51 protein-coding genes and 2 tRNA genes (1 of these 53 only partly in view) are annotated in these 57,018 nt (G+C 63.0%); 31 read left to right on the top strand and 22 right to left on the bottom strand.

The annotated features are described in order from the left end of the window. Positions 1-317 carry the 5' portion of an outer membrane protein assembly factor BamE gene (locus C6V82_RS07575; protein WP_219724486.1) on the bottom strand. Its footprint begins 91 nt before the window's first position, so the window shows 317 of its 408 coding nt (coding positions 1-317); the start codon lies at positions 315-317; its stop codon lies off the left edge, out of view. A gap of 72 nt (positions 318-389) precedes the next feature. Here C6V82_RS07575 and fur point away from each other — a divergent pair, with 72 nt between their 5' ends. Beyond that, positions 390-818, top strand: a complete 429-nt coding sequence (fur, locus tag C6V82_RS07570) for a ferric iron uptake transcriptional regulator (protein WP_102587460.1) — start codon at positions 390-392, stop codon at positions 816-818. Between the two features lie 75 nt (positions 819-893). Here fur and recN read toward each other — a convergent pair whose 3' ends face one another. Next, positions 894-2,567, bottom strand: a complete 1,674-nt coding sequence (recN, locus tag C6V82_RS07565) for a DNA repair protein RecN (RefSeq protein WP_102587461.1) — start codon at positions 2,565-2,567, stop codon at positions 894-896. Between the two features lie 293 nt (positions 2,568-2,860). On the opposite strand from recN, the gene grpE reads away from it, so the two are divergent. The 3 genes from grpE to dnaJ all read left to right on the top strand — a co-directional run bounded on the left by grpE (position 2,861) and on the right by dnaJ (position 6,800). Further along, a complete protein-coding gene (gene grpE / locus C6V82_RS07560) occupies positions 2,861-3,481 on the top strand; it encodes a nucleotide exchange factor GrpE (RefSeq protein WP_102587462.1) in 621 nt (206 codons plus the stop codon). Between the two features lie 141 nt (positions 3,482-3,622). Next, positions 3,623-5,554 carry a molecular chaperone DnaK gene (dnaK, locus tag C6V82_RS07555; protein ID WP_102587463.1) on the top strand — a complete coding sequence of 644 codons (1,932 nt, stop codon included), beginning with the start codon at positions 3,623-3,625 and terminating at the stop codon, positions 5,552-5,554. Positions 5,555-5,645: 91 nt separating this feature from the next. Beyond that, positions 5,646-6,800 carry a molecular chaperone DnaJ gene (gene dnaJ / locus C6V82_RS07550; RefSeq protein ID WP_102587464.1) on the top strand — a complete coding sequence of 385 codons (1,155 nt, stop codon included), beginning with the start codon at positions 5,646-5,648 and terminating at the stop codon, positions 6,798-6,800. Between the two features lie 73 nt (positions 6,801-6,873). Here the strand turns inward: dnaJ and C6V82_RS07545 are convergent, their stop codons facing one another. Then, positions 6,874-7,818 (bottom strand): HNH endonuclease, encoded by a 945-nt coding sequence (locus C6V82_RS07545; RefSeq protein WP_102587465.1) that lies wholly within the window; start codon positions 7,816-7,818, stop codon positions 6,874-6,876. A gap of 221 nt (positions 7,819-8,039) precedes the next feature. Between C6V82_RS07545 and C6V82_RS07540 the strand changes: the two genes are divergently transcribed. The 7 genes from C6V82_RS07540 to greA all read left to right on the top strand — a co-directional run bounded on the left by C6V82_RS07540 (position 8,040) and on the right by greA (position 15,881). Then, the gene (locus tag C6V82_RS07540) at positions 8,040-8,321 is read left to right on the top strand and encodes a DUF2218 domain-containing protein (protein ID WP_102587466.1); all 282 of its coding nucleotides are present in this window, start codon (positions 8,040-8,042) and stop codon (positions 8,319-8,321) included. Beyond that, complete coding sequence (locus C6V82_RS07535; protein WP_229843122.1) at positions 8,318-9,235, top strand: EamA family transporter; 918 nt, start codon at positions 8,318-8,320, stop codon at positions 9,233-9,235. The genes C6V82_RS07540 and C6V82_RS07535 overlap by 4 nt, the downstream gene beginning before the upstream one ends. 123 nt (positions 9,236-9,358) lie before the next feature. Further along, positions 9,359-9,661, top strand: a complete 303-nt coding sequence (locus C6V82_RS07530) for a HigA family addiction module antitoxin (protein ID WP_102587468.1) — start codon at positions 9,359-9,361, stop codon at positions 9,659-9,661. A 58-nt stretch (positions 9,662-9,719) separates the two neighbouring features. Next, positions 9,720-10,523 carry a 4-hydroxy-tetrahydrodipicolinate reductase gene (gene dapB / locus C6V82_RS07525; RefSeq protein WP_102587469.1) on the top strand — a complete coding sequence of 268 codons (804 nt, stop codon included), beginning with the start codon at positions 9,720-9,722 and terminating at the stop codon, positions 10,521-10,523. 429 nt (positions 10,524-10,952) lie between these two features. Continuing rightward, a complete protein-coding gene (gene carA, locus C6V82_RS07520) occupies positions 10,953-12,098 on the top strand; it encodes a glutamine-hydrolyzing carbamoyl-phosphate synthase small subunit (RefSeq protein WP_102587470.1) in 1,146 nt (381 codons plus the stop codon). A 64-nt stretch (positions 12,099-12,162) separates the two neighbouring features. Further along, positions 12,163-15,408 (top strand): carbamoyl-phosphate synthase large subunit, encoded by a 3,246-nt coding sequence (gene carB, locus C6V82_RS07515; RefSeq protein WP_102587471.1) that lies wholly within the window; start codon positions 12,163-12,165, stop codon positions 15,406-15,408. Continuing rightward, on the top strand, positions 15,405-15,881 hold the full coding sequence (gene greA / locus C6V82_RS07510; RefSeq protein ID WP_102587472.1) for a transcription elongation factor GreA: 477 nt from the start codon (positions 15,405-15,407) through the stop codon (positions 15,879-15,881). Before carB ends, greA begins: the two co-directional genes overlap by 4 nt. A 131-nt stretch (positions 15,882-16,012) precedes the next feature. On the opposite strand, the gene yhbY is transcribed toward greA, so the two are convergent. Continuing rightward, positions 16,013-16,339 carry a ribosome assembly RNA-binding protein YhbY gene (yhbY, locus tag C6V82_RS07505; RefSeq protein ID WP_102587473.1) on the bottom strand — a complete coding sequence of 109 codons (327 nt, stop codon included), beginning with the start codon at positions 16,337-16,339 and terminating at the stop codon, positions 16,013-16,015. A gap of 152 nt (positions 16,340-16,491) precedes the next feature. Here yhbY and rlmE point away from each other — a divergent pair, with 152 nt between their 5' ends. From rlmE to pnp, 15 genes are all read left to right on the top strand, one after another. After that, positions 16,492-17,172 (top strand): 23S rRNA (uridine(2552)-2'-O)-methyltransferase RlmE, encoded by a 681-nt coding sequence (rlmE, locus tag C6V82_RS07500; protein ID WP_102587474.1) that lies wholly within the window; start codon positions 16,492-16,494, stop codon positions 17,170-17,172. A 196-nt stretch (positions 17,173-17,368) separates the two neighbouring features. Beyond that, the gene (ftsH, locus tag C6V82_RS07495) at positions 17,369-19,369 is read left to right on the top strand and encodes an ATP-dependent zinc metalloprotease FtsH (protein WP_102587475.1); all 2,001 of its coding nucleotides are present in this window, start codon (positions 17,369-17,371) and stop codon (positions 19,367-19,369) included. Positions 19,370-19,456: 87 nt separating this feature from the next. Then, a complete protein-coding gene (gene folP, locus C6V82_RS07490) occupies positions 19,457-20,311 on the top strand; it encodes a dihydropteroate synthase (RefSeq protein WP_444542702.1) in 855 nt (284 codons plus the stop codon). Next, positions 20,311-21,666, top strand: a complete 1,356-nt coding sequence (gene glmM / locus C6V82_RS07485; RefSeq protein ID WP_102587476.1) for a phosphoglucosamine mutase — start codon at positions 20,311-20,313, stop codon at positions 21,664-21,666. Before folP ends, glmM begins: the two co-directional genes overlap by 1 nt. Before the next feature lie 92 nt (positions 21,667-21,758). Next, positions 21,759-22,508: a triose-phosphate isomerase gene (tpiA, locus tag C6V82_RS07480; protein ID WP_102587477.1), complete on the top strand. Its 750-nt coding sequence runs from the start codon at positions 21,759-21,761 to the stop codon at positions 22,506-22,508. A gap of 4 nt (positions 22,509-22,512) precedes the next feature. Beyond that, complete coding sequence (gene secG / locus C6V82_RS07475; protein ID WP_102587478.1) at positions 22,513-22,872, top strand: preprotein translocase subunit SecG; 360 nt, start codon at positions 22,513-22,515, stop codon at positions 22,870-22,872. A gap of 28 nt (positions 22,873-22,900) precedes the next feature. Next, positions 22,901-22,987, top strand: a tRNA-Leu gene (locus tag C6V82_RS07470). 170 nt (positions 22,988-23,157) lie between these two features. Then, positions 23,158-23,234 (top strand) — tRNA-Met (locus tag C6V82_RS07465). A 245-nt stretch (positions 23,235-23,479) separates the two neighbouring features. Then, positions 23,480-23,941, top strand: coding sequence for a ribosome maturation factor RimP (rimP, locus tag C6V82_RS07460; protein WP_102587479.1), 462 nt, complete (start codon positions 23,480-23,482; stop codon positions 23,939-23,941). A gap of 65 nt (positions 23,942-24,006) precedes the next feature. Further along, positions 24,007-25,497 (top strand): transcription termination factor NusA, encoded by a 1,491-nt coding sequence (nusA, locus tag C6V82_RS07455; protein WP_102587480.1) that lies wholly within the window; start codon positions 24,007-24,009, stop codon positions 25,495-25,497. A gap of 107 nt (positions 25,498-25,604) precedes the next feature. Continuing rightward, positions 25,605-28,121 (top strand): translation initiation factor IF-2, encoded by a 2,517-nt coding sequence (infB, locus tag C6V82_RS07450; RefSeq protein ID WP_102587481.1) that lies wholly within the window; start codon positions 25,605-25,607, stop codon positions 28,119-28,121. Between the two features lie 15 nt (positions 28,122-28,136). Then, positions 28,137-28,559, top strand: a complete 423-nt coding sequence (gene rbfA / locus C6V82_RS07445) for a 30S ribosome-binding factor RbfA (RefSeq protein WP_102587482.1) — start codon at positions 28,137-28,139, stop codon at positions 28,557-28,559. Then, positions 28,559-29,476, top strand: a complete 918-nt coding sequence (truB, locus tag C6V82_RS07440) for a tRNA pseudouridine(55) synthase TruB (RefSeq protein ID WP_102587483.1) — start codon at positions 28,559-28,561, stop codon at positions 29,474-29,476. The genes rbfA and truB overlap by 1 nt, the downstream gene beginning before the upstream one ends. A gap of 104 nt (positions 29,477-29,580) precedes the next feature. Beyond that, positions 29,581-29,850, top strand: coding sequence for a 30S ribosomal protein S15 (rpsO, locus tag C6V82_RS07435; RefSeq protein ID WP_102587484.1), 270 nt, complete (start codon positions 29,581-29,583; stop codon positions 29,848-29,850). Positions 29,851-30,117: 267 nt separating this feature from the next. Beyond that, the gene (pnp, locus tag C6V82_RS07430) at positions 30,118-32,250 is read left to right on the top strand and encodes a polyribonucleotide nucleotidyltransferase (RefSeq protein WP_180978243.1); all 2,133 of its coding nucleotides are present in this window, start codon (positions 30,118-30,120) and stop codon (positions 32,248-32,250) included. A 159-nt stretch (positions 32,251-32,409) separates the two neighbouring features. On the opposite strand, the gene C6V82_RS07425 is transcribed toward pnp, so the two are convergent. From C6V82_RS07425 to dksA, 11 genes are all read right to left on the bottom strand, one after another. Further along, a complete protein-coding gene (locus C6V82_RS07425) occupies positions 32,410-33,585 on the bottom strand; it encodes an acetyl-CoA C-acetyltransferase (RefSeq protein ID WP_102587486.1) in 1,176 nt (391 codons plus the stop codon). A gap of 184 nt (positions 33,586-33,769) precedes the next feature. Continuing rightward, entirely contained in the window at positions 33,770-34,150 is a 381-nt protein-coding gene (gene panD / locus C6V82_RS07420; RefSeq protein ID WP_102587487.1) for an aspartate 1-decarboxylase, read from the bottom strand. 37 nt (positions 34,151-34,187) lie between these two features. Further along, on the bottom strand, positions 34,188-35,036 hold the full coding sequence (gene panC / locus C6V82_RS07415; RefSeq protein WP_102587488.1) for a pantoate--beta-alanine ligase: 849 nt from the start codon (positions 35,034-35,036) through the stop codon (positions 34,188-34,190). An 88-nt stretch (positions 35,037-35,124) separates the two neighbouring features. Continuing rightward, entirely contained in the window at positions 35,125-35,916 is a 792-nt protein-coding gene (gene panB / locus C6V82_RS07410; RefSeq protein ID WP_102587489.1) for a 3-methyl-2-oxobutanoate hydroxymethyltransferase, read from the bottom strand. A gap of 91 nt (positions 35,917-36,007) precedes the next feature. After that, positions 36,008-36,502, bottom strand: a complete 495-nt coding sequence (gene folK / locus C6V82_RS07405) for a 2-amino-4-hydroxy-6-hydroxymethyldihydropteridine diphosphokinase (RefSeq protein ID WP_102587490.1) — start codon at positions 36,500-36,502, stop codon at positions 36,008-36,010. After that, complete coding sequence (pcnB, locus tag C6V82_RS07400; RefSeq protein ID WP_102587491.1) at positions 36,499-37,896, bottom strand: polynucleotide adenylyltransferase PcnB; 1,398 nt, start codon at positions 37,894-37,896, stop codon at positions 36,499-36,501. Before pcnB ends, folK begins: the two co-directional genes overlap by 4 nt. Positions 37,897-38,816: 920 nt before the next feature. Continuing rightward, the gene (locus C6V82_RS07395; RefSeq protein ID WP_102587492.1) at positions 38,817-40,232 is read right to left on the bottom strand and encodes a sigma-54-dependent transcriptional regulator; all 1,416 of its coding nucleotides are present in this window, start codon (positions 40,230-40,232) and stop codon (positions 38,817-38,819) included. Further along, on the bottom strand, positions 40,210-43,170 hold the full coding sequence (locus C6V82_RS07390) for an ATP-binding protein (RefSeq protein ID WP_102587493.1): 2,961 nt from the start codon (positions 43,168-43,170) through the stop codon (positions 40,210-40,212). The genes C6V82_RS07395 and C6V82_RS07390 overlap by 23 nt, the downstream gene beginning before the upstream one ends. Further along, positions 43,160-43,336, bottom strand: a complete 177-nt coding sequence (locus tag C6V82_RS18095) for a hypothetical protein (RefSeq protein WP_180978244.1) — start codon at positions 43,334-43,336, stop codon at positions 43,160-43,162. The genes C6V82_RS07390 and C6V82_RS18095 overlap by 11 nt, the downstream gene beginning before the upstream one ends. 10 nt (positions 43,337-43,346) lie before the next feature. Then, complete coding sequence (gene gluQRS, locus C6V82_RS07385) at positions 43,347-44,234, bottom strand: tRNA glutamyl-Q(34) synthetase GluQRS (RefSeq protein WP_102587494.1); 888 nt, start codon at positions 44,232-44,234, stop codon at positions 43,347-43,349. Between the two features lie 117 nt (positions 44,235-44,351). Beyond that, positions 44,352-44,789, bottom strand: a complete 438-nt coding sequence (gene dksA, locus C6V82_RS07380) for an RNA polymerase-binding protein DksA (protein WP_023004999.1) — start codon at positions 44,787-44,789, stop codon at positions 44,352-44,354. A gap of 376 nt (positions 44,790-45,165) precedes the next feature. On the opposite strand from dksA, the gene C6V82_RS07375 reads away from it, so the two are divergent. Both C6V82_RS07375 and sfsA read left to right on the top strand, forming a co-directional pair. Beyond that, a complete protein-coding gene (locus C6V82_RS07375; RefSeq protein ID WP_102587495.1) occupies positions 45,166-46,326 on the top strand; it encodes a pyridoxal phosphate-dependent aminotransferase in 1,161 nt (386 codons plus the stop codon). Between the two features lie 10 nt (positions 46,327-46,336). Continuing rightward, positions 46,337-47,116 (top strand): DNA/RNA nuclease SfsA, encoded by a 780-nt coding sequence (gene sfsA / locus C6V82_RS07370; RefSeq protein WP_102587496.1) that lies wholly within the window; start codon positions 46,337-46,339, stop codon positions 47,114-47,116. On the opposite strand, the gene C6V82_RS07365 is transcribed toward sfsA, so the two are convergent. The 6 genes from C6V82_RS07365 to C6V82_RS07340 form a co-directional block, all read right to left on the bottom strand. Next, on the bottom strand, positions 47,101-47,610 hold the full coding sequence (locus C6V82_RS07365; RefSeq protein ID WP_229843121.1) for a DUF4426 domain-containing protein: 510 nt from the start codon (positions 47,608-47,610) through the stop codon (positions 47,101-47,103). The two genes, sfsA and C6V82_RS07365, sit on opposite strands and share 16 nt — an antisense overlap. Before the next feature lie 43 nt (positions 47,611-47,653). Continuing rightward, complete coding sequence (gene metW, locus C6V82_RS07360) at positions 47,654-48,253, bottom strand: methionine biosynthesis protein MetW (RefSeq protein WP_102587497.1); 600 nt, start codon at positions 48,251-48,253, stop codon at positions 47,654-47,656. Further along, on the bottom strand, positions 48,250-49,407 hold the full coding sequence (gene metX, locus C6V82_RS07355) for a homoserine O-succinyltransferase MetX (protein WP_102587498.1): 1,158 nt from the start codon (positions 49,405-49,407) through the stop codon (positions 48,250-48,252). The genes metW and metX overlap by 4 nt, the downstream gene beginning before the upstream one ends. A gap of 54 nt (positions 49,408-49,461) precedes the next feature. Further along, positions 49,462-50,055: a YggT family protein gene (locus tag C6V82_RS07350; protein WP_102587499.1), complete on the bottom strand. Its 594-nt coding sequence runs from the start codon at positions 50,053-50,055 to the stop codon at positions 49,462-49,464. Positions 50,056-50,181: 126 nt separating this feature from the next. Continuing rightward, positions 50,182-51,006, bottom strand: coding sequence for a pyrroline-5-carboxylate reductase (gene proC, locus C6V82_RS07345; protein WP_102587500.1), 825 nt, complete (start codon positions 51,004-51,006; stop codon positions 50,182-50,184). 68 nt (positions 51,007-51,074) lie between these two features. Next, positions 51,075-51,788, bottom strand: coding sequence for a YggS family pyridoxal phosphate-dependent enzyme (locus C6V82_RS07340; protein ID WP_102587501.1), 714 nt, complete (start codon positions 51,786-51,788; stop codon positions 51,075-51,077). Between the two features lie 63 nt (positions 51,789-51,851). Here C6V82_RS07340 and C6V82_RS07335 point away from each other — a divergent pair, with 63 nt between their 5' ends. Then, positions 51,852-52,883: a type IV pilus twitching motility protein PilT gene (locus C6V82_RS07335; protein ID WP_102587502.1), complete on the top strand. Its 1,032-nt coding sequence runs from the start codon at positions 51,852-51,854 to the stop codon at positions 52,881-52,883. A gap of 38 nt (positions 52,884-52,921) precedes the next feature. After that, on the top strand, positions 52,922-54,064 hold the full coding sequence (locus C6V82_RS07330) for a PilT/PilU family type 4a pilus ATPase (RefSeq protein ID WP_102587503.1): 1,143 nt from the start codon (positions 52,922-52,924) through the stop codon (positions 54,062-54,064). Between the two features lie 20 nt (positions 54,065-54,084). Here the strand turns inward: C6V82_RS07330 and C6V82_RS07325 are convergent, their stop codons facing one another. Next, positions 54,085-55,215, bottom strand: a complete 1,131-nt coding sequence (locus tag C6V82_RS07325; RefSeq protein WP_102587504.1) for an anhydro-N-acetylmuramic acid kinase — start codon at positions 55,213-55,215, stop codon at positions 54,085-54,087. 128 nt (positions 55,216-55,343) lie between these two features. On the opposite strand from C6V82_RS07325, the gene tyrS reads away from it, so the two are divergent. Further along, the gene (gene tyrS / locus C6V82_RS07320) at positions 55,344-56,543 is read left to right on the top strand and encodes a tyrosine--tRNA ligase (RefSeq protein WP_102587505.1); all 1,200 of its coding nucleotides are present in this window, start codon (positions 55,344-55,346) and stop codon (positions 56,541-56,543) included. Positions 56,544-57,018 lie beyond the last annotated feature (475 nt).

Genomic DNA, 57,018 nt, shown 5'->3' with positions numbered 1-57,018 from the left:
TCGCCTTCACGCCTCACGTCCACCAGCTGGTCGCCGGAGAATGTCAGCGTGACGCGGCGGGTTTGCACATCGCCATAGGCCTCCTCCAGCCGGAATACGTAGTCCCACTGGTTGGCATCGAAAGGCGCCTCGAGTAGCGGGCTACCCATCACGTCGACGACCTGCGCACGGCTCATGCCAGGTTGTAGCTGGTTCACGGTATCCGCGTTCACCAGGTTGCCCTGGGGAAGGTCACGCTTGTAGACACCGAAGTAACTGCAACCGCTTACCATCAGCAAGGCAGCGGAAAGGGTGATGATTCTGGTCAACTTTTGCATTTGCGCCTGTTCTTCACTATCGTGGTTTCGGTCGATCATACCCGACCCTACCCGATACTGCGAAGAGCGACCATGGCCGACCAGAACCATGAATTACGCAAGGCCGGTCTGAAGGTGACCCTGCCGCGCGTCAAGATACTGCAAATTCTCGAGAATGCTCAGGGTGAGCATCACTTGAGTGCCGAAGATGTCTACAAGACCCTGCTCGAGGCCGGCGAGGATGTTGGCTTGGCCACCGTCTATCGCGTGTTGACTCAGTTCGAATCGGCGGGCTTGGTGGTGCGCCATAATTTCGACGGCGGCCACGCGGTATTCGAGGTTTCCCAGGAGGAACACCATGACCATATGGTGTGCCTCGATAGCGGTGAGATCATCGAGTTCTTCGACGAGACGATCGAGCGTCGTCAGCAGGAAATTGCAGACGAGCATGGTTTCGAGCTGGTGGATCACGCCCTGGTGCTCTACGTACGCCCCAAGGGTTCTCAGGCCACCCGCCAGTAACAAGTCTTCCTGTGAACTGGCAAGGCTGTGCAAGCGGCCCCGATCATCGATCGGGGCCGCTTGCGTATGGGCGCCTCAGTGATGGGGCCTTTGGCTTGCATCAAGCATTTCGCGCGCATGGGCCAGCGTGTGATCGGACAGGGTCACGCCGCCAAGCATCCGCGCGAGCTCACTGACCCGGCCGGCCTCGTCGAGTACCGCCATGCGGGTCAGTGTGGTGTCGCGCTTGGCCTGTTTTTCGATGTGCAGATGCTGGTGGGCCTGGGCGGCCACCTGCGGCAGGTGAGTCACGGTCATCACCTGCCCGGACTCGCCCAACCGTCGCAGTAGCTGGCCGACGATCTCGGCGGTGGCGCCCGAGACACCGACATCCACCTCGTCGAACACCAGGCTCGGTATGGTCGAGTGGCGTGCCGCTACCACCTGTATCGCCAGGCTGATGCGCGAAAGCTCGCCCCCCGAGGCCACCTTTGCCAAGGGCCGCGCCGGTTGGCCTGGGTTTGCGCTGATCAGCAGCCGCACGCGATCGAGCCCTTCGGCTGCCGGGCTCTCGCGGGTGGCCACCTCCACCTCGAAGCGCGCCTTGCCCATGGCCAGGAAGGCAAGCTGCTCCTGTACGGCCTTGCCAAAGCGCTTGGCTGCCTGGCGGCGTGTCTCGCCAACCCGCCGGGCCTGTTCCTTCCATGTCTCGCTCAAGCCCTCTACCTCGGCGGCAAGCGTTTCCAGGTCCTGGTCGCTGCCGGAAAGCGCTTCCAGTTCGCTTTGCAGTTGGTGATGCAGGTGGGTCAGTTCGTCTGGCATCACATGGTGCTTGCGCGCCAGGCGATGGACATCGCCAAGACGCTCCTCCACCCAGGCCAGTCGCTCGGGGTCCAGCTCTGTGTTGCTGGCGAAATGATTGAGTTCGCGAGCGGCTTCCTCGACCTGGATGCGTGCATCGGAAAGCATCGCGATGGCCTCGGCGAGGCTGCCACGATCACCGCCGGGCAGCGCCGATAGCCGATGGATGGCTTGGTTGAGCAGGGTGGCGGCACCGCCGTCGTCATGGTCGCAGCACTCGGCGGCGAATTGGGCCTCACGAAGCCGTTCCTCGGCGTGAGCAAGCTCTTCCTGCTCATCCTCCAGGGCCTTGAGCTCTCCTTCGGCGAGCGCCAGTTGATCGAGCTCTTCGACCTGATAGCGAACCAGTTGCCGGCGTGCGGCCACCTCGTCGCCATCCTCGGCCAGCCGCTTGAGCTTGCGCCGTGTGGATTGCCAGACCCGAAAGGTCTCGGCCATTTCAGCCACTGCCTCACGCTGGCCGGCGAAGTCATCCAGCAGACGCAGGTGGGTCTCCTCGCGCAACAGCGCCTGGTGGGCGTGCTGGCCGTGGATCTCGATCAGATGTTCGCCGAGGGCTTTCAGATCGGCGATGGTGGCGGGCTGGCCATTGATCCACGCCTTGGAGCGGCCATTGGCGGTCACCACGCGGCGCAGCAGGCAATCATCATCGGGCAGTTCACGGGCCGTAAGCCACGCCCTGGCATCGGGAAGCGCGTCGATATCGAAGCGTGCCGAGAGGTCGGCGCGTTCGCACCCGTGGCGCACGCTGCCGGCATCCGCACGCTCGCCAAGGCACAGCCCCAGCGCACCGAGCAGGATCGATTTGCCGGCACCGGTTTCGCCGGTGATGGCGGTCATGCCGTTGGCAAGCTCCAGTTCGAGGTGGTCGACGATGGCGAAGTCGCGAATGGCAAGCTCTGTCAGCATGACGCCCTCCAAGTGGCCTTACTGTTCAACAAGGCGGTTCATAAAGGCTGTTTACAAAAGCTGTTTATAAAGGCTGTTTATTCGTACATGTATTGTGCGTTTATACAGTAGTCTAGCAGGCCTCACAATGCACGTCGCCAACATCCCCGTGCACATCTCTTCGTTCGATGGCTTGAGTTCCGAGTGGGCAGCCCCATATATCCCGGCAGACGGGATCAACATCCACAGACATCTCGAGCTGGTGGCCCTGGCTGCCACATCCTTTTATCAGGAAACCGTTTCAGGAGAGACCCATGGCCAAAGACCCCCAGACACCGTTGGATGACGAACTCGCCCGCCAGGAACAGGAGGCCGAGCCGCAACCGGTGGAAGGCTCCCTAGAGGATGCCGTGGAGGCCGCCGAACAGACCGACGAGGTGGAGCGGGAAACCCCCGACAACCCCGAGGCTGAAGTGTTGGCCGCGCGGGTCGAAGAGCTCGAGCAGAGCGTCTCCGATGCCAAGGATCAGGCACTGCGCGCAGCGGCCGAGGCTCAGAATGTGCGCCGCCGCGCGGAGCAGGAAGCCGAGAAGGCACGCAAGTTCGCCCTGGAGAAGTTCGTCAAGGAGCTTCTGCCGGTGGTCGACAGCCTCGAGAAGGCCCTTGAGTCGATGCGGGAAGAGGCTACCGAAGCGCATAGCGAGGGGGTTTCCATGACCCTCAAGATGCAGCTCGACGTGCTGAACAAGTTCGGTGTCGAGGTGGTGGAGCCCCATGGCGAGCCGTTCGACCCGCAATTCCACGAGGCCATGGCCATGGTGCCCAACCCCGAGCTCGACCCCAACACCGTGATGGAAGTGATGCAGAAGGGCTACCTGCTCAACGGTCGCCTGGTACGCCCCGCCATGGTGGTGGTCAGCCAGGCCAAGGGCTGAGCCGTACCGGCGCTTTGCATCAACAATTCCGGGTCGCAGGGCTTGAAAAGCACGAGGCGGCCCCCAGATAGACGTCAACTCCGCGGTGTAAGCCGCAGAACACGACTCACAGTGACTCAGCAACGAATTTGAGGATTTCCTATGGGACGCATCATTGGTATTGACCTGGGGACCACCAACTCCTGCGTGGCCGTGCTGGACGGTGACAGCGCCAAGGTGATCGAGAACGCCGAAGGCGCGCGCACCACGCCTTCCATCATCGCCTACACCGATGACGGTGAGACGCTGGTGGGGCAGGCGGCCAAGCGGCAAGCGGTCACCAACCCCCAGAACACGCTCTACGCCATCAAGCGCTTGATCGGCCGTCGCTTCAAGGACGACGTCGTCCAGAAGGACATCAAGATGGTGCCCTACACCATCACCGAAGCCGACAATGGCGATGCCTGGGTGGAAGTGAAGGGCAAGAAGCTCGCGCCGCCGCAGGTCAGCGCCGAAGTGCTGAAGAAGATGAAGAAGACCGCCGAAGACTATCTCGGTGAAGAAGTCACCGAGGCGGTGATCACCGTGCCGGCCTACTTCAACGACAGCCAGCGCCAGGCTACCAAGGACGCCGGCCGCATCGCCGGGCTCGAGGTCAAGCGCATCATCAACGAGCCCACCGCGGCGGCGCTGGCCTATGGCATGGACAAGTCGCGCGGCGACAAGACCATTGCCGTCTACGACCTCGGCGGCGGTACCTTCGATATCTCGATCATCGAAGTGGCCGATGTCGATGGCGAGACCCAGTTCGAAGTGCTGGCCACCAACGGCGACACCTTCCTGGGTGGCGAAGACTTCGACATGCACCTGATCAACTATCTGGTCGCACAGTTCAAGTCCGACAGCGGCATCGACCTTTCCGGCGACAACCTGGCCATGCAGCGCCTCAAGGAAGCCGCCGAGAAGGCCAAGATCGAGCTGTCCAGTGCCCAGCAGACCGACGTCAACCTGCCGTACATCACGGCTGACAACACCGGTCCCAAGCACCTCAACGTGAAGGTGACCCGGGCCAAGCTCGAGTCGCTGGTGGAGGATCTGGTCAAGCGCTCCATGGAGCCGTGCAAGATCGCGCTCAAGGATGCCGGCCTGTCCGCTTCCGAGATCGACGACGTGATCCTGGTCGGTGGCCAGACCCGCATGCCGATGGTGCAGAAGAGCGTGGCCGACTTCTTCGGCAAGGACGCCCGCAAGGACGTCAACCCGGATGAGGCCGTGGCCGTGGGTGCGGCGATCCAGGGCGGCGTGCTGGGCGGCGACGTCAAGGACGTGCTGCTGCTCGACGTGACCCCGCTGACCCTGGGTATCGAGACCCTGGGTGGTGTGATGACGCCGCTGATCGAGAAGAACACCACCATCCCGACCAAGAAGACCCAGACCTTCTCGACCGCGGATGACAACCAGACCGCCGTGACCATCCACGTGCTGCAGGGTGAGCGCAAGCAGGCGGGCGGCAACAAGTCGCTGGGCCGCTTCGACCTGGCGGACATTCCGCCGGCGCCGCGTGGTGTGCCGCAGATCGAAGTCGCCTTTGACCTCGATGCCAACGGCATTCTCAACGTGTCGGCCAAGGACAAGGCGACCGGCAAGGAACAGTCCATCGTCATCAAGGCCTCCAGCGGCCTGTCCGAAGATGAAATCGAGCAGATGGTGCAGGACGCCGAGGCGCATGCCGACGAGGACAAGAAGTTCGAGGAACTCGTTCAGCTGCGTAACCAGGCCGATGGCATGATCCACGCTTCGCGCAAGACCCTCGAGGAAGCCGGCGAGCATGCCAGTGACGAGGAGAAGCAAACCATCGAGACCGCTATCAGCGAGCTCGAGGAAGCGCTGAAAGGCGATGACAAGGATGCCATTCAGGCCAAGCTGGACGCGCTGACCGAAGCCTCCGGCAATGTGGCCCAGAAGATGTATGCCGCTCAGGCGGAAGCCGCCCAGCAGGACGGTGGCGAGGCCGGTGAGGCCGGTGCCAAGCAGGAAGATGACGTGGTCGACGCCGAGTACGAAGAAGTCAACGACGACCAGAAGAAGCAGTAAACCACGCATCTGATCCACGGAACGCGCCAGCGCGGGGGCCCGACTCCCGCGTTGGTGTTTCCGCGGTATCGCGACGGAGGCGGACAGACCCATGTCCAAACGTGACTATTACGAGGTGCTGGGATTAGAGCGCGGGGCCGATCAGAAAGAGATCAAGAAGGCCTACCGGCGGCTTGCCCAGAAGTTTCACCCCGACCGTAATCCGGACGATGAACAATCGGCCGAGAAGTTTCGCGAGGTCTCCGAGGCCTACGAGGTGCTCAGCGACAGCGAGAAGCGCACGGCCTATGACCAGTTTGGCCATGCCGGTGTCGACGGCCAGGCCGGTGGGTTCGGCGGTGGCGGTTTCGGCGGCGGTGCGGGAGCCGGCGGCTTCAGCGATATCTTCGGCGACGTGTTCGGCGACATCTTCGGCGGTGGCGGCGGGCGTCGTCATCCCAATGCTCCGGCGCGTGGCAGCGACCTGCGCTACAACCTCGAGCTCGATCTCGAAAGCGCCGTAGCCGGTACCACTGTGGACATTCGCGTGCCGCGCCATATCGAGTGTGAGCGCTGCGATGGCGAAGGCGCCGAACCGGGCTCCACCAAGGAGACCTGCCCGACCTGCCAGGGGCATGGTCAGGTACGCATGCAGCAGGGCTTCTTCGCCGTGCAGCAGACCTGCCCGACCTGCCATGGCTCCGGTCAGCACATCAAGGTGCCTTGCCATAAGTGCAACGGTGAAGGCCGTGTACGCGAGACACGCACGCTGTCGGTGAAGATTCCGGCCGGGGTGGACACCGGCGATCGCATTCGCCTCAACGGCGAGGGCGAAGCGGGCATCAACGGTGGCCCGCCCGGCGATCTCTACGTGCAGGCCGCCATCAAGCCGCACCATATCTTCCAGCGTGACGGTCGCCACCTGCAGTGCGAAGTGCCGATCAACTTCGTCGATGCCGCCCTGGGGGGTGAACTCGAAGTGCCGACGCTGGATGGTCGGGTCAAGCTCAAGATTCCGCCCGAGACCCAGACCGGCAAGCTGTTCCGGCTGCGTGGCAAGGGCGTGAAGCCGGTGCGCGGTGGCGCCCCGGGCGACCTGCTGTGCAAGGTAGTGGTCGAGACCCCGGTCAAGCTCGACGAGCACCAGAAGGAGCTGCTGCGCAACTTCCAGGAGAGCCTGGATGGCAAGAACAGCCACCACCACTCGCCCCGGAAAAGCGGCTTCTTCGACGGCGTGAAGAAGTTCTTCGAGGACATGAAGCCGTAACCGGCTCTCTCGCTCGAACGGCGCCACAAGGCCCCGGCATCGAAGGATGCCGGGGCCTTGGCGTGTGTGGGGCTCAGCGCTGCAGGTGATCCAGGCGCCAGGCCAATGCTTCGCGGTCGGGGCGACTGCGAGGATCCTGGGGAAGCACCAGTGGTTGTTGATTTAGTTCACAAAGCCAGCGGTTGTCTGCCACCAGCGCATCGACAGCGGGGCTGACATGCCAGAGATGGTCAGGACCTGGGGCGATCAAGTGGTTGTCCATGGCCCAGTGCAGGTTAGGCGTAAGCGCCAGACCATTGGTCGGGCGGTCGTCCTGGCTAATGGAGAAGGGTAAAAGATGAGCTGCTTCCACAAGGTAGCGGTAATCAGGCGTGATATAGCGCAACCGACTGGCTGCGCATCTGTAGTCATAGGCCTCTAGCACCAATGAGCGGAAAGCGGTTGAGCGGGCATACTGTTGGCGAGTCTCCTTGACACTTCCCACAAGGCGTTCGGTATGTTGCTCATACTCACCGCTCGTCAGCGCCGTATCGAGATAATCTTGAAGCCGCCTATAGGCATCTTTGTCCCATGAGAGGTATTGGGAAGCCAGTAGAGCGCAGGCTTCTCGAGCAGTCTGGCTATTGCTAACAGCTGAAAATAGGACCGGGTCAAGTGACGCAGCAGAAAACCTCTGCTCGATCTGCTTGATGGACTTGGGTTGGCCCATCTGGTCTGTAATATGTCGAATCGAATCCAAGTATTCCGGGCGCCAGAGTTTCCCAGACGCCCCATCCCTGTTCCTCAACGCCCACATTGGCATCCATGGTCGAGCCCGCTGTCGCTCACCTGTCACTGTTTCAAAAATATCGTAGTAGCGAGCTATAAGGCGTGTATCGATGAGTATGCGGGGAGAAGTGATATGCCCAGCTTGAATCTCACATATGATCGCCAGTAGTAAGCAAGGTTGGTGAGGAGCTGCGTGCCCACCCTTGCGATCAACCCTCAGGTGGGTCAAGCATTCCAATGCCTCATCCATACTTTCATGCTCCTCTTCATCCTCCGCATCCTACTGTAACGCTACTGGAAGGAGTTTGCCCTGATCGTCATCGTCTGCCGTGGTTGATTCCAGGTTCAGGCATTGCACATCGGATTCTGCCCCAACGGTTCGAACACGTCGTTTCTTCGAGGCGCGTCACTGGCGAACGGGTCGTCTCCGCCGTAGTCTGAGCAATGATTCATTAATCAGCGGAGAGCGTCATGCCGATTTCACGTGCCGAGGTTCCCACCGAGTCCGGGGCGAAGCTGGTCAACCGCTTGTGCAAGCATTGGGCTCACAAGCTCGAGGTGGAGCAGAAGGAGAACGAGGGGCGGGTGGCCTTCGAGGATGGCAGCTGCCTGCTGCAGGTGGAGCACGACAAGCTGCTGGTGGCGATCGAGGCGTTGGACGAGGAGGCACTGGATCGGCTCGAAGGGGTGGTCGGCCGCCATCTCGAGCGCATGGCCGGTGACGAGACGCTCGCCATCATCTGGGAAAATTGAGCGCTCCGCTGACATCCGCCCGTGCCCATGCGGGAATGCTGTTGTGGGCGCTGCTGGTCGGGTTGTCGTTTCCTGCGGTGGGGTTGATGAGTGCGCTGCCTCCGCTGCTGCTCACCGCGCTGCGCTTCGCCATCGCCTGTGCCGGCCTGTGGTGGCTGGCGCGGCGTTCGCCGAGTTTCGTGCCGGCGTGGCGGGTGTTGCCGCTCTACGCCCTGATGGGGCTGTGCCTGGCCGGTTTCTTTGGCGCGATGTTCTGGGCGGCGCATCATGCCACGGCGCTGTCCATGGCCACGCTGTATGTGTGTGTGCCGTTGCTGGCGTTTCTGCTGGGCCTGGGGTTTCGCGTCGAGCAGGCGGGATGGCGGCTGCCGGCGATACTGGCCCTGGGGGCTGCCGGGGCGCTGGGCCTGGCGCTCGCCGAGGCGTATCAGCAGGGAGGCCGGCTATCGGTCGGCAAGGGCGAGGTGGTGTTCTTCCTGGGGTGCGTGTCCACCGCGCTGTACCCGGTGCTCAGCAAGTGGGGGCTGGCCACCGGGCGCCTGCCGGCCTCGGCGGCGGTGCGCACCTTCTGGAGCCTGGGGCTGGGCGGCGTGCTGATCGGGCTTGTCGGGCTTGCGCTCGAGCCGCTCGGGCGGCTGGCGGAGATGACCGCCAGCGACCTGCTGCTGTTGGTCTATCTGGGGTTGTTCTCGAGTGCCCTGACCTTCTGGTTGATGCAGCGGGCCACGGCGGCGCTCACGCCTGGTGCAGTCACCGCTTACGGATACCTGGTGCCCTTCGTTTCCATGTTGCTGCTGTTCATCCAGACGCCAGAGCGCATCGACTGGGTGTGGGTGCCGGGCAGCCTTGCGGTGTTGGTGGCCATGGCGTTGCTGATGCAACGAAATGGCAACAGCCACGCCGCGGCTGATTGAAGGCGGTACATGGCGTTGTCTGTTTGACGTATTACGTGCTGCGTAATATTTTTCGAAATTTGGTGGCGCCTTCGATGTCGAAATCGTGGATTATCATTGAGCCGACGAAGAGGAGGTTGCGACATGATCAAAAACGGCATGCGCCCCATTCATCCGGGGGAGGTGCTGCGTGAAGAGTACCTGGAGCCGCTGGGTCTGAGCGTCAATGGGTTGGCGCGTGAGCTACGCGTGCCAGCCACGCGGCTTCATGAGATTGCGAAAGAGCGGCGTTCGATTTCGGCGGATACCGCCCTGCGTCTGGCGCGTTACTTCGGTGGTGACCCCCAGTCATGGCTTAGCCTGCAGGCAGCCTATGACCTCAAGCGGGTCGAGCTGGACCATGGGAAGGAGATTGAACGTAGCGTGTCGCCTCGGGATGCCGCTTGAAGCTCTGGTATACTGCCGCCCACTCTTGAACCGCTCCCCCCTTTCGACAGGAGACCACATGACCCGTATCGCCATCGTCGGTGTTGCCGGCCGCATGGGCCGCACCCTGGTCAACGCCGTGCAGCAGGATGCCGGTGCCACGCTCGCCGGCGGGGTCGTCGAGCCCGGCAGCTCGCTGGCTGGTGCCGATATCGGTGAGCTGGCCGGTGTCGGTAAGCTGGACGTGCGCGCCGTGGATTCCCTGGCCGCCATCGTCGATGACTTCGATGTGTTGATCGATTTCACCGCCCCCCAGGTCACCCTGGCCAACCTGGCGTTCTGCGCCGAGCATGGCAAGCGTATGGTCATCGGCACCACGGGGCTGAGCGACGATGAGCTGGCCGCGCTGGACAGTTTCGCTGACAAGCTGCCGATGGTCTTCGCGCCGAACATGAGTGTCGGCGTGAACCTGACCCTGAAGCTGCTCGAGACCGCCGCCCGGGCGCTTGGCGACGAAGGCTACGATATCGAGGTGATCGAGGCGCACCACCGCCACAAGGTCGATGCGCCTTCCGGTACGGCGCTGAAGATGGGCGAGGTGGTGGCCGAGAGCCTGGGGCGTACCCTCAAGGAGCATGGCGTGTTCGAGCGGGTCGGCCAGTGTGGTCCGCGCAGCGATACCGAGATTGGCTTCGCCACCGTACGCGCCGGCGACATCGTCGGTGAGCACACGGTGATGTTCGCCACCGAAGGCGAGCGTATCGAGATCACCCACAAGGCTTCCAGCCGCATGACCTTCGCCAGGGGCGCGGTGCGCGCGGCGCGCTGGGTGGCCGGCCAGGGCAATGGCCGCTATGGCATGCAGGATGTGCTGGGGCTGTAATAATATGAGCTTGGCCAAGGCTCGAGGCTGTTCCGGCGACAGGCCTTCGAGGGGGCGCTGTGAACCCCTCCCTGGGCGCTACCGATGCCATCCCTGGCATAGGACCCCCTCTTTGGCCTGTCCTCGGCGCCTCTCGCTGTATGCCTATGGCATATGCCTTAGAGGAGTAGCTCTCCAGGGGTAGCCGCCGGGCGGCGTATCCTGTAAAATCCCGAAAATTTTGGCCGGGCGCATGGGGCAGTAGTCCCTTTCGACGCGCTTGTTGCTTCGGCCCCTCCAGCGTTCTGAGCGACTGAATGCTTGGCGAATGAGTTCCGAGCGAATGACAACAAGCGGGATGAAACCGGTCTATGTCGGGTTTCGTCCCGCTTTTTTGCGGGCCGCGCTCCGGCGAGTGGTATTCCTTGAAAAGCATGGGAGGATGTTGCATTGAACAGACCCGCGATACTGGCCCTGGAAGACGGCAGTGTGTTTCATGGCACGGCCATCGGCGCCGATGGGCAAACGAGCGGTGAGGTGGTGTTCAATACGGCCATGACCGGCTATCAGGAAATCCTGACTGACCCCTCCTATACCCGCCAGATCGTCACGCTCACCTATCCGCATATCGGCAATACCGGCGTGAATGCCGAGGACGTCGAATCCGGCGCCATCGCGGCCGCCGGCCTGGTCATCCGCGATCTACCGCTCGTCGCCAGCAACTTCCGCTCCGAGCAGTCGCTTGCCGATTACCTCAAGAGCCAGAACGTGCTTGGCATCGCCGATATCGATACCCGCCGCCTGACCCGCATCCTGCGTGACAAGGGCGCCCAGAACGGCGCGATCCTGGCCGGCACTGAAGCCGAGGGCGAGGATGCCGTGGCGCGTGCGCTGGCCGCCGCCCGGGCCTTTCCGGGCCTGAAGGGCATGGATCTCGCCAAGGTGGTGTCCTGCCAGACGCCCTACGAGTGGAACCAGGGTGAGTGGGCGTTGGGGGCTGGCTATGCCGATGGTGCACAGGCCGAACGCCCCTTCCACGTGGTGGCGTATGACTACGGCGTGAAGTTCAACATCCTGCGCATGCTGGCCAGCCGCGGCTGCCGGTTGACCGTGGTGCCGGCCCAGACCCCGGCGTCCGAGGTCATGGCGATGAACCCCGACGGCGTGTTCCTGGCTAATGGCCCCGGTGATCCCGAGCCCTGCGATTACGCCATCAAGGCGATTCAGGACATTCTCGAGACCGAGGTGCCGGTATTCGGTATCTGCCTTGGCCACCAATTACTGGCGCTGGCCAGTGGCGCCAGGACGGTGAAGATGGGCCATGGCCATCACGGTGCCAATCATCCGGTCCAGGACCTCGATACCGGGCACGTGATGATCACCAGCCAGAACCACGGCTTCGCTGCCGACGAGGCCACGCTGCCGGCCAACGTGCGCGCCACGCACCGCTCGCTTTTCGACGGCACCCTGCAGGGGATCGAGCGCACCGACCGCCCGGCCTTCAGCTTTCAGGGCCACCCCGAGGCGAGCCCGGGACCCAGGGACGTGTCGCCGCTGTTCGACCGCTTCGTCGAGATGATGAAAGCCCGCTGCTAGCCCTGAGCTTGGGGTATCGCCGGACAATCGTCACCATTCGTCACCTATATTTGCGGGAAGCACCATGCCCAAGCGTACCGACATCCAGAGCATCCTGATCATTGGCGCCGGCCCGATCGTCATCGGCCAGGCGTGTGAATTCGACTACTCCGGTGCCCAGGCCTGCAAGGCCCTGCGCGAGGAGGGCTACCGGGTCATCCTGGTCAACTCCAACCCCGCCACCATCATGACCGACCCGGTGATGGCCGACGCCACCTATATCGAGCCGATCACCTGGCAGACGGTGGCGAAGATCATCGAGGCCGAGCGCCCCGATGCGGTGCTGCCCACCATGGGCGGGCAGACCGCGCTGAATTGCGCCCTGGAACTCGACAAGCACGGCGTGCTCGAGAAGTACGGCGTGGAGATGATCGGTGCCAATGCCGACGCCATCAACATGGCCGAAGACCGCGACCTGTTCGACCAGGCCATGCGGCGCATCGGCCTCGAGTGCCCCAAGGCGGAAGTTGCCCACAGCATGGACGAAGCGTGGCGCATCCAGGCAACGCTGGGCTTCCCGGTGATCATTCGCCCCTCCTACACCATGGGCGGCTCAGGCGGTGGCGTGGCCTACAACAAGGAAGAGTTCGAGGAGATCTGTACCCGCGGCTTCGAGCTCTCCAACAACCATGAGTTGCTGATCGACGAGTCGCTGCTGGGCTGGAAAGAGTACGAGATGGAGGTCGTGCGTGACCGCAACGACAACTGCATCATCGTCTGTGCCATCGAGAACTTCGACCCGATGGGCGTGCATACCGGTGACTCCATCACCGTGGCGCCGGCCCAGACCCTGACCGACAAGGAATATCAGATCATGCGCGACGCATCGCTTGCGGTGCTGCGCGAGATCGGTGTCGAGACCGGTGGCTCCAACGTGCAGTTCGGTGTGGATCCCGACACCGGGCGCATGGTGGTCATCGAGATGAACCCGCGGGTGTCGCGCTCCTCGGCGCTGGCCTCCAAGGCCACCGGCTTCCCGATCGCCAAGATCGCCGCCAAGCTGGCGGTGGGTTACACCCTGGACGAGCTCCAGAACGACATCACCGGTGGCCGCACACCGGCCTCGTTCGAGCCGTCGATCGATTACGTGGTCACCAAGATTCCGCGCTTCACCTTCGAGAAGTTCCCGCAGGCCAATGATCGCCTGACCACCCAGATGAAGTCAGTGGGTGAGGTGATGGCCATCGGGCGTACCTTCCAGGAGTCTCTCCAGAAGGCGCTGCGTGGCCTGGAGACCGGCAATGACGGTCTCGACCCGAAGTTTCCCGAGTATGCGTTCGGCGAGTTCACCGACGACGCCATGGCGCACATCAAGGGGGAGCTGCAGGCCGCTGGTGCCGAGCGTATCTTCTTCATCGCCGATGCCATGCGCGCCGGCATGACCCTGGAAGAGATCTTCGCGCTGACCAAGATCGATCCCTGGTTCCTGGTGCAGATCGAGGATCTGGTGCGTACCGAGCAGCAGGTCGCCACGCGCTCGCTCACCGAGCTGACCGCTCGCGAGCTGTTCGGGCTCAAGCGCAAGGGGTTCAGTGATGCGCGCCTGGCGAGCCTGCTTGGGGTGTCCGAAAAGGAATTCCGCAAGACGCGCCAGTCGCTCGGTATCCGCCCGGTCTACAAGCGGGTCGATACCTGTGCCGCCGAATTCGCCTCCGATACCGCCTACATGTACTCTACCTACGAGGAGGAGTGCGAGGCCGAGGTCTCGGATCGGCAGAAGATCATGGTGCTGGGCGGCGGGCCGAACCGCATCGGCCAGGGCATCGAGTTCGACTACTGCTGCGTGCACGCGGCGCTTGCCATGCGCGACGATGGCTATGAAACCATCATGGTCAACTGCAACCCGGAGACGGTCTCCACCGACTACGATACCTCCGACCGACTTTATTTCGAGCCGGTGACGCTCGAGGACGTGCTGGAGATCGCCGACAAGGAGCAGCCGGTCGGCGTGATCGTGCAGTTCGGCGGCCAGACCCCGCTCAAGCTGGCGCGTGAGCTGGAAGCCGCCGGCGTGCCGATCATCGGCACCACACCGGATGCCATCGACCGTGCCGAGGATCGCGAGCGATTCCAGCAGATGATCGACAAGCTGGGGCTCAGGCAGCCGCCCAATGCCACCGCGCGCAGCTTCGAGGAGGCCTTCGCCAAGGCCGAGGCGATCGGCTATCCGCTGGTGGTGCGTCCGAGTTACGTGCTGGGTGGGCGTGCCATGGAGATCGTCTATGACGCCTCCGAGCTCGAGAACTACATGACCCATGCGGTCAAGGTTTCCAACGACTCGCCGGTGCTGCTCGACCACTTCCTCAACGCCGCCATCGAGATCGATATCGACGCGGTGTCGGACGGCCAGCAGGTGGTGATTGGCGGCATCATGCAGCACATTGAGCAGGCCGGGGTGCACTCCGGTGATTCGGCCTGTTCACTGCCGCCCTATTCGCTGCCGGCCGAGGTGCAGGACGAGATGCGCGAGCAGGTCAGGCAGATGGCCGTGGAGCTTGGCGTGGTCGGGCTGATGAACGTGCAGCTGGCCTGGCAGGATGGCGAGATTTACATCATCGAGGTCAATCCGCGCGCCTCGCGCACCGTGCCCTTCGTCTCGAAATGCATCGGCACCTCGCTTGCCCAGATCGCCGCGCGCTGCATGGCCGGCAAGACACTTGCCGAGCAAGGCTTCGAGCGAGAGGTCGTGCCGCACTTCTTCAGCGTCAAGGAGGCGGTATTCCCGTTCAACAAGTTCCCGGGGGTCGACCCGATCCTGTCGCCGGAGATGAAGTCCACCGGTGAAGTGATGGGCAGTGGTGATACCTTCGCCGAGGCCTTCTACAAGGCCCAGTTAGGGGCCGGCGAGGCGATCCCGGCGCTTGACGGCGAGCGCAAGGCATTCGTCTCGGTGCGCGAGCCGGACAAGGCGGGTGTTATCGACGTGGCTCGTTCTCTGGTAACATTGGGCTTCACCCTATGTGCGACCCGTGGAACCGCCGCTGCCCTCCAGGCAGCCGGTCTCGATGTCGAGGTCGTGAACAAGGTTTTCGAAGGTCGCCCGCACATCGTCGATCTGCTCAAGAACGACGAGATCGCCTATATCGTCAATACCACCGAGGGCCGTCAGGCAATCAGTGACTCCTCGGTGATCCGCCGTACCGCGCTTGCCCGCAAGGTCCCCTACGCCACCACCCTGGCGGGGGCCAGTGCGGTTTGTATGGCGCTCGAGTACGGCAACGCGATCACCGTGCGGCGGCTACAGGATTTGCATGCAGGAGCTGGAAAATGAACAAGGTCCCGATGACCGTTGCCGGTGAGGCGAGCCTGCGCCGTGAGCTCGAGCAGCTCAAGAGCGAGGCGCGCCCCCAGGTGATCGCCGCCATCGCCGAGGCCCGCGAGCACGGCGATCTCAAGGAAAATGCCGAGTATCATGCCGCGCGTGAGCAACAAGGCTTCATCGAAGGGCGTATCCAGGAGATCGAAGGCAAGCTCTCCAATGCCCAGGTGATCGATGTCACGAAGCTGCCGCGTACCGGCAAGGTGATTTTTGGCGTCACCGTCGAGCTGATCAACCTCGACACCGATGAAGAGGTCAAGTACCGCATCGTTGGCGAGGACGAAGCCAACATCAAGTCGGGCCGTATCTCCGTCACTTCACCGATCGCCCGCGCGCTGATCGGCAAGGAAGAGGGTGATGTGGTGGTGGTAAAGACCCCAGGTGGCAGCGTCGAATACGAGATCGGCGGGGTGGAGCACCTGTAACCCAAGCTGGAAGAGCGGCGCTTCGCGCCTGGAAGCTTGAAGTCGGAAGAAAAATCGCCCCCATGGCAAGGCCGTGGGGGCGATTAGCATTAAGCAGCTTCCAGCTTCCAGCTCGCGCGAAGCGCGCTGTATCAGTGGCGGCCGTGATGCCCTTCGAAGCGTTTGACGTTGGAGAGCTTCGGGTTGACCTGGGGGTTGCGACGGTAAAGCAGCGCCATCTTGCCGATCGTCTGTACCAGTTCGGCGCCACTCGCCGCCACCAGCTCTTCCAGCATGGCGCGACGATCGTCGCGTTCCGGCAGGGCGAGCTTGATCTTGATCAGTTCGTGGTCGGTGAGTGCGCGGTCGAGTTCCGCCAGCACACCCTCGGAGATGCCGTTCTCGGAGACCATCACCACCGGGTTGAGGTGGTGGCCGGTGCTGCGAAATGCTTTCTTTTGTGCCGGTGACAAGCTCATGGTATCTTGCGTCTTCCTGGTTGCGCGCAGCCAGCCATGGTACGGCTAAATGCCGCCACCGACAATCCGCACGTCCATCTGTTCCCTGTCTAGACACAGTCAGTGTGCCGCACCGTCTTCTTCACACCGCATCAGCTCAATACAGGTATGCCGTGGCTCGTTCCCGCTCTGACTCTCCAGCCCAATCTCAAGGCAAATCCTCCGCTGGCAAGAACGCCACCAGCAAGACCAGCAAGGGCTGGCTGAAGGAGCATTTCGACGATCAGTATGTGCAGCGCTCCTGGCAGGACGGTTATCGCAGCCGTGCCAGCTACAAGCTGCTCGAGCTCGACGAGAAGGATCGGCTATTCCGCCGTGGCATGACGCTTATTGACCTTGGCGCGGCACCCGGTGGCTGGAGCCAGGTGGCGGCGGAGAAGGTCGGCAGCGACGGTATCGTCATCGCCTCCGACATCCTGGAAATGGACGCGTTGGCCGGGGTCGACTTCATTCAGGGCGATTTTACCGAGGATGCCGTGCTCGACGCGATCCTTGCCCGGCTGGGCGAGCGCCCCGTAGACCTTGTGATGTCGGACATGGCCCCCAATATGAGTGGTATGGCGGCCATCGATCAGCCTCAGGCGATGTATCTGGTGGAACTGGCGCTCGATCTGGCCCGCCAGACCCTGTCCCCCGGCGGTTGCTTTCTTGCCAAGGTGTTTCAGGGGGAGGGGTTCGACGAGTATTTCAAGGAGCTGCGTGGCAGCTTCAAGCGGGTGGTGACCCGCAAGCCAGGGGCCTCGCGGGCGCGTTCGCGCGAGGTCTACCTGCTGGCCGAGGGCTTTCTGGGTTGATTCGATGCGTTCCGCCGCGGTGCGGATTGGAATGATAGCCCGGGCCTAACGACCCGATTGCCGGACAGCGTGGCTCGACTGTGTCACAGTATGTCTGAGGGACAGTGGGGACAGTGGCCGAACGAGGGCCGCTCATGTAGTGTCGAATGTGCTAGGCACATTTGGCCGACAGATTATTGATATTGAGGGTAGTCCCTTGAACGACATGGCGAAGAACCTGATTCTGTGGTTGGTCATCGCGGCGGTGTTGCTGACGGTGTTCAACAACTTCAGCGTCGATAACGCACCCCAGTCGATGAATTATTCACAGTTCGTCCAGCAGGTGCAGAACCAGCAGGTTCGCACGGTGACCATCGATGGCTACACCATTTCCGGTGAGCGTACCGATGGTTCCCAGTTCCAGACCATCCGCCCGGCGGCGGATGACCCCAAGCTGATGGATGACCTGCTGGCCAACGACGTCACCGTGGTAGGCAAGGAGCCGGAGCAGCAGAGCCTGTGGATGCGGCTATTGATCGCCAGCTTCCCGATCCTGTTGATCCTGGCCATCTTCATGTTCTTCATGCGCCAGATGCAGGGCGGTGGCGGTGGCAAGGGCGGGCCGATGAGCTTCGGCAAGTCCAAGGCCAAGCTGCTCTCCCAGGATCAGATCAAGACCACCTTCTCCGACGTGGCGGGCTGTGACGAGGCCAAGGAAGAGGTCGAGGAACTGGTCGACTTCCTGCGCGACCCGACCAAGTTCCAACGGCTGGGTGGCACCATCCCGCGTGGCGTGTTGATGGTGGGCCCCCCCGGTACCGGTAAGACCTTGCTCGCCAAGTCGATTGCCGGCGAAGCCAAGGTGCCGTTCTTCTCGATCTCCGGTTCAGACTTCGTCGAGATGTTCGTTGGCGTGGGTGCGTCCCGCGTACGTGACATGTTCGAGCAGGCCAAGAAGCAGGCGCCGTGCATCATCTTCATCGACGAGATCGACGCTGTGGGTCGTTCGCGCGGCGTTGGCATGGGCGGTGGCAATGATGAGCGCGAGCAGACGCTCAACCAGCTGCTGGTCGAGATGGACGGCTTCGAGGCCAACGAAGGTATCATCGTGATCGCCGCCACCAACCGCCCCGATGTGCTCGACCCGGCGCTGATGCGTCCGGGCCGTTTCGACCGCCAGGTGGTGGTGCCGCTGCCGGACATCCGTGGCCGCGAACATATCCTCAACGTGCATCTGCGCAAGGTGCCGCTGGCAGATGACGTCAAGCCTTCGCTGATCGCCCGTGGTACGCCAGGGTTCTCCGGCGCCGACCTGGCCAATCTGGTCAATGAGGCGGCATTGTTTGCCGCGCGCCGTAACAAGCGCCTGGTGGCTATGGATGAGCTCGAGCTTGCCAAGGACAAGATCATGATGGGCGCCGAGCGTCGTTCCATGGTCATGACCGAGAAGGAGAAGCTCAATACGGCCTTTCACGAGTCGGGACACGCCATCATCGGCCTGGTGATGCCGGAGCACGATCCGGTCTACAAGGTCACCATCATTCCGCGTGGCCGGGCGCTGGGTGTCACCATGTTCCTCCCCGAGCAGGATCGTTACAGCCTGTCGCGGCAACAGATTCTCAGCCAGATCTGCTCGCTTTTCGGTGGCCGGATCGCCGAGGAAATGACCCTCGGGCCGAACGGGGTGACCACCGGTGCTTCCAACGACATCAAGCGTGCCACCGAGCTTGCCCATAGCATGGTCGCCAAGTGGGGTCTCTCCGAGGAGATGGGCCCGATCATGTACGATGAGGACGAGTCACATCAGTTCCTGGGCGCTCCTGGCCAGGGTGGCAGCAAGATGCGCTCCGGCGAGACGACTTCCAAGCTCGACAAGGAAGTGCGCAAGATCATCGATGGCTGTTATGAGCAGGCCCGGCAGATTCTCGAGGACAACCGCGACAAGCTCGATGCCATGGCCGAGGCGCTGATGAAGTACGAGACCATCGACGCCGACCAGCTCAAGGACATCATGGAGGGTCGCGCTCCGCGTCCGCCCAAGGATTGGGAGGACGGTGATTCGTCGGGCCCCGGCGCACCGGTCACCGATGAGCCTGAGGCCGAGACCCGCAGTGATCCTCAAGGTTCGGATGGTGCTGATGGTGACAATGACGACGAGGACGAAGACGAGCCGCAACGTCGCCCCTCCGACCCCCTGGGCGGCCCGGCCGGTTCGTGAACTTGCCCTTTAATGAAAGGCCGCTTTGTGAAAGACAGGCGCCCCTCGGGGCGCCTTCGACGTTAAGTGCCGCTGAAAGAATGACTGATGATGAACGAAACTAGCGCTTCCCTGATGTGTGGCCGGCATCGGCTCGATCTGTCCTACCCCCGCGTCATGGGGATCCTCAACGTTACCCCTGATTCCTTCTCCGATGGTGGCCGCCATGTGGCCCGCGATGATGCGCTGCGCCATGCCGAGCGGATGCTTGCCGAAGGGGCGGCAATCATCGATGTGGGCGGTGAATCGACGCGCCCAGGGGCCGAGCCGGTAAGTTCGGCGGACGAGCTCGAGCGAGTCGCGCCGGTTGTCGAGGCACTGGTGCGTGAACTCGACGCGCTGGTCTCGGTGGATACCAGTTGCCCCGTGGTGATGCGTGAAGCCGCGGCACTGGGGGCTGGAATGCTCAACGACGTGCGTGCCCTGGAGCATGAAGGGGCGTTGACGGCGGCGGTTGGCACGGGGCTCCCGGTCTGTGTGATGCACCGGCAGGGCGAGCCTCGCGACATGCAGGAAGCGCCTCGCTATGATGTGCCTGTCGAAGACGCCGTATTCGACTATCTCGCCACCCGCGTGGCGCAGTGTGAAGCGGCGGGCCTGCGGCGTGAACGGTTGCTGGTCGACCCCGGTTTCGGCTTCGGCAAGAGCGTGGAGCATAACCTGCGCCTGCTCAACCGAATGGAGCGCCTGGCGCAGCTCGATCTGCCATTGCTGGTGGGCATGTCCCGCAAGAGCATGATTGGCAAGGTGTTGGCGCGCCCGGTGGAAGAGCGGCTTTCCGGTGGGCTTGCGCTCACGGCGCTGGCCGTCGAGCGAGGCGCGAAGATTCTGCGTGTCCATGACGTTGGCCCCAACGTGGATGCGGTGAACATGACATGGGCCGTACTCAAGGAAGGTTGCTGATGACAAGACGCTACTTTGGCACCGATGGCATTCGCGGCACCGTGGGTGAGCCACCGATCACCGCCGATTTCATGCTCAAGCTTGGCTGGGCGACCGGCCGCGTGCTGGTCAATGATAATGAGCAGCGGCCTCACCGCGTGTTGATCGGCAAGGACACGCGGATTTCCGGCTACATGTTCGAATCGGCCCTGGAGTCCGGGCTTTCGGCGGCCGGTGTCGACGTGGCGCTGCTCGGGCCGATGCCGACGCCGGGGATCGCCTATCTGACCCGTACTTTCCGTGCCGATGCCGGTATTGTCATTTCGGCGTCGCATAACCCCTTTGCCGACAACGGCATCAAGTTCTTCTCAAGCGAAGGCGCCAAGCTCGGCGACGCGATCGAAGAGCGCATCGAGGCGATGCTTGACGAGCCGCTGACCACCGTGGCCGCCCACGTACTCGGCAAGGCGACGCGCATCGACGACGCCGCTGGCCGCTACATCGAGTTTTGCAAGTCGACCGTCCCCGACCGGGTCAGCCTGCGCGGCTTGAAGGTGGTGCTCGACTGCGCCCATGGTGCCACCTACCACATCGCCCCCAGCGTGTTTCGCGAGCTGGGCGCCGAGGTCAGCCTGATCGGTGCAAGCCCAGATGGCCTCAACATCAACCAGGAAGTGGGCTCCACTCACCCCGCGGCGTTGCGTGCGGCGGTGATCCAGCAGGGCGCGGATCTCGGCGTGGCCTTCGATGGCGATGGCGACCGCGTGCTGCTGGTGGATGCCGATGGCCGCGAGATCGACGGCGACGACATTCTCTATCTGATCGCCCGCGACCGCCATGCGCGCGGCGAGCTGGGCGGTGGCGTGGTCGGCACCCTGATGTCCAACTTCGGCCTCGCCGCGGCATTGGAAGGCATGGGAATACCCTTCGAGCGTGCCAAGGTGGGCGACCGCTACGTCATGGAACGCCTGGCGGCGAATGGTTGGCAGCTCGGTGGCGAATCCTCGGGCCATATCGTCTGCGGCCATGTACAGACCACCGGCGATGGCATCGTCTCGGCGCTGCAGGTCCTGGCGATCATGATTCGCGAAGGCCAGACATTGGCGCGTTTGTTGGCCGGTCTTGAAAAGGCGCCCCAGGTACTGGTCAACGTGCGGCTGACGCCCGGCACCCAGGCCAAGGCAGTGATGGACATGCCTGAGTTGCAGAGCGCGGTGGCCGATGTGGAAGCAGAGCTTGGCGACCAGGGCCGGGTACTGCTGCGCCCCTCGGGCACGGAGCCGCTGATACGGGTGATGGTGGAGGGTCGCCCGCATCTCGATGTCGAGGGCTTGGCCCGGCGTCTGGCCCGTGAAGTTGAAGCGCTGCTCGACTGACCACCTCTCGCTGGCGATTGCTTGTGCCCTGTTGGTTGTCTTGACAGGGCCGCTCCTATACCATTTCGCACCACCTTGAAAGAGGACACTTCATGCGTACCCCGCTGATTGCCGGCAACTGGAAAATGAACGGGTCAATGGCGCTTGTCGAAAGCTTTGGCGAGTCCTTTGCCCGAGCCCCGCTGCCGGCGGGCATCGATGTGGCGCTGATGGTGCCCTTTCCCTACCTGGGTGACGCCGCACGTGCATTCGACGGCACGCCGGTCGCTATCGGTGCGCAGACGCTGAGTGACCAGCCATCGGGGGCGTTCACTGGTGAAGTCAGCGCGGCCATGCTGGCCGACTTCGCGGTACGTTATGTATTGGTGGGCCACTCCGAACGCCGCACGCTGTTCGGCGAGGACGATGCCGCCGTGCTGGCGCGGGTGGAGGCGGCACTCGCGGCCGACCTGGTACCGGTGCTGTGCGTCGGCGAAACCCTCGAGGAACGCGAAGCCGAGCGCACCGAGGTGGTAGTGCTGGGTCAACTCGAGGCGGTATTCGACGCCTTGTCGGCCCAGCAGCGCGCGCGTGTGGTGGTAGCCTATGAGCCGGTATGGGCCATCGGCACGGGGCGGACCGCAAGCCCCGCTCAGGCCCAGGCGGTTCATGCGGCGATCCGTGCGTGCCTGGCGCGTTATGATCAGACCCTGGCCGAGGGGATGCGCCTCCTCTACGGCGGCAGCATGAAGGCGGACAATGCCGCGGAATTGCTAGCCCAGCCAGATATCGACGGCGGCCTGGTGGGCGGAGCATCGCTCAAGGTCGACGATTTCCTAGCCATTTGCCAGTCAGCAGGTTGAAACCATGCAAGTTGCCATTCTCATGACCCATGTGGCGATCGCCATCGCCCTGGTCGCCCTGATCCTGTTGCAGCAGGGCAAGGGCGCCGAAGCGGGCGCTGCCTTTGGTGGCGGTGCCTCCCAGACCGTGTTCGGCTCGCGCGGAACCGGTGGTTTTCTCGCCAAGTTCACCGCGGTGCTGGCGGCGAGTTTCTTCGCCACCTCCTTGACCCTGGCATGGTTCGCGTCCCAGGCGGGGCAGGCGCCCGAAGCGGGCATTCCCGACTCACGCTTGATCGAGCAGCAGCGCAACGTTCCAACGCTTGACGATAGCGAGCAAGGTGTGGATAATACCGCGCCAGTGCTGGAGGAAAGCAGCGACTGAGTTCGCGGCATTTCCCGGCCTCCCCGATGCCGAAGTGGTGGAATTGGTAGACACGCTATCTTGAGGGGGTAGTGACCTTACGGTCGTGCGGGTTCAAGTCCCGCCTTCGGCACCATCTGATTCGCATGCACCTGTTGGTCACTTTTTGGTCGGACATATTGGCCAGATGCATTGAGTGGAAGCAACATGGCAGGGTGCGGTTATCAGGCGCAGGATTGGCAGCACGGTGAGCGTTTTACCTTGACGAACAAGCAAGGTAGGCATAGAATCACCGACCTAGATTGATGCGGGGTGGAGCAGTCTGGTAGCTCGTCGGGCTCATAACCCGAAGGTCATCGGTTCAAATCCGGTCCCCGCTACCATCTTCCGGCAAGGCGCCTTTCGGGCGAATGGCTCGATTGAAGGGGCCGCCAGCAAGCCGGAGTGGTTTACAGGTTTCTTGTGAAAGCCCCTTCCTGTGAAGGGGCTTTTTGTTAGCAGCTTGCTCACGGCGTCATTCACAGTGGATGACCCTGGAGCACTGTTCCGGGCAACGCCAATCAGCCACCTGTCTTTCCTGTTCACTCCCGGCCAGGTGCCTGATGCAACGGCTGTAGGAGCATATTCCGTGGCAATCAAGGATGCTGCATTGCATGCGCTGATCGAACCCGTGGTCTCGGCCATGGGCTTCGAGCTGTGGGGCATCGATTTCCTGTCCCAGGGCAAGCACTCGCGGCTGGTGATCTTCATCGATCATGACAATGGCATCAGCGTGGAAGATTGCGCCGATGTCAGCCGTCAGGTGGGCGCAGTGCTCGATGTGGAAGATCCCGTGCGTGGCGAATATCGCCTCGAGGTTTCCTCTCCGGGCCTGGATCGGCCGCTGTACACGCTCGATCAATTCGAGCGTTACCAGGGGCACGATGTGGCTCTGAAACTACGTGCTCCCTTCGAGGGTCGGCGCAAGTTTCAGGGCCTGCTGGCAGGAGTCGAGGCCGACGAGGTGCTGCTTCACGTCGATGGTGAGGAATACTGTTTCCCCATCGATGGCATCGACCAGGCGCATGTCGTGCCCAGGTTCGAGGAGTAGGCCGCTGGTCGAGGTTGGCGAATGAGCATGATGCTCAAGGACAGGTTTTCTGGCGAGGCAAAGGCATGAGTAAAGAGATTTTGACGGTCGTTGATGCGATCTCCAACGAGAAGGGGGTCCCGCGCGACGTGATCTTCGAGGCCGTCGAAGCGGCCTTGGCCAGCGCATCACGCAAGCGCTTCGAAGATCAAGAAGCGAGTGTTCGGGTGCATATCGACCGTCGTACCGGCGACTACGAGACCTTCCGTCGCTGGGAAGTCGTCGAGGATGATGACTTCGACGGCCCGGATGCCCAGATCAAGCTCACTTTCGCCGAGCGTCGTGACCCGCCCCTGGGCCTGGGTGACGTGGTGGAAGAGAAGATCGACAATGCCGACTTCGGACGGATTGCCGCCCAGACCGCCAAGCAGGTCATCGTGCAGAAGGTACGCGAAGCCGAGCGTGCCGAAGTGGTACGTGTCTATGCCGAGCGTGAAGGTGAGCTGGTGGCCGGTATCGTCAAGAAGACGACGCGCGATGGCCTGATCATCGACCTGGGTGACAACGCTGAAGCCTTTCTGCCGCGTAGCGAGATGATTCCCGGAGAGCGCTACCGCATGAACGAGCGGGTGCGTGCATTGCTGGTCAAGGTCGATGCCGAGGCGCGTGGCGCTCAACTGATCCTGTCGCGCACCTGCCCGGAACTGATCATCGAGCTGTTTCAGATCGAGGTGCCGGAAATCGCCGAGCAGCTCATCGAGATCAAGGGGGCGGCTCGCGACCCGGGTTCGCGCGCCAAGATCGCGGTCAAGACCAACGACCGCCGCATCGACCCTGTCGGTGCCTGCGTCGGCATGCGTGGTTCGCGTGTCCAGGCGGTGTCCTCGGAGCTGCAGAACGAGCGCGTGGATATCGTGTTGTGGGACGACAACCCCGCGCAACTGGTGATCAATGCCATGGCGCCGGCGGATGTCGCCTCGATCCTCGTCGACGAGGATGCCCACGCCATGGACGTGGCGGTCGCCGAGGATAACCTGGCCCAGGCCATCGGCCGCAGTGGCCAGAACGTCCGCCTGGCCTCGGAGCTTACCGGATGGCGTATCAACGTCATGACCGAGGATGAAGCCGAGTCCAAGCGTGACCAGGAGTTGGACAGCCTGGTCGAACACTTCATCCAGCACCTGGACATCGATGATGACGTCGCCCGTCTGCTGGTCGAAGAGGGATTTACCTCCCTGGAAGAGGTCGCTTACGTACCGGTGGAGGAGATGCTGGAGATCGAGGAGTTCGACGAGGATCTCATCGAGGAGCTGCGCGCTCGCGCCAAGGATGAACTGCTGAACCTGGCGATCGCCTCCGAGGAGGAGCTCGACGGTGCCCAGCCGGCCGATGACCTGCTGGAGATGGAGGGAATGGAGCGCCACCTGGCCTTCATCCTGGCCAGCCGCGGGATCGTCAGCATGGAAGATCTCGCCGAGCAGTCCGTCGATGATCTGATGGATATCGAGGGGATGGACGAGGGGCGCGCCGCGGCACTGATCATGACGGCCCGTGCTCCCTGGTTCGAAGACGAATAGCTTGATTGCGAATCGCACGTTAGCGAATGGCGTGATACCGCGACCGGCGGATCAATGAAGCATTCGATAGCGAACAGTATTGGGGTCACGGGCTCAGGAGGGTCGTAATGTCAGAGATGACCGTTAAGGATTTCGCAGCAAAGGTGGGCCGTGAAGTGCCTCGCCTGCTGGAACAGATGAAAGAAGCCGGGCTCGAGCACAAGTCCGAGAGCGATGCGGTGTCCGAGGAGGACAAGCGTCAGTTGCTCGACCATCTCACCAAGAGCCATGGCGGCGGTGGGGCCGGTGCGAAGAATCGCATCACCTTGACCCGCAAGACACGCAGCCGGATCAAGACCGGTGAGCGTGGCAAGACCATCGAGGTGCAGGTCCGCAAGAAGCGTACCTACGTCAAGCGTGAGGATCAGCCCGCCGAGGAGCCCGTCGCCGAAGAGAGCGGCCCGCGTCAGCTGGTGGGTGACATGGCGGATTCCCAGCAGGCTCGCGCCGAGCAGGAAGCGCGTGATGCCGAGGCCGCCAAGGCGAAAGCCGCCGAGGAAGCCGAGCGTGCGGAAGCCGCCAAGCGTGAGGCCGAGAAGCCGGCACCTGCCGCCGAGCCGCAGGTCCCGGTGCCGGAGCTGGTCGAGCAACCGGTCGCCGACGAGCCGCCCGCGCCACCCAAGGAAGGTCGCTCGGATCGTCGCACAGCGCCGCCCAAGAAGACGGCCGCCAAGAAAGGCCGTCATGAACGCGACGACGATGACCGTGGCGATCGCGAGGAGCGTCGCCGTGGCGGCGGCAAGAAGGTCAAGCGGGCCGAGCGCCGTGGAGGCCGCCGTGGTGGCTCCCAGGGTGGCGGCAAGCATGGTTTCCAGAAGCCGACCCAGCCGATCGTGCGCGAGGTGTCGATTCCCGAATCGATCAGCGTTGCCGACCTTGCCGACAAGATGTCGATCAAGGCCAACGAAGTCATCAAGGCCATGTTCAACATGGGTGCCGCGGTGACCATTAACCAGACAATCGATCAGGACACCGCGGCCATCGTGGTCGAGGAAATGGGCCATACGCCCAAGCTGATCAAGGATGATGCGCTCGAGACCGAAATGCTCGAGGGTATCTCCTACGAAGGGGATGAGATCAGCCGGTCGCCGGTGGTCACGGTCATGGGTCACGTCGACCACGGCAAGACGTCGCTGCTCGACTATATCCGCAAGGCCAAGGTGGCTACCGGTGAGGCGGGGGGGATCACCCAGCACATCGGCGCCTACCACGTCGAGGACGACCACGGCGGCGTGACCTTCCTGGATACTCCGGGTCACGCGGCGTTCACCGCCATGCGTGCGCGTGGCGCCAAGGCCACCGACGTGGTCATCCTGGTGGTTGCCGCCGACGATGGCGTGATGCCCCAGACCATCGAGGCGATCGAGCACTCCAAGGCGGCTGAAGTCCCCATGGTGGTGGCGGTCAACAAGATGGACAAGCAGGGCGCCGATCCGGATCGCGTCAAGAACGAGCTGTCGCAGTACGGCGTGATCTCCGAGGAGTGGGGCGGTGACACCCAGTTCGTGCATGTCTCGGCCCACACCGGTGATGGTATCGAGGATCTGCTCGAGGCGATCCAGCTGGTCTCCGAAGTGCTCGAGCTCAAGGCCGTGCCCGAAGCGCCCGGCAAGGGTGTGGTGGTCGAGTCGCGGCTCGACAAGGGCCGTGGCCCGGTGGCCACCGTACTGGTGCAGAACGGCACCCTGCGTCGCGGCGACATCGTGCTGGCTGGCCTGCACTACGGCCGTGTCCGCGCGCTGACCAACGAGCTTGGCAAGCAGGTCGAATCGGTGGGTCCGGCGATGCCGGTAGAGATCCAGGGGCTCGACGGTACCCCCGATGCCGGTGACGACTTCATGGTCGTGGCCGACGAAAGGAAGGCCCGCGAGGTCGCCAATTTCCGTCAGGGCAAGTACCGCGAGGTGCGCCTGGCGCGCCAGCAGAAGGCCAAGCTGGAGAACATGTTCAGCCAGATGGGCCAGGACGAAGTGGCCAAGGTCAACATCGTGCTCAAGGCCGACGTGCAGGGCTCGCTCGAGGCTATCAAGGGCGCTCTGGAGGAACTCTCCACCGAGGAAGTCAAGGTGGCCGTGGTGTCCTCCGGCGTGGGTGGCATCACCGGTACCGACGCCAACCTGGCGCTGGCCTCCGAAGCCATCGTGATGGGCTTCAACGTGCGTGCCGACGCGGCTGCACGCGAGATTATCGAGCGCGAAGGCCTCGACCTGCGCTACTACAGCGTCATCTACCAGCTGATCGACGAGGTCAAGCAGGCGATGACCGGCATGCTGGCGCCGGAATGGAAGGAAGAGATCGTCGGCGTGGCCGAGGTTCGCGACGTCTTCCGTGCGCCCAAGATCGGTGCCGTGGCCGGTTGCATGGTGGTCGAGGGCTCCGTGCATCGCAACAAGAAGATCCGTGTGCTGCGCGACAACGTGGTGATCTACGAGGGTGAACTCGAGTCGCTGCGTCGCTTCAAGGACGACGTCCAGGAAGTGCGCAACGGCATGGAGTGTGGCATCGGCGTGAAGAACTACAACGATGTCCAGGTCGGCGACAAGATCGAGGTCTTCGACCAGGTCAAGGTCGAGCGGACCCTCTAAGGGTCGAGGAGCGACATGCGCGAGTTCAAACGTACCGACCGGGTGGCCGACCAGCTCCAGAAGGAGCTGGCGGTGCTCATCCAGCGCGAGGTCAAGGACCCGCGCCTGGGCATGGTCACGGTGAGTGGCGTCGAGGTCAGTCGTGATCTCGGCTACGCCGATGTCCACGTGACCCTGTTGGGTGAAGACACGCCGGAGCGCATCAAGGAGAACCTCAAGGTTCTCAAGCAGGCGGCGGGTTTCCTGCGCGGCCAGATCGCTCGAAGGATCAAGCTGCGCCATGTGCCGGAGCTGCGGTTCCACTACGACGAAAGCGTGGTGCGCGGCCAGCGCCTGTCATCGCTGATCGAGGAGGCGGTGTCCAGCGATCGTGCCCGTCATGACGACGATGCCGATACGCCGGATGACGGTTCACCAGGCCACGGCGAGCGGGATTGATGGCACGTCGGCGTCGAGGTCTCCCGATCAATGGCGTGTTGCTGCTCGACAAGCCCAAGGGGGCCTCGAGCAACCATGCCCTGCAGCGAGCAAGGCGGCTGTTCGAAGCCCAGAAGGCTGGCCATACCGGCACGCTTGACCCGATGGCGACAGGCCTGTTGCCGGTCTGTTTCGGTGAGGCGACCAAGTTCTCCGCCCACCTGCTGGCAGCCGACAAGGTCTACCGTACGCGGGTCGAGCTTGGGGTGATCACCGACAGCGGCGATGCCGAGGGGACGGTGATCGAACGGCGTGACGTGCCACGGCTCACCGAAGCCGACATCGAAGGGGTGCTGAACCGCTTTCGCGGTGAGATCGAACAGGTGCCGCCCATGGTATCGGCGCTCAGGCACCAGGGACGCAAGCTCTACGAGCTGGCGCGCGAGGGCAAGACGGTAGAGCGTGCAGCCAGGCGCGTGACAGTGTATGATGCCCGGCTTCTTGCCTTCGAGCCTGAGGCATTCGAGCTCGAAGTGCGTGTCAGCAAGGGCACGTATATCCGCACCCTTGCCGAGGACATCGGCCTGGCGCTGGGTTCGGGCGCGCACATCAGCGCGTTGCGCCGTCTCGAGACCGGCTCCTTCGCCAGTGACGGGATGCACCCGCTCGAGGCGCTGGAGGCATTGCCCGACCCGGTGGCCCGCGAGGCACTGCTGCTGCCGGTGGATGTGCTGGTCAAGCACCTGCCGCGGCTCGATGTCGATGGCGTGGCGGCCACCCGCCTGGGCCATGGCCAGTCGGCTACGGTCGACACCACGGCCTGTGGCGAGGGAGCACTGGCAAGACTCTATCGTGACGAGACCTTTCTGGGACTCGGCACGGTGACGGCGCCACAGGAGGTGGCGCCGAAGCGGCTGCTGAGTAGCGCAGCCGACTAGGAAAGGGGCACGACACGCCTTTCCAAGGGAGACACAGCCGAGACTGCAAATATGCGTGGTCTCATACACTTATCACTCAGGCATATTGCTTACTGGAGATACAGATGGCACTGACAGCCGAACAGAAGGCCACAATCGTCAACGAATATGGCCGTGGCGACAACGACACCGGTTCCCCCGAAGTGCAGGTTGCCCTGCTGAGCGCCAACATCGATGGCCTGCAGGATCACTTCAAGACCAACAAGCAGGATCACCACTCACGTCGTGGTCTGATCCGCATGGTCAACCAGCGCCGCAAGCTGCTTGACTACCTGAAGCGCAAGGATTTCGAGCGCTATCAGTCGCTGATTCAGCGTCTGGGTCTGCGTCGCTAAGCGAAGCCGCGCGAGACACGAAACGGGCAGCCCACGGGCTGCCCGTTTTGCGTCTGGGGGTTGGCTTGTGCTGTCGGGTCAAGGCTTGGCATGGGCCGGCAAGGGGTGGATAGCGGCTTGGCGGTAGGGGTGACGGTCAGCCCTCGTGCCCCTTGGCAAGATTGTCGCGTTGAATTGTCGCTAACTGGTGGCCCCGGCGGACGTCAACCCCTAAAATAGTCGCCGAGTCAAAACGAACCAAACACAGAAAAGTTGAAGGAAGTCGCCGTGAATCCGGTCAAGAAAACGTTCCAGTACGGTCGCAGTACCGTCACCCTCGAAACAGGCCGCATCGCCCGTCAAGCCACTGGGGCCGTGATGGTCACCATGGATGACACCGTGGTGCTGTGCACCGTGGTGGCCAAGAAGGATGCCAACCCCGGTCAGCCCTTCTTCCCCCTGGCAGTGTTCTATCAGGAAAAGACCTATGCGGTCGGCAAGATTCCCGGCGGCTTCTTCAAGCGCGAGGGGCGCCCCACCGAGAAGGAGACCCTCACCTCGCGGCTGATCGATCGCCCGATTCGTCCGTTGTTTCCCAAGGGCTTCATGAATGAGGTCCAGATTGTCTGCACGGTGCTCTCCACCGATCGTAATCATGACCCGGATATCGCCGCAATGCTCGGCACCTCGGCGGCGCTGGCTATTTCCGGTGTTCCCTTTAATGGCCCCATCGCCGCGGCTCGCGTCGGTTTCGATGAGGACAAGGGCTATTTCCTCAATCCCACCGTGGAAGAGCTCGCAGGCTCCGAGCTCGATATGGTCGTTGCCGGCACCGAGAAAGCCGTGCTGATGGTCGAGTCCGAGGCCAAGGAGCTGCTCGAGGATGAAATGCTCGGCGCGGTGCTGTACGGCCACATGGAAATGCAGGTGGCCATCAAGGCGATCAATGAACTGGCTGCCGAAGCCGGCAAGCCGAAGTGGGACTGGCAGCCGCCCGCCGAGAACACCGCGCTGAAGCAGGCCATCGCGGCGGCCTTTGAAGCCAAGGTCGGCGAAGCCTACCGCATCACCGACAAGATGGTTCGTCAGGATGCATTGTCCGCGCTGAAGGCGGAGGCCGTCGAGCAGTTGGCCGGTGAAGAGGAGGGCAAGTTCGACGCCGATGAGGTCAAGGGCGCTTTCGCGGGGCTCGAGAAGCGCGTGGTGCGCAGCCGTGTGGTCAAGGGTGAGCCGCGTATCGATGGCCGTGACCTGAAGACCGTCCGGCCGCTGGCCATCGAGGTGGGCAGCCTGCCCAAGACCCACGGCTCGGCGATCTTCACACGCGGTGAGACCCAGGCCATCGTGGTGGCGACGCTTGGCACCCTGCGTGATTCGCAGCTGATCGAGTCGCTGGAAGGCGAGCGCAAGGATCGCTTCCTGCTGCACTACAACTTCCCGCCCTATAGCGTCGGCGAAGCCGGTTTCATGGGCGGCCCCAAGCGCCGCGAGATTGGCCATGGTCGCCTGGCGCGTCGGGGTGTGCAGGCAATGCTGCCCAATGAAGCGGATTTCCCCTACACCATTCGCGTGGTCTCCGAGATCACCGAGTCCAACGGCTCGAGCTCCATGGCGTCGGTATGCGGCACCTCGCTTGCGCTGATGGATGCCGGTGTACCGGTCAAGTCGCCAGTGGCGGGGATCGCCATGGGCCTGGTCAAGGACGAGGATGGCTTCGCCGTGCTGACCGACATCCTCGGTGACGAGGATCATCTTGGCGACATGGACTTCAAGGTGGCGGGTTCCGCGGAGGGTGTCACTGCCCTGCAGATGGACATCAAGATCGAAGGCATCAACGAAGAGATCATGGAAACCGCACTGCAGCAGGCCAATGCGGCCCGCCTGCATATCCTCGAGGAGATGAACACGGTGATCGCGCAGAGCCGTGCCGAGGTCTCCGAGAATGCCCCGTCCATGGCCACCATCAAGATCGCCGCGGACAAGATCCGTGACGTGATCGGCAAGGGGGGCGCCACCATCCGCAAGATCTGCGAGGATACCGGCGCTTCCATCGATCTGGACGACGATGGCACGGTGCGTATCTACGCCGAGGACAAGGCGGCGGCCAAGCGGGCCATCGATACCGTGCTTGCGATCACCGCCGAGGCGGAAATCGGCAAGCTGTACCGCGGCAAGGTGGTGCGCATCGCCGACTTCGGTGCCTTCGTCAACATCATGCCGGGAACCGATGGCCTGGTGCACATCTCCCAGATCGTGCCGGAGCGGGTCAACGACGTGCGCGACTTCCTCAACGAGGGCGACGAGATCGTGGTCAAGGTGCTCGACATCGACAACCGCAACCGGGTCAAGCTCACCATCAAGGAGATCACCCCGGAGGAGAAGGCCGCCTTCGAAGCCGAAGAGACTGCCACCGAGCTGTAAGCCTTAAGCTTTAAGCTGTAAGTCAAACCCTCCATGGCCGATGTCCTGGAGGGTTTTTTGTTGTTGGCGACAAAAAGACAAGCCCTTGCGGGAGAGGTCCGCAAGGGCTTGATTTTCAGTGCTTACAGCTTACAGCTTACAGCTCGCGCGCAGCGCGGATTAGCGTTCGATGGCGAGCGCAACCCCTTGCCCACCGCCGATACACAGCGTGGCCAGGCCCTTCTTGGCATCGCGGGCAATCATCTCGTGCAGCAGGGTGACCAGCACCCGGCAGCCGGACGCGCCAATCGGATGGCCAATGGCGATGGCGCCGCCGTTGACGTTGATCTTGCTGGTGTCCCAGCCAAGTTCCTTGTTGACCGAGAGGGCCTGGGCGGCGAACGCCTCATTGGCTTCGACCAGGTCGAGGTCATCCAGGCTCCAGCCGGCCTTCTCCAGGCAGCGACGGGTGGCCGGAGCCGGGCCGATGCCCATGATCGCCGGGTCGACGCCGGCATTGGAGTAGGCGGCAATTCGCGCCAGTGGCTCGAGCCCCAGGGCCTTGGCCTTTTCGGCGGAACACAGCATTACCACGGCGGCACCGTCATTGAGCGACGAGGCATTGCCGGCGGTCACGGTGCCATCCTTCTTGAACGCCGGGCGCATGCCGGAGAGCTTCTCGGCGGACACTTCGCGCGGGTTTTCGTCGGTGTCGAAGACCACCGGGTCGCCCTTGCGCTGGGGGATCTCGACCGGCACGATCTGGCTCTTGAACTTGCCCTCGCGGATGGCGGCGGCGGCCTTCTGCTGCGAGCCGGCGGCGAATTCGTCCATTTCTTCGCGGGTGATGCCGTATTTCTCGGCCAGGTTCTCGGCGGTGATGCCCATGTGGTAGCCGTTGAAGGCGTCCCACAGGCCGTCGTGAACCATGGTGTCGATGGCTTTCCAGTCACCCATGCGCTGGCCATTGCGCGAGTTGGGTAGCACATGGGGGGACGCGGACATGTTTTCCTGGCCACCGGCGAGGATCAGCTCGGCATCGCCACAGCGAATCGCCTGGGTAGCCAGGTGGAGTGCCTTGAGGCCGGAGCCACAAACCTTGTTGATGGTCATGGCGGGAACGGCAGCCGGCAGGCCGCCCTTGATGGCCGCCTGGCGGGCTGGGTTCTGGCCGACGCCTGCGGTCAGCACCTGGCCGAGGAGGACTTCATCCACCTGGTCGGCGGCAACGCCGGTGCTGGCCAGGATATCCTTGATTACCAGGGCGCCAAGGTCGCTTGCGGGAATGCCGGCCAGGGAGCCACCGAAGGCACCTACGGCGGTACGGCGTGCGGCAACGATCACCACTTCTTGCATGGAAGAGTCTCCTGAACATGGATGATGACGGGCTTGCGGTCTTGCTCATTGGTGGCGAGGAACGTCACCACACGGGCAGGACCGGTTCTCGTCAGCATAGGGGAGTCTTGTGCGCCGCGGCAATGCTTCGTTGGCACAAAGCTGGTGCGTATCGCATGAGATTGCACAACGTCAGCATGCCAAGTCAGGCCATCTGCACCGGAATGGCGTGGCTGGTATGGCTGACCACGTTGCCCTCTTGCAGATAGACCAGCGCTGGCTGGTGGTTGTCGAGTTCGGCCTCGTTGTAATGCGCGTAGCTGCAGATGATCACTCGATCGTTGGGGCCGGCGAGGTGAGCGGCGGCGCCATTGACGGAAATGGTCCGTGAGCCTTCCTCGGCGCGTATCGCATAGGTGGTGAAGCGCTGGCCGTTTTCGACGTTGTAGATCTGAATCTGCTCGTTCTCGCGAATACCGGACATGTCGAGCAGGTCGCCGTCGATGGCACACGAGCCTTCATAGTTGAGCACGGCATGAGTAACGCGGGCCATGTGCAGCTTGGCCTTGAGCATGATGGTGAACATGGACGTGAGGTCCTCCGTCAACAGTCGGGCCGGCGTGTCAGCGCGGCAGGGTCAGGGAGATATTGTCGATCAAGCGGGTCGGGCCCAGCCGCGCCGCCGCCAGTAGCACGGCATCGCGAGTCGTCGCCGTGACCGGGCTGAGGTCAGTGGCGCGAAGTTCCAGGTAATCGGGAGTGAAGCCTGCCTGGGCCAGCGCCTCGCGCCCCATGGATAGCGCGCGCTCGGGTGGCTCGCCATCTTCCATTGCGTCGCGCAGTGCCTCGAGCATCTGGTGCAGGCGTGGTGCCGTGGCGCGTTGCTCGTCATCGAGGTAGCCATTGCGTGAGGAGAGTGCCAGCCCATCGCTGGCCCGTACCGTGGGCACGCCGATGATCTCGATGGGGAAGTGCAGGTCCTGGACCATGCGACGAATCACCGCCAGCTGTTGGTAATCCTTCTGGCCGAAGCAGGCCACATCGGGCTGAACGAGGTTGAACAGCATGCTGACGACGGTTGCCACGCCATCGAAATGTCCGGGCCGCGAGCCGCCGCACAGGCCTTCGCTGACTTCCGGTACGCGTATGCGCGTCTGGGACGCCAGTCCGCGTGGATAGACCGTCTCGGTGGTCGGGGTGAACAGCAGGTCGCAGCCAGCCGCGGTGAGCTTGGCCTGGTCGTCGGCCAGGGTCCGCGGGTAGGCGTCGAGATCCTCGTTGGGGCCGAATTGCATCGGGTTGACGAAGATCGTGGCCACCACGATATCGGCCTGCCGACGGGCGGTTTCCACCAGGGCTATATGGCCCTGGTGCAGGTTGCCCATGGTCGCCACCAGGGCAATCCGCTGGCCTTGCCGACGGAAGTCGTCGAGCGCTTCACGCAACGCGGGAATCTCGTTGAGGGTACGCATCGGAGCGCCTCCTGGTCGTCATGCCCGTGATGGCGGGGCATGGGTGTCGAGCATGTTGTCGAGAACGGTGTCGAGAACGGCGTGGCCCTCAGAAGCCGTGCTCCGGGGCAGGGAAGCGCCTGGCCTTGACGTCTTCGTGGTAGCGTCGAAACGCCCCCTGAATGTCATCCGCCTCGGCCATGAAGTTCTTTACGAAACGTGGCGTTCGTCCGTGGGTCACGCCCAGAACGTCGTGCATGACCAGAATCTGGCCATCGGTATCGGGGCCGGCGCCGATGCCGATCACTGGCACATCCAACGCTTCGGTCACTGCTCGGCCCAGGCTCGCCGGCACGCACTCGAGCAGGATCACCGAGGCACCCGCCTCGACCAGCGTGCGGGCATCCTCGAGGATCCGGCTTGCTTGCTCGGCCTCGCGGCCCTGCACCTTGTACCCCCCGAGTTGGTAGACCGACTGCGGCGTAAGGCCCAGGTGCGCACAGACAGGCACACCGCGTCGCGTCAGTTCGCGGATACCGTCGGCCATCCAGGCCTCGCCCTCGACCTTGATCAATTCCGCACCGGCGCGCATCAGTTCGCCGGCGTTCTCGAGCAGGCGTTCGGTGGTCGAGTTGCCCATGAACGGCAGGTCGACCATTAGCAGGCTGGCGCCCTTGCCGCGCGCCACGCACCGCGTGTGGTAGCGGATGTCTTCGAGGGTGACCGGTAGGGTGCTGGAATGTCCCTGCAGAACCATGCCCAGCGAGTCACCCACCAGCAGCACCTCGATTCCGGCATCACCGGCGGCTCGAGCGAAGGAGGCGTCGTAGGCGGTCAGACAACTGAACGGCTCACCGGCGCGCTTGAAGGCCTGCAGCGAGCTCAGGGTGACGGTTTTCATGGCGTGCTCTCGTCGTTGTGTCTTTTTATCACCCGCGATTGTTACCCGAACAGCCTTGGCGTGTCGATAGGTAACACTTTTCCGGGCGGCCTCAGGCGTCGGGTAACACTGGCCACAGGTCATCGGACGCCAGCACAGCCGACAGATCACCAATGCGCTGGCCATCGGGCAGGTTCCGGTCGGCGGCAAGCTCCGCCAGCGGAACCATCACGAAGGCACGCCGGGTCATCTGTGAGTGGGGGATGGTCAGACGTGGCGACACCAGGCACATGTCATCGAAGAGTAACAGATCCAGGTCCAGGGTGCGGGGCCCCCAGCGGCGCTGGCGAACGCGGCGGTGGCGCTGCTCGAGCGCCTGGAGCTGGTCGAGCAGGGCCAGCGGCGAGAGACGGGTCTCGAGCCTGGCGACGGCATTGACGAAATCAGGTTGGTCCTGGGGGCCGACCGGGCGGCTGGCATACAGGCGCGAAGTTTCGAGGCAGCGCGTCAATGGCAACCGGTCGAGAGCCTTGAGGGCAAGCTCGACCTGCTCACGCGGGTTGGCGAGGTTGCTGCCAAGGCCGACCCAGGCGATGTGCACGCTCATGCCTCGTTCGAGGGGTTCTTCGGCTTGCGACGCCGGCGGCGTCGCTTGCGAGGCGCACCACTACCTGCCGGGTTGGCGCCGACCTTGTCGAGCAGGCGACGCTGTTCGTGTTCGTCGGCCTGCTGGAAGGCGGTCCACCAGTCACCCAGTCCGGGTTCGAGCTCGCCGGCAGCTTCACGCAGCAGAAGCAGGTCGTAGCCGGCACGAAAACGCGGGTGTTCGCGCGTCTGGAAGACGCGCCGGCCCCGGCGCATCGGCAAGCGCTGCTGGATGTCCCAGATGTCGCGCATCGGCATGCTGAAACGCTTGGGAATCGAGATATGTTGCAACTGCCGTGAGATCACTTGCTGCGAGGCGGCCTGCAGCGCCGGGATCGGTGGCATTCCTCCGGCCTCCAGGCTTGCCTGACGAAGCTGCACGGGTCCCCAGAGCAGGGCGGCGAAGAGAAACGCCGGGGTGACCGGGCGCTCTTCAGCGATCCGCCTGTCGGTGCTCGCCAGGGCCTGCTCGATCAGTGGCTCGGCCCATGGCAGCTCCGCCATCGCCTCGTCGGCCTCGGGAAACAGCATGGCAAACAGCCCGTAATGACGCAGCAGGCGGAATGTCTCGACGCCGTGGCCGCCCATGAACATCTTGAGGATCTCGTCGAACAAGCGCGCCGGCGGAATCTGCAGCAACAGCGGGGCCAGCTCATCGATCGGCGCTTCGGTGGCCTGGGCGAGGTGGAAGTCGAGCTTGGCGGCGAAACGTACCGCCCGCAGCATGCGTACCGGGTCCTCGCGATAGCGGGTGGCCGGGTCGCCGATCAGTCGCAGCGTACGAGCCTCTATATCACTCACGCCGTTGGCGAAGTCGTGAATCGAGAAGTCGGCGATGCTGTAGTAGAGGGCATTGACCGTGAAGTCGCGACGCAGGGCATCTTCCTGAATGTTGCCCCACACATTGTCGCGCAACAACAGGCCATCATCGGACTGTTGTGCGATGTGGTCGCCATGATCATCACCGGGCTTGCCTCGGAAGGTCGTGACCTCGATCACTTCGCGACCGAAACGCACATGCACGATACGAAAGCGGCGGCCAATGATTCGCGAATTGCGGAACAGTTCCTTGACCTGTTCGGGCGTGGCATCGGTTGCCACGTCGAAGTCCTTGGGCATGCGGCCCAGCAGAGAATCACGGATGCAGCCGCCGACCAGGTAGGCCTCGAAGCCGGCATTATGAAGACGATAGAGGACCTTGAGCGCGGCATCGCTGAAGTGCTGTCGCGATACCGGGTGTTGCTCTCGGGGAATGATGCGCAACTCATGGCTGGCACCGGCAACATCCTCTGGGCCGAAAAGTGACCTCAAGTGCTCTCCCGGACTCTGCAGAAAGCGGGTAAATCCTTTGAACATGCGGCGATATCGACTCGCAGGGCAAATAGGTAAGGGTGCGAAAGGGTTTGAGTGTAGCGGACCCCTGGCACCTTGCATAGCGCCGTTCCCGCGAAGCGGAGGTAGGCGTAAAGAGGCAGACGTAAAAGGGGGAGGCCATGTGGCCTCCCCCTAAAGCATCATGGCAGCATCCGTGCTGCTGGTTCTTCTTCGTGATGGCGCATCGCCTTGAATACGCACCACAGTCACCAAGGAGTATCCGGGCAAGCAATGTTCTTGTCGTTGTTGGCGCTCCCTGGGGTGACCGCCTCGTATTCAAAACAATAATCCAACCACGACGGCATGGAATATGCCTCCGCTCGGCTTGTTGATATTGTTGCCGAGCGTGCATCTTGACGGCCATTGTTATTGTTGGCGGCCATGACTGATGCGTCGCGTCCTGGTCTTCCGGGTCTCGTGAATATTGTTGTTGTTGGCTCGAGATGCACGGCACGCGTCCGATATTGTTGTTGTTCGGTCGTCGTGTGCTTGGCTGGCCGGCCTGCATGGATTGTTATTGTTGTTGGTCGAGGCCCTGTCACAACCTGCTGCCGTATTGTTGTTGTTGGCAGTGAGTGACATCCGGAATTTGTTTTTCTTGCCCATAAAGGTAGCGAACCCCGTGCCAGTTGGTTTTTTATGTATAAATTTCAATGAATTATATTTTTCTTGATGGTCGAGGTCGGCATCTGAGCCTGTGAGTGTTACCGCCATGGCACCGATGTGGGGCGTGGGCTGTGTGGGACGGTAACAAATGGGGCAAACTGTGGCCGCCATGGCCTGGGTGAGAGGTGTAACGGGTTCTGATACGCGTCTTGCACCATGGTCGCATGGACGTCGGAGGTGTCTCGGTGACTGGATCTCTGTGGCTGGGTTTCTGTGGCTGGGTTTCTGTGGACAGTTCAGCCGGTACGGCGGCGCGGGCTCTTCTTGCGCGGTATGCCGAGGCGCTGGCGGCGCTCCCACAGTGACTTGCGGCTGATGCCAAGCTTGTGTGCCAGCTCTGTTTCACTCATTTGATCCTGGTGCTCCAGCACGAAATGCTGGAAGTAGTCTTCCAGCGACAGGTCTTCCTCGCTGCTCTCCGTGCCCTCTTCGCCGCTGGCCATGCCACCGGTGGCGCTTGCCTGGTGGCCACTGCCCGATGTCGGCGTTGGTGAGGAGGGGCGGGTGGTGAGCGGCGCCAGACCCAGGTCATCGGGGTGGATCAGGTGGCCCTCGGCCAGGATCACCCCACGTTCCAGGGCATTCTCCAGCTCTCTGACATTGCCGGGCCAGGGGTAGTCGCGTATCTCGCGCCGTGCCGCGCGGGAAAGACGCAACCCGTCGCGGTCGTGACGGGTGCAGGCCTTCTCCAGCAAGGCATCGGCGATGGTCAGTACGTCCTCGTCGCGGTCACGCAGCGGCGGCAGGTCGATCTGCATCACGTTGAGCCGGTAATAGAGATCGAGCCGGAACTCGCCCGTCTTAGACAGGGCACGAAGGTCACGATGGGTGGCGGCGATCAACCGCACGTCGACGTGGCGGGTTTCCACCGAGCCGATCTTGCGAATCTCACCCTCCTGCAGCACCCGCAGCAATCGCGCTTGGGCGTCCAGCGGCAATTCGCCGATCTCATCGAGAAACAGAGTACCGCCATCGGCGGCTTCAACGAGGCCGGTGCGTGCAGAGCTTGCGCCGGTGAAGGCGCCCTTCTCGTGACCGAACAGTTCCGATTCGATCAAGGTCTCGGGAATGGCTGCACAGTTCACACAGATCAATGGCGCGCGGTCCCGCTTGCTCTGCTGGTGGATAGCGCGGGCCACGAGTTCCTTGCCGGTGCCCGATTCGCCCTGGATCAACACGGTGACATCAGCGGGTGCGGTCTTGCGAATGCGCGTGTAGACCAGCTGCATGGCCGTGCAATTGCCGATCATTGGCTGGGCCTTGCCACCGGGCTCGGTGATGTCGGGTGGTTCGGCACTGTGCACGGCTTGCTGATGCAGTACGCGCGAGACGGTCTCGAGCAGTTCATCGTGGTCGAAGGGCTTGGCGACATAGTCCACCGCGCCGAGTTTCAAGGCCTCGACCGCCGAGCGCATGCTGGCGTAGCTGGTCATGATCAGCACCGGAACCGGGGCGGCATGCCCGATCAGCTCGGTGCCCGGATCGCCAGGCAAGCGCAGGTCGCTGATGACCAGGTCGAAACGCTGGGGGTCTTGCGCGAGCGCCTCGGCTACCGAGCCAGCTTCGCTGACGTGGTAGTCATGGCGCTCCAGCAGCCGGCGCAGGGCGCTGCGAATGATGGCTTCGTCTTCAACGATCAGGATCCGGCTCATCGGGTCGTTCACCCTCCTGCTGTCGGTTGAGGGGCAGCCAGAGGCTGATCCGGGTGCCGCGTGGCTGATCGGCTGGCGGTGAGTCGATCTCGATGCGCCCACCGTGCTCGGCAACGATGCTGTAGACCAGAGGCAGGCCAAGGCCTGTCCCCTCGCCTGGTGGTTTGGTCGTGGTGAAAGGCTCGAAGAGGTGGTCACGGACCCGTTCGTCGATTCCCTGGCCTTCATCGGTCACCGTAACCAGCAGCCCGTTGTCCTGTGCCGCGGTAGCAATGACCACCTGGTCACCGGGTTCGCTGGCATCACGCGCGTTGCTGAGCAGGTTGACCATCACCTGCAGCAACCGCTGGGCGTCGCCCTCGACCATCAGGCTCGGGTCACAGCGATTGGCGTAGCTGACATCCTCCCCCGAGCGGGCGAGGTGGATCAAGTGCAGGGCGTCATCGGTGACCTGGGCCATGGCCACCGGCGTGAACGCCTGGCCGGTAACGTGTCGCCCGCCGTGGGCGAACCCCACCAGCGATGAAACGATCCGCGACACCCGATCGGTGAGTTGCTGGATCTGGTCGGCGGTTTCCAGTAGCTGGGGATCATCGGTGTCGTAACGCAGGTTCTGCGCCAGCGACGAGATACCGGTGATCGGGTTGCCGATCTCGTGGGCCACGCCAGCCGCCAGTTGGCCGATCGAAGCGAGTCGTGCGGCATGCACCAGCTCGTCTTCCAGCCACTTCATCTCGCTATGGTCCTCGATCAGGATCACCTTGCCGCCCAGCTCGTCGTTGCTGGCCTCGAGCTCGGCCTTGTGCAGCGTCAGGTAGCGTTGAGCGCCGTCGAGATCGACCGGTTGCTTGTAGAGGTGACTGCGCGGCTCGGCCAGGATTCGACCGAGCAGCTCGCCCCAGGGGGGGGGAAGGCTGTCGCGTCGTGACCCGATCACGCTCTCGCCTGGTATCCCGGTCAGGGCGGTCAATGCATCGTTCCACATCAATAGCTCGCCATCTTCGCCGAAGGCGCACAGGCCGACCGGCAGGCGGGTCAGGGTCCGGCGGTGGTAACGGCGCAGGCCGTCGAGTTCGCGGGCAAGCCCGGTCAGTCTTGAGCGGTAGGCTTCCAGGCGGCTCTCGACGAAGTGGATGTCCTCGGTGGCGCCGCCGCCTCCCTGTTGATAGGGCAGGTAGCGGTCGACGATGTCCTGTGCCACCGACGGGCCCATCAGCCCTGACAGGTTGGCCTGCAGGCGGTCGCGCAGGCGGCGCAGCGCGTACGGGCGGCTATCCAGCGGTGACAGGCCGAGGTCATCCAGGGCGCGCTCGACCTCGCGGCTGGCGACATCCTCGCCAAGTGCGCGGCCAAGGTGTTGCTTGAAGTCTTCACCAGTGGCGGCGGCCAGCGGCAGGCGCTGGGGTCGGATCACCGCATCCACGGAGCAGGCCTCGGCGGCGGCGCGTTCGCCTTCCGAGGTATGGCTGGCAAGTGACACCACGATCAGCACCAGGATATTGGCGGCCATCGATACCAGGGTGACGATGTACCAGTCAGGTTCGCCGATCAGGATTTCAAGCCCTGGCGGAATGACGACCAGCGGCGGCAGGCCGGTGAGCAGCGGCACCCACAGGCCGGCAAGCCATATCAGGATGCCCACTACCAGGCCCGAGACCATGCCCTTGCGGTTGGCGCCAGGCCAGTAGAGCAGGGCCAGCAGCCCGGGCAGGCACTGGGCCATGCCGACGAAGGCCGCCAGCGCCAGGGTGGTCAAGTCGTGGTGGACGCCGACGATGCGATAGAAAAGCCATCCTCCCAGGATCACCGCGGCGATCAGCGCGCGACGCAGCCACAAAAGCCAGCGGTAGAGATTCTGCCGGGCGTCCGGCGGATGGGCCACCAGCAGCACGTGGTTGAGGATCATGCCCGACAGCGCCAGGGCGATCAGCATCATGGTGGCACTGGCGGCGGCAAGCCCGGCAATGAAGGCAAGTGCCTGGACCCAGGGAGAGTTGGAGAGGCCAAACGCCAGGTAGGCGGCCCCGATAAGTTGGTCGCTGCCCAGGCGTTGGCCGGCCCACAGGATCAGCGGCACCGGAATGGCCATCAGCAGCAGAAACAGGGGCAGTGCCCAGCTGGCCTGAAGCAAGGTGTGACGCGATAGCGTCTCGGCGAAGGTGATATGGAAGATGTGTGGCATCAGCAGGGCGGCGGCGAAGAACAGCAGCAGCAGGGTACGCCAGTGAGCGGGGTCGGGTTGCAGCACGCCAGCTTGGTAGGCCTGGCCGGGGCCATCCAGCCAGCCTTGCAGGTCGGCCGGACCATTGAAGACGCCGAACAGCGCGATACCGGCCAATGCCAGCATGGCGCCGAGCTTGACCAGTGACGACAGTGCGATCACGGCCAGCAGGCTGTCATGGCGGTCGTGAAGGCGGCTTTCGCGCGCCCCGAATAACATGGCGAACAGCGCGATCATCATGCAGAAGGCCAACGCCAGCAGGGCGGGTGAGGCGGCGCCGGTCATCAGGAAGATCGCATCTCCCAGGGTTTGGACTTGAAGGGCCAGCAGAGGCAGAACCGCCAGCAGGCTGATCACGGTGATCAGGGTGCCGACCCAGCGTGAGCGAAAGCGAAAGGCAAACAGGTCGGAGAGTGACGCCAACTGGTAGGTGCGGGTCATGCGCTGGATCGGTACCAGCAGTACCGGCGCCAGCAGGAAGGCGCCTGCGACCCCGAGGTAGTAGGCCAGATAGCCATAGCCGGAGGTGGAGGCAAGCTCAAGGCTGCCATAGATCGCCCAGGCGCTGGCGTAGACACCGAGCGCCAAGGTGTACACGGCTGGGTGACGGATGATGCGAACCGGTACCCAACCGCGATCCACCGCCATGGCGCACAGGAACAGCACCAGCAGATAGCCGGTACCGAGGACGAACATGCCGGCGAGGCTAGCGTTCATCGAGCTTCCTCTTCTGTTCCAGCCATAGCGTCAAGGCGATCAGTACGCCCCAGATCAGGAAGGGGCGGTACCAGGCCACCCCAGGAGTCGCCCAGCCACTCATCAGCAGCGGCGAAAGCAGGTAGCCGCCCAGCACCAGGAACAGCATGATGCGATAGACGTACATGGAGAACTCCTCAGTGACGCTCGACCACACCGTATGGCACCGGGCGCAGCGAGTCTGCACGCCAGGCGGCTATCGCCCAGTCGAGTTGCTCGGACACCGGGGCATCGGCCAGTGCTTGCGGAGGTGCCTGGTCGAGGGCGGTCAACGCGTGATGCAGCAGCGGACGCACCTCATCGTCCTCGACCGGCAGGGCGGGGGCAAGGTTCTGCTTGGAGAGTTTCTGGCCGTCTTCACCCATGATCAGCGGCAGATGCAGGTAACGCGGCACCGGCAGCGCCAGGGCGTGCTGCAACTGACGCTGCCAGGGGGTGTTGTCGAGCAGGTCGAAACCGCGCACCACATCGGTGATTTGCTGGTCGGCATCATCGACGACCACGGCGAGCTGGTAGGCCCAGAGGCCATCCTTGCGCTTGAGGACCACGTCACCGAGCTCGGCGGGGTCGAAGCGCTGCTGACCGAACAGGCGATCTCGCCATGCCACAGGGCGTAGGCCGAGGTCGCTGCGCAGTCGCCAGGCCACCGGCTTGCCGGGTTCGCGTACGCCATTGCGGCACCATCCAGGGTAGATGGCATGCTCGCGCCACTGCTTGCGAGAGCAACTGCATGGGTAGGCAAGGCCCTGCCCGGCCAGCTGCTCGAGTGCCTCGCCGTAGGCGGCATCGCGGCGGTGTTGCCAGCGGACCTCGCCATTCCAGTGCAGCCCGAAGGCCTCGAGCTGGGCGAGGATGGTATCGGCGGCGCCGGGTGGGCAGCGCGGGGGATCGATATCCTCGATGCGCAGCAGCCATTCCCCGCGTGCGCTTCGTGCGTCCAGGTAGCTTGCCAACGCCGCGACCAGCGAGCCGAAATGCAGCGGCCCGGAGGGCGTCGGTGCGAAACGTCCGCGGTAGTGCGTCACGCGCGTCTCCCGGGCATCACGCCGGATATGCAAACGGGCACCCGAGGGTGCCCGTTGCAAACCGTCGGCACCCCTGTCGATCTCGTCGGGGTGGATCGCACGATCGACATGCCTGGCTCAACCGCCCAACTGCTTTTCCTTGAGCTCGGCAAGGGTCTTGCAGTCGACGCATAAGGTGGCCGTGGGGCGGGCTTCCAGGCGGCGGATGCCAATCTCGACACCGCAGGCCTCACAGAAGCCATAGTCATCCTCGTCGATCTTCTCGAGCGTCTCGTTGATCTTCTTGAGCAGCTTGCGCTCACGGTCGCGGGTACGCAGTTCGAGGCTGAATCCCTCCTCCTGCGTGGCACGATCGGCTGGGTCGGCGTAGTTGTTCGCCTCCTCCTGCAGATGGCGCACGGTGCGATCCACCTCTTCCATCAGTTCCTGCTTCCAGCCGAGCAGAATCTGTCGGAAGTGCTCCAACTGCTTCTCGTTCATGTACTCCTCACCCGCCGCCGGCTCGTAGGGGGTGAATTTCTTGGGCGCTTCCGCTTTCTTGTCGGCTACTGGCATGGAACTGCCTCATTACTTTAGTGACTACTGATCAATACCCGACGCGCTGCAAGGTATCTCACGCCAAAGGGATGCTTGTTTAGCTGAAAAAAGCGGACTTTGCAACTGTCTTTGAAAATCGTCTTTGAAAATCCACCTGTCGATCTCTTTGAAAATCCGCCTGCCAATCTCGCCGCCAATCCGCCCGCTCATCCCTCCACCCTTTGCTTCGCAACCCTGGCGTCGGTCCGAGTGAGTCGGTTGGCCTGGCGAAAGGCTCGCCAAGGCTCGCACAATCGTTACACTGTTTACCTTCGTCACGCATCTTTTCATCTGATTGTTTGACATCGCAGCGGGCAAAGCATCCCCGCCTCGCCAGTGTTTAGAGGAGTCCGCCATGACGTGGAACCCGCGTATCGAGCGTATCGCGCCCTTTCGCGTGATGACCTTGCTGGAAGCCGCTCAGGCGCGAGAAGCCGCGGGCTTCGATGTCATCCACCTGGAAGTGGGTGAACCGGACTTCCCAACCCCCGAGCCAGTAGTGGCCGCCGGGCAAGCGGCGCTGGCCGCGGGCCATACCCGCTATACGCCAGCCGCCGGGCTGCCAGCGCTGCGGGAGGCGATCGCCGCCCACTATGCCGAGCACTTCGGTGCCGAGGTCGATCCACGCCGCGTGCTGGTCACCCCGGGGGCATCCGGGGCGCTGTTGCTGGCCAGCCAACTGCTGGCGGGGCCCGGCGATCGGGTGTTGATGGCCGACCCGAACTACCCCTGCAATCGCCATTTCATGGCGCTGGCCGGTGCCGAGGTCGATGTCGTGCCGGTGAGCGAGGAAAGCGGCTGGCAGCTCGATGCCAGGCTTATCGAGCGCCATTGGGGCGAGCGCACACGTCTGGCGATGCTCGCCACTCCCTCCAACCCCACCGGCCACATGCTGGATGCCGATCAACTGACCGCGGTGGCCGACGCCGTGGCGGCGCGGGGTGGCCACTTGCTCGTGGACGAGATCTACCAGGGGTTGTCCTACGACCTTGCGCCACTCTCGGTGGCATCGATCAGCCCCGATGCTTTCGTGGTCAACAGTTTTTCGAAATACTTCGGCATGACCGGCTGGCGCCTTGGCTGGCTGCTGGCGCCGGAGGCCGCGGTGGAGCCGCTGACCCGACTCGCCCAGAATGTCTTCCTGGCGGCTTCCACCCCTGCGCAGCATGCCGCCCTCGCGGCCTTCACGCCTGAATGTCGAGCCATCCTGGAAGCCCAGCGTGAAGCGCTGCACCGCCGCCGTGATGCGCTGTTGAAGGGGCTTTCGCGCCTGGGCCTGACACCCTCGCTGCCGCCCCAGGGCGCCTTCTATCTGTGGCTGGACATCTCGCGCTACAGTCACGATAGCCAGGCTTTCTGCCAGCGCCTGCTGGAGGAGGAGAACGTGGCGATCACCCCAGGCATCGATTTCGCCGTGCAAGGGGGCGAGCACTTCGTACGTATCGCCTTCACCACCGGCACCGCTCGCCTCGAGGAGGCCGTGGCTCGCCTCGAGCGCTTCCTGGCGCGCCTGTAGGAGACGCCGTGTGGACTATCCCAAGCTGGTGCCCGGCGTACTGCTGCGCCGCTACAAGCGCTTTCTCAGCGACGTGCGCCTCAAGGATGGCCGTGAGGTGGTGGCGCACTGCCCCAATACCGGTTCGATGCGGGCCGTCAACGTACCGGGATGTCGGGTGTGGTTGGCAGCGAGTACCGACCCGCGACGCAAGCTGGCCTGGACCTGGGAGCTGATCGAGCTGCCCCAGCCGGATGGCACCACGGCAATGGCCTCGGTGCATACCGGGCGGGCCAACCGGATCGTCGAGGAGGCGCTTGGCAAGGGGCGCGTGAAGGAGCTTGCCGATTACGCTGAGCTCAGGCGAGAGGCCAGGGTCGAGCAGCCTGCGGGCGAGACGCCGTCAAGGCTCGACTTTCGCCTCGATGACCCGGTGCTTGGCCCGGCCTACGTGGAGGTCAAGCAGGTAACCCTCAAGGAGCCCGACGGGCACGGCTATTTTCCCGACGCGGTGAGCGAACGGGGGCGGAAGCACCTGGAGGTGCTTGCGGAACTCGCTGCGCAAGGCCAGCGTGCCGTGTTGCTGTTCTGCGTGGCCCATGAGGCGATCGACGCCGTGGCGCCTGCCGCACACCTCGACCCCGCCTATGCGGCGACGCTGCGCCGCGTGGCCAGGCAAGGCGTGGAGGTGCTGGCGTATCGCTGCGCGGTGAGGCGGGTCAATGGCGTACCGGTGACGATCCAGCTGGACCAGGCATTGCCGGTGTCACTCGAGCGCGAGATGATCGATTTCTCTCAACGCTCGATGTAGAAGCGCTGAATGAAGCTGACGCGCGCTGGCTCGGCATTGCGGTCGTAACGTACCTCGAGGTCGAAACGCATGGGCTCGTCTTGATTGATGCGAAATACCGCGATCTGCGAGGGCGTGTCACCGCTGCGCAGGGTGCGAAAGCTCAGCGGTTCACCATCCTCCCCGCCAAGACTGCTGATACGGCCGTTGACATTGGCCGGCACCGCGCGTGTCGTGCCGTCTTCGCGCTCCTCGAGCACACTGACATTGAGCAGCGCCATCGCCTGGTTGCGCTGGATGCTGTGTTCGCGGGCAATGGTGTCCGGCAGGAAGCTGGTATTCACCGCGCTGTAGTGGATCTGGTAGTCACCCACCTGTTCGAACTGTTGAGCGGCCGCATTGCTTGCCAGCAGCAGGTTGCCCAGCAGCAATGTACACAACAGCCATGTACACAACAGCAGGCTGCTCAGCGGCCGGATGTCCAGCGCCATGCCACCTATGCGTCGGCGCATCATGGTTACCCTCCCTCGTCTTATCCCACGGGTTGTTGCTCGGGAGTCACTGGCCCCGGCTGACCCGGAAGATGGCTATCTCGCCAAACAGGTTGGGCCACAGCCGCGACGTCCAGTGGCCCTCGTGGTCACCGATGCCCACGGCCCGGTCGACGATGATCAGACCCTTGTCACTGCAGAGTCGTTCAAAGTCATTGAACGTCGACAGGTGGATGTTCGGCGTGTCGTACCAGGCGTGGGGCAATGACTTCGACACCGGCATATAGCCCTTGAAGCCGAGGTAGGCACGGTGCCGCCAGTAGGCGAAGTTGGGAAAGGTGATGATGCACTCGCCGGCGACCCTGAGCATTTCATCCATCATCAGGTCGGGCCGGCGCAGGGCCTGTAGCGCCTGGGTCATGATCACGATGTCACAGGCGTTGTCCTCGAAGTTGGCGAGCCCCTCGTCGAGGTTCTGCTCGATGACGTTGACGCCACGGGCGATACAACTGGTGATGCCGTCCGGGTCGATCTCCAGGCCATAACCGGTGACCTGCTTGTCGCGGGCAAGGGCAGCAAGCAGGGTGCCGTCACCGCAAGCCAGGTCGAGAATGTGTGCCCCTTCGGGCACCCAGTCATGAATGAGCGTGAAGTCAGCGCGTTTCATGGGCGACCCTCCAGGCTGAGATCCGCGGCCACACGAGACATGAAGGCGGCAAATACCGCCTGGTAGCGGGGGTCGGGCATCAGGAAGGCATCATGGCCGTGTGGTGAGTCGATATTGGCGAAGCTGACGCGCTTGCCGGCACGAATCAGCGCATCGACGATATCCCGCGAGCGAGATGGCGGAAAGCGCCAGTCGGTGGTGAAACTGACCACCAGGAACGGGCACTCGGCGGGTGCCAGGGCGCGCGCCAGGTCTCCTCCGTGAGGGGCTGCCGGGTCGAAGTAGTCCAGCACCTTGGTCATCAACAGATAGGTGTTGGCATCGAAGGACGTCGAAAAGGTATCGCCCTGATAGCGCAGGTAGGACTCGACCTGGAATTCCACGTCATAGCCGAAGTTGAAGTCGTCGCTGCGCAAGTCGCGGCCAAACTTGCTACCCATCGCATCCTCGGACAGGTAGGTGATATGGCCGACCATGCGTGCCAGCTTCAGACCGCGCTTGGGTACCTTGTGGTGCTCGGCGTACCAACCATCGTGGAAATCCGGGTCCGAACGGATCGCCTGACGCGCGACTTCGTTGAAGGCGATGTTCTGGGCCGAGAGCTTGGGGGTGGCGGCGATCACCGCGACATTGGCCACCCGCTCGGGGTACATCAGGGCCCACTGCATTGCCTGCATGCCGCCCAGACTGCCGCCGATCACCGCAGCGAAGCGCTCGATACCCAGCCGGTCGGCGAGGCGGGTCTGGCTGTGCACCCAGTCGGTGACCGTCATCATCGGGAATTCGGGGCCCCATTGGCGACCGGTCTCGGGGTTGTCACTGATGGGTCCGGTACTGCCGTGGCAGCCGCCGAGATTATTCAACGAGACGACGAAAAAGTGCCGGGTGTCGATGGATTTGCCGGGACCGATATGGGCGTCCCACCAGCCAGGCTTGCGATCATCTTGTGAATGGAAGCCTGCGGCATGATGGTGCCCGGAGAGGGCATGGCAGATCAGTACCGCATTGGAGCGTTCGGCATTGAGTGTGCCGTAGGTCTCGTAGACGAGATCGTAGGCCGGCAGCGTCTTGCCGCAGGCCAGATCCAGGGGGTCGTCGAAGTGCGCCGTCTGGGGCGTTACCACGCCAACCGAGTCAGAAGGGAGCTCGGGCATCAGTCGCTCATGTCCAGTCATTGCAGGGTGCCGCCTCGCCTTGCGAGGCGGTGCTCAAAGGCCGATCAGGGCGCCGGAGATGCCGGCGGCGCGGGTCAATGAACCCACCACGATACCATCCAGCAGGCTGATGCCGATGAACGCGACGATGGGCGACAGGTCGATCATGCCCAGTGGCGGTATCACCCGGCGCAGCGGCGACATGATGGGTTCGACCACTTGCATGACCAGCAGCGCGCCGGGGTGGCTGGCGTTGGGTGCGACCCAACTCAAGATGATCATCACGATCAGCGCGAAGAAGTAGATCTTGAGAATGGCGTTGGCCAAGGCGGCAACCCCGCCGATGGCCACTCCCACCAAGGGGGGCATGCCAAAGCCGGCGACCTGCAGGATCACCACGATACTGATCACCTTGACCACGAAGCCTGCCGCCAGGGTGGCCAGGTCGAAGCGGTTCATTACCGGCCCGAGAAAGCTCTGGAAGGGGCGCACCACCGGTTGGGTGACCTTGACCACCGACTGGCTGATCGGGTTGTAGTAGTCGGCACGTGATGCCTGCAGCAGAAAGCGCAGCATCAGCAGGAACAGGTAGATGTTGATCAGGGTGTTGACCAGCAGCAGGCCGGCACTTCCCAATTGACTGCCCATGGGGGCTCCTCCGAGTCGGGGTGGCGCATGGTGCCTGTGAGCGGAACCATGCGTGAACGCAATGCGTAAAATTCTGCGTGAAAATCACTCAGCGTGAAAGATGGTCATACGCCCTCGGCGCGAGGTTCAGCGCTTGCCGAGCTCCTCGGCCATCTCGGCGGCACGCGCCGCGCACGCCTTCATGGCGTCCTGCACGATGCGACGCATGCCGGCATCCTCCATCGACTGGATGGCACGTTCGGTAGTGCCGCCAGGCGACATCACGTTGCGCTTGAGCTCGGCCGGGCCGCGGTCGCTCTGCATGGCCATGCTGGCGGCGCCATAGGCGGTCTGCATGGCCAGGCGGCGCGCTGTATCGGCGGGCAGGCCCAGTGCCACGCCGGCCTCTTCCATGGCCTCGAACATCAGGAAGAAATAGGCTGGAGCGCTGCCTGATACGGCGGTCACCGCGTCGAGCAGTGCCTCATCCTCGACCCATTCCACCAGGCCGACGGCCTCCATCAGTTCTGTGGCAAGCTTGCGCTGTGCATCATCAACCGCCGGGCTTGCGTAAAGCCCCGAGGCGCCTGCTCCCACCAGCGACGGTGTGTTGGGCATGCAGCGTACCACCGGCAGCTTGCCGCCCAGCCAGCGGTCGATGGTCTCGGCGGGCAGCCCTGCCGCCACCGAGATGATCAGTGGGCGACGCCGTTGCACGGCTTCGCGAAGATCACTGCAGACGTCGTGCATGATCTGGGGCTTCACGGCCAGCACGACGACGTCGGCCTGCTCGATGGCAGCGTTGTTGTCGGTTCCAGTGGCGATGCCAAGCCGCTCGCGCAGGGGGGCGAGGAACTCGTCGCTGGGTGAGGTGGCGGTGATGGCGTCCGGGGAGAAGCCTTTCTCGATCATTCCGCCGATGATGGCGCCGGCCATGTTGCCTGCGCCGATGAAGGTGACTCTGGTGGCCATGCGGTCTGTCCTTGGTCTGTCGACGAATGGTGGCCGGTACTGTTACCGGCGATACGGTCGGGCGTGCCTCAGTCTCGTTCCCCAAAGATCGCGGTGCCCAGGCGTACCAGGGTGGCGCCTTCAAGCACGGCGGCCTCGAGGTCGGACGTCATGCCCATGGAAAGCGTGTCGAGCGATGCCTCCGGGAAACGTTCCTGCAAGCTCATGAGTGTGTGATTCAGCCTTGCAAATGGCTCGCGCTGCTCGGCCAGCGTACTACTTGGTGCGGGAATCGCCATCAGTCCGCGCAGGCACAGGTTGGGCATCTCAAGCACCCGCTCGACAAGCTCAGGCAAGGCCTCGAGACTTACCCCCGATTTGCTGACTTCATTGCTGATGTTGACCTGCAAGCAGATATTCAGCTTGTCGAGTGTTGCAGGGCGTTGATCGTTCAGCCGCCGGGCAATCTTCTCGCGGTCTACGCTATGTACCCAGTCGAAGTGTTCCGCGACATCGCGGGTCTTGTTGGATTGCAGCGGCCCGATGAAATGCCAGACGATATCTTCGAGGTCGGCCAATTGGTGTTGCTTGTCCAGGGCTTCCTGAACATAGTTTTCACCAAAATCGCGTTGGCCATGATGCCAGGCATCACGCATCAACGCGGATGGCTTGGTCTTGCTCACGGCAAGCAACCGCGCACTCTCCGCGGGCCTGCCAGCCGCGGCGAGGGCCTGGGTGAGGCGCTGGCGGGCCGCTGCCAATGACTCGCCAATGGCGAGTGTGGAATCTGCCTGACTCGTCATGTCTCGAGGTCTGTCATACTGGTCACCACTGATAAAGTACCAACTCGGGAGCGGGGAAAACGCATGGATATTACCGAACTGCTGGCGTTCTCGGCAAAGCAGAAAGCCTCGGACCTGCATCTGTCGGCGGGCCTACCGCCGATGATTCGTGTCGACGGCGATATCCGCAGGCTCAATGTGCCGGCCATGGAAGATCGCGAAGTCCGTAAACTGATCTATGACATCATGGCGGATCGCCAGCGGCGCGACTACGAAGAATTCCTCGAGACCGACTTCTCTTTCGAAGTGCCAGGGATCTCGCGTTTTCGTGTCAACGCCTTCAACCACGCGCGTGGCGCGGGGGCGGTGTTTCGTACCATTCCCTCGGAGGTGTTGACCTTCGAGGATCTCGGGCTTGGTTATGCCTTTCGCCAGCTTTCGATGTTGCCGCGTGGCCTGGTGCTGGTGACCGGCCCGACCGGCTCGGGCAAGAGCACCACCCTTGCGGCGATGATCGACTACATCAACGACAACCGTTTCGAACACATCCTGACCATCGAGGATCCGGTGGAATTCGTGCACCGCAGCAAGCGCTGCCTGATCAACCAGCGCGAGGTGCATCGGGATACGCATGGTTTCGCCCCTGCCCTGCGCAGTGCGCTGCGCGAGGACCCGGATGTCATTCTGGTCGGTGAGATGCGTGACCTGGAAACCATTCGCCTGGCGCTGACAGCGGCCGAGACCGGCCATCTGGTGTTCGGTACCCTGCACACCACATCGGCCGCCAAGACCATCGACCGTATCATCGACGTGTTCCCGGGGGAGGAGAAGTCGATGGTGCGTTCGATGCTATCCGAGTCGTTGCAGGCGGTGATTTCGCAAACGCTACTCAAGCGACAGGGCGGTGGCCGAGTGGCGGCCCATGAGATTCTGATCGCCACATCGGCGGTGCGTAATCTGATTCGCGAAGACAAGGTAGCGCAGATCTACTCGGCGATTCAGACCGGCGGCAACCTGGGCATGCAGACCCTGGACGCTTCGCTCGCCAAGCTGGTGGCGGAAAACGTGGTGGCGCGCGAAGACGCTCAGGCCAAGGCCAAGAGCGTGCTTGGCTGAACGATGTTGATCGAATACGCAGGGACAGGAGCAGCGAGATGACGGCAAAAGAGTGGCTCTACCAACTGCTGGATATCATGGTCAAGCAGGAGGCCTCGGACTTGTTGATTTCGGTGAATGCCCCGCCGACGCTGAAGATGGCTGGCAAGCTGACCCCCATGGGGGATCAGGGGCTGACAGTGGCGCAGGTCAACGAGTTGGTCGCCGCGTCGCTACCTGAAAGTGTCAGGCAGCGTTTCAACGACGAACATGAGGCGAACTTCGCGCTGAGCATCGAGGGCAAGGGGCGATTCCGGGTCAGTGCCTTCCAGCAACGCAACCAGCCAGCGATGGTCATTCGCCGCATCGCGTTCGAGATACCTCACCTCGAGGAGCTGTCACTGCCGACGGTGCTGGGTGAGCTTGCCAACATCAAGCGTGGCCTGGTGTTCGTGGTCGGCGGTACCGGTACCGGCAAGTCGACCACCCTGGCCTCGATGATCCAGCAGCGTAACGAGACCGTGGGGGGCCACATCATCAGCGTCGAGGACCCGATCGAGTACGTTCATCCGCATATCAAGGCGATCATCAACCAGCGTGAGGTGGGCATCGACACCGAGTCGTTCGAGGTGGCCCTGAAGAACACCCTGCGTCAGGCCCCGGATGTGATCCTGATCGGCGAGATTCGCACCCGGGAGACGATGGAGCACGCGCTGACCTTTGCCGAGACCGGCCACCTGTGCCTTGCGACCCTGCACGCCAACAATGCCAACCAGGCACTGGATCGCATTATCCACTTCTTTCCCCATGAGCGGCATGAGCAGATATGGCTTGACCTGTCTCTCAACCTGCGGGCGATCGTCGCCCAGCAGTTACTGCCGACCGTGGATGGCGGACGCTGCCCGGCCATCGAGATCATGCTGAAATCCCCGCTGATCGGTGACCTGGTACGCAAGGGTGATGTCGGCGAGATAAAGAACATCATGGCGCGTTCGCGGGAATTGGGCATGCAGACGTTCGATCAGGCGCTTTATGAGCTGTTCAAGCTAGGCAAGATCAGTGAAGAAGTGGCGCTGGTGCACGCCGATTCCGCCAACGACCTGCGCATGATGATCAAGTATGGCGACGAAAGCAGTGAAGGCATGTCCCAGGCGCGTGATGCGGCCAACCGCTTTTCACTGCGTAGCGAAGATGATTTCTGATCGCATCGTGCCGAGATGATTCAAGGCGCATACACGCCGCCCAGCACCCTAGTGCCAGCCGCTCCGGTAACCGAGGGCAGGTTGCCGGGTCGTTCGGCCATTCTCTGCCAGGCAAGCCAGGCGAAAGCGCCCGCCTCCAGCCAATCGGCGGGCCAGCCCCAGTCGGCACTGGCCACTAGTGGTGTCTCGGGCAGGCGGCGGGCCAGCCGAGCCAGCAGATCGCCGTTGTGTGCGCCACCCCCGCATGGAACCAGCATGGTGGCAGGCGGGGCACTCAACATTTCGCGCGCCATCTCGATGCCCATGGCCACGCTTGCCGCGGTCAGCTCGGAAAGTGTCGCTTGCACGTCTTGTGGTGCTTCACGGCCACTCAAGTGATGTTGTAGCCATTCGAGGTGGAACAGTTCGCGGCCGGTGCTGCGCGGTGGCGGCCGATGAAAGAAGGGCTCCTTGAGCAGCCTTCCCAGCAGTTCAGCGTCGACCTCACCGGATGCCGCCCAGGTGCCATTGCTGTCGAAGCGTGCGTGGCGATGCCGTGCATGCCAGGCGTCCAGCAGCGCATTGGCAGGGCCGGTATCGAAACCCAATGGTCCGCGAGGGTCCCCTGCGGGAGGTAGCAAGGTGAGGTTGGCGAAACCGCCGAGATTGAGTGCCAGGCGCCATTCATCCGGGGCGCGGAACAGGGCTTCATGAAAGGCGGGGGCGAGTGGCGCGGCCTGGCCACCGGCTGCCAGGTCGCGACGGCGAAAATCCGCGACCACCCGGCAACCGGTCAATTCGGCGAGCAGGCTCGGGTTGTCGAGTTGCAGGGTATAGCGCGGGCCACCCGAGTGGCCATCCGGTGCATGTTCGATGGTCTGGCCATGACTGCCAATGGCGACGATATCACTGGGCGATATGGCGCTTGTCGTCAGCAGGGTCGTGACGGCTCGTGCCTGCAGGCGGCAAAACCCGTCTTCGGCGGCGGCGAGTTCGCTGAAGGCCACTCGTTCGGCATGGCATAGTGCCAGCAGCCGATGGTGCAGGCCGTCGTCGATCGGCTCGGCATGGGTGGCGAGCAGTTGCGGCGTTCCGGTGGCTTCGATATCCACCAGGGCGGCGTCGATACTGTCCAGGCTGGTACCTGACATCAGGCCGATGAATCGTGGCATCTACGTGGCTTCCTCGGGTGGTGTGCTCAACTCCGGTGGACAAGTCATGCTAACATCGCGCCCATTCGTCAAGCTGTTTTACTGTCACCCAGGCTTGTTTGACCGTTTTGTGTGGAGAGAAGGCAACGATGACCGATGTGGAACGTGCGCTGGCGCTACTGAAGCGTGGCACTCATGAGATTCTGCTGGAGGATGAGCTGATCAAAAAGCTCCATTCCGGTCGCAAGCTGCGTATCAAGGCCGGCTTCGACCCGACGGCGCCGGATCTACATCTGGGCCACAGCGTGCTGTTGACCAAGATGCGCCAGTTCCAGGATCTCGGTCACGAGGTGATTTTCCTGATCGGCGACTTCACCGGGCGAATTGGCGATCCCACTGGCAAGAACGTCACTCGCAAGCCGCTTACCGAAGACCAGGTGCGTGTCAACGCCCAGACGTATAAAGAGCAGGTATTCAAGATCCTCGATCCCGACAAGACCGAGGTGCGCTTCAATGCCGAGTGGTTCTCCAAGATGTCGGCCGCCGACATGATTGAACTGGCCGGGCAGAGTACCGTGGCACGGATGCTCGAGCGTGATGACTTCGACAAGCGCTATGCCTCCGGCCAGCCGATCTCCATCCACGAATTCCTCTACCCCCTTGTGCAGGGCTATGACTCGGTAGCCCTCGAAGCGGATGTCGAGCTGGGTGGAACCGACCAGAAATTCAACTTGCTGATGGGGCGTGAAGTTCAGAAACACTTCGGCATGGCGCCGCAGGTGGTGATGACGATGCCGCTACTGGAAGGCTTGGATGGTGTGCAGAAGATGTCCAAGTCGCTGGGTAACTATGTTGGCGTCGACGAAGCCCCCGGTGCAATGTTCAACAAGCTGGTATCGATGCCTGACAGCCTGATGTGGCGCTACTTCGAATTGCTCTCGCTGAAGGCCAACGAAGAGATCGAGACGCTCAAGCATGAGGCCGAACAGGGCGCCAACCCACGCGACATCAAGATGGTACTGGCCCGCGAACTGATTGCTCGATATCACGGTGAGGAAGCAGCGGCCAACGCCCACCGCTCGGCCGGCAACCAGCTGGCCGATGGCGAGTTGCCCGAAGACCTGCCTGAGGTCCGTGTCGACTTCGAAGGGAGTGCCCAGGCGCCGATCGCCGCGGTTCTCAACCGCTCGGGCCTTGCCAACAACAGTGCCCAGGCCAAGGATATGCTCGGCAATGGTCGGGTAAAGGTAGATGGTGAAGTGGTTCAACGTGACCACATGCTCGACACCGGCCTGAGTTACGTCATCCAGGCCGGCAAGAAGCGCTATGCACGGGTAACTCTCGACTGAATTGTCGTGAGCACCTCAAGCCATGCGCTCAACGACACGGCGATGACATCGGCGTGACATTTTTCTGACGCAGGGTATTGCATGGTCACCATCAAACCCGTAAAGTACGCATCCGCTGCCGGCGACGGGCAACGTTGCAGGCGGTGGTAAGTGAAGGAAGTGATTGATAGTACTAGTGTTTAGGTGCCATCGGCATTTCCTGGGTGAGGCATCACCCCGGCGAAACATGGCGCTTGACACGCCACGCCGATCACGTAGAATACGCCTTCCTCGCAGGGCGCTGGCGAGGCCGCCGCAACACGGCAGGCCACGACGGCAAGCGAGACGCTCCGCTCAAATCATCGAGCCCGGAGCCGCTCTTTAACAATCGATCAGGTAATTCATGTGGGCGCTTGTCGATGGGTCGGTGACCAGTCACACGAACCATCAAGGCAAGCGACTCGTCAAAGCCTCAACCTTCGGGTTGAACGCTTTT

The organism is Halomonas urumqiensis, from assembly GCF_003028575.1.
Classification (GTDB): Bacteria; Pseudomonadota; Gammaproteobacteria; order Pseudomonadales; family Halomonadaceae; genus Halomonas; species Halomonas urumqiensis.
This window is presented reverse-complemented; position numbering and strand designations above follow the sequence as displayed.

Coding starts and splice junctions, on each gene's coding strand:
- fur (WP_102587460.1), top strand. CDS start 390: ATGGCCGACCAGAACCATGAATTACGCAAGGCCGGTCTGAAGGTGACC.
- recN (WP_102587461.1), bottom strand. CDS start 2,567: ATGCTGACAGAGCTTGCCATTCGCGACTTCGCCATCGTCGACCACCTC.
- grpE (WP_102587462.1), top strand. CDS start 2,861: ATGGCCAAAGACCCCCAGACACCGTTGGATGACGAACTCGCCCGCCAG.
- dnaK (WP_102587463.1), top strand. CDS start 3,623: ATGGGACGCATCATTGGTATTGACCTGGGGACCACCAACTCCTGCGTG.
- dnaJ (WP_102587464.1), top strand. CDS start 5,646: ATGTCCAAACGTGACTATTACGAGGTGCTGGGATTAGAGCGCGGGGCC.
- C6V82_RS07545 (WP_102587465.1), bottom strand. CDS start 7,818: ATGGATGAGGCATTGGAATGCTTGACCCACCTGAGGGTTGATCGCAAG.
- C6V82_RS07540 (WP_102587466.1), top strand. CDS start 8,040: ATGCCGATTTCACGTGCCGAGGTTCCCACCGAGTCCGGGGCGAAGCTG.
- C6V82_RS07530 (WP_102587468.1), top strand. CDS start 9,359: ATGATCAAAAACGGCATGCGCCCCATTCATCCGGGGGAGGTGCTGCGT.
- dapB (WP_102587469.1), top strand. CDS start 9,720: ATGACCCGTATCGCCATCGTCGGTGTTGCCGGCCGCATGGGCCGCACC.
- carB (WP_102587471.1), top strand. CDS start 12,163: ATGCCCAAGCGTACCGACATCCAGAGCATCCTGATCATTGGCGCCGGC.
- greA (WP_102587472.1), top strand. CDS start 15,405: ATGAACAAGGTCCCGATGACCGTTGCCGGTGAGGCGAGCCTGCGCCGT.
- yhbY (WP_102587473.1), bottom strand. CDS start 16,339: ATGAGCTTGTCACCGGCACAAAAGAAAGCATTTCGCAGCACCGGCCAC.
- folP (WP_444542702.1), top strand. CDS start 19,457: ATGATGAACGAAACTAGCGCTTCCCTGATGTGTGGCCGGCATCGGCTC.
- glmM (WP_102587476.1), top strand. CDS start 20,311: ATGACAAGACGCTACTTTGGCACCGATGGCATTCGCGGCACCGTGGGT.
- tpiA (WP_102587477.1), top strand. CDS start 21,759: ATGCGTACCCCGCTGATTGCCGGCAACTGGAAAATGAACGGGTCAATG.
- secG (WP_102587478.1), top strand. CDS start 22,513: ATGCAAGTTGCCATTCTCATGACCCATGTGGCGATCGCCATCGCCCTG.
- nusA (WP_102587480.1), top strand. CDS start 24,007: ATGAGTAAAGAGATTTTGACGGTCGTTGATGCGATCTCCAACGAGAAG.
- infB (WP_102587481.1), top strand. CDS start 25,605: ATGTCAGAGATGACCGTTAAGGATTTCGCAGCAAAGGTGGGCCGTGAA.
- rbfA (WP_102587482.1), top strand. CDS start 28,137: ATGCGCGAGTTCAAACGTACCGACCGGGTGGCCGACCAGCTCCAGAAG.
- truB (WP_102587483.1), top strand. CDS start 28,559: ATGGCACGTCGGCGTCGAGGTCTCCCGATCAATGGCGTGTTGCTGCTC.
- rpsO (WP_102587484.1), top strand. CDS start 29,581: ATGGCACTGACAGCCGAACAGAAGGCCACAATCGTCAACGAATATGGC.
- C6V82_RS07425 (WP_102587486.1), bottom strand. CDS start 33,585: ATGCAAGAAGTGGTGATCGTTGCCGCACGCCGTACCGCCGTAGGTGCC.
- panD (WP_102587487.1), bottom strand. CDS start 34,150: ATGTTCACCATCATGCTCAAGGCCAAGCTGCACATGGCCCGCGTTACT.
- panC (WP_102587488.1), bottom strand. CDS start 35,036: ATGCGTACCCTCAACGAGATTCCCGCGTTGCGTGAAGCGCTCGACGAC.
- panB (WP_102587489.1), bottom strand. CDS start 35,916: ATGAAAACCGTCACCCTGAGCTCGCTGCAGGCCTTCAAGCGCGCCGGT.
- folK (WP_102587490.1), bottom strand. CDS start 36,502: ATGAGCGTGCACATCGCCTGGGTCGGCCTTGGCAGCAACCTCGCCAAC.
- pcnB (WP_102587491.1), bottom strand. CDS start 37,896: ATGTTCAAAGGATTTACCCGCTTTCTGCAGAGTCCGGGAGAGCACTTG.
- C6V82_RS07395 (WP_102587492.1), bottom strand. CDS start 40,232: ATGAGCCGGATCCTGATCGTTGAAGACGAAGCCATCATTCGCAGCGCC.
- C6V82_RS07390 (WP_102587493.1), bottom strand. CDS start 43,170: ATGAACGCTAGCCTCGCCGGCATGTTCGTCCTCGGTACCGGCTATCTG.
- C6V82_RS18095 (WP_180978244.1), bottom strand. CDS start 43,336: ATGTACGTCTATCGCATCATGCTGTTCCTGGTGCTGGGCGGCTACCTG.
- dksA (WP_023004999.1), bottom strand. CDS start 44,789: ATGCCAGTAGCCGACAAGAAAGCGGAAGCGCCCAAGAAATTCACCCCC.
- C6V82_RS07375 (WP_102587495.1), top strand. CDS start 45,166: ATGACGTGGAACCCGCGTATCGAGCGTATCGCGCCCTTTCGCGTGATG.
- C6V82_RS07365 (WP_229843121.1), bottom strand. CDS start 47,610: ATGATGCGCCGACGCATAGGTGGCATGGCGCTGGACATCCGGCCGCTG.
- metW (WP_102587497.1), bottom strand. CDS start 48,253: ATGAAACGCGCTGACTTCACGCTCATTCATGACTGGGTGCCCGAAGGG.
- metX (WP_102587498.1), bottom strand. CDS start 49,407: ATGCCCGAGCTCCCTTCTGACTCGGTTGGCGTGGTAACGCCCCAGACG.
- C6V82_RS07350 (WP_102587499.1), bottom strand. CDS start 50,055: ATGGGCAGTCAATTGGGAAGTGCCGGCCTGCTGCTGGTCAACACCCTG.
- proC (WP_102587500.1), bottom strand. CDS start 51,006: ATGGCCACCAGAGTCACCTTCATCGGCGCAGGCAACATGGCCGGCGCC.
- C6V82_RS07340 (WP_102587501.1), bottom strand. CDS start 51,788: ATGACGAGTCAGGCAGATTCCACACTCGCCATTGGCGAGTCATTGGCA.
- C6V82_RS07335 (WP_102587502.1), top strand. CDS start 51,852: ATGGATATTACCGAACTGCTGGCGTTCTCGGCAAAGCAGAAAGCCTCG.
- C6V82_RS07330 (WP_102587503.1), top strand. CDS start 52,922: ATGACGGCAAAAGAGTGGCTCTACCAACTGCTGGATATCATGGTCAAG.
- C6V82_RS07325 (WP_102587504.1), bottom strand. CDS start 55,215: ATGCCACGATTCATCGGCCTGATGTCAGGTACCAGCCTGGACAGTATC.
- tyrS (WP_102587505.1), top strand. CDS start 55,344: ATGACCGATGTGGAACGTGCGCTGGCGCTACTGAAGCGTGGCACTCAT.